Here is a 57671-nt window from a genome sequence, read left to right as displayed (position 1 = left end):
CGGAGGCGTCCGCGTCGTCGAGCACGCCGAGCACATAGGCGCCGACGGCGTCGTGCACGGACTCCTGTTCGCGCCGGTCGTACCCGGTCATGCCGTGACCCCCCTCTCCTCCAGAGCGAGCTTCATCGAACGCAGTGCGTAGAACACCCGGGACCGTACGGTCCCGCTGGGTATGCCGAGTGTCTCGGCCGCCTCGTTGACCGTACGTCCCTTGAAATACGTCTCCACAAGGACTTCCCGGTGTGCGGGCGTCAAATCGTCGAGTGCATCCGAGAGCGTCATCAGCCACAACGCCTTGTCGATCTCGTCCTCCGCGGGCATGACCTCCAGCGGCGACGGGTCGACCTCCTGCGGCCGGGCCTGCCGGCTGCGGTGGCCGTCGATGACGATGCGCCGGGCGACCGTCACCAGCCAGGGTCGGACAGAGCCGGTGGCCTGATTCAGCCGACCGGCGTTCTTCCAGGCACGGATGAGCGTCTCCTGCACGACGTCCTCCGCGCGCTGGCGGTCTCCCGCGACAAGACGGAGTACGTAGGCGAGCAGCGGTCCGGCATGTTCGCGATAGAGCGCGCGCATCAGGTCCTCGTCGGGGACGGAGGGTTCGATGCGCGGCTTCTCGCTGCGATGGCGGGCCCGTTGCGGACGGTCATCGGCCACGGCGGCATCCTTGCGCACCTGAACCTCCCGGTCGAGACCCTGATCTGAACGGATGACTATCTGTCCCCCTTCACTACGGGGGCCGTCCGGGGATCACTCAACGCACACGCGGAATTATTCAAGATCTTTTGTTTGGGACCCCGGAAGGCGTGCCGCGGCGCCGGTGGCGGGCCACCCGGGCCCGGTTCCCGCACACCTCGCCGGAGCACCAACGGCGTTGCCCGCCGCGGGAGGAGTCCAGGAAGACCCGGCGGCAGCCGTCCGCCCGGCAGCGCCGCAGCCGGCCGCGCGCCGCGGGGTCGGTGAGCAGCTCGACGGCGTCCCGGGCGATCGCCGCGAGCAGCGCCTCGGGGGTGGGGGCGGTGCTCAACTCCCGTACCAGGCCGCCGTCCCGGCCGGGCACCGCGCTGATCCCCGGCGGCGGGCGGCGGGCCAGCCCGTTGACGGTCCGCAAGGCCCCTGCGTCGACGCCCCCTTCGAGCTCCGCGTCCACCAACGCGGCCAGGCAGCAGCGCAGTTCACGGAAGGCGGCGGGCCGGCAGGCGCGGTCCGCCGGAAGGCGGGTCCCGGCGGGGAGGAGTCCCACCGCGGTCAGCCAGTGGGCCAACTCCCCTGCCCCGGACAGCGGTTCCGGGTCGCCCTCCGCCGCCGGAGCGGTGGCGAGCAGGTCCAGGCAGAGGCGGCCGGTGTCGATCAGCTTGTGCCGCCGGGGTGCCGCGGGAGGACGCCCGGCGTCACCGTCAGTCATGCTGCTGCCACCACGGGGCTCCTCGGTCGCATCGGGCGGTGCCCCGGACCGCGCCGGGCCCGGGCGGTGGACGGGGCCCGCCGCCGGCACCGCGGACGGCACCGGCGGGACGGGACGCGGCACCGGTGCCGTGACCACGGTCCGTGAGCGGAGCCCGGCCGCTCCGGGCGCCGCTCCCAGGGTGCCCGGAGCGGGCGGGGGCCGGAAGACCCCGCGCGGCCGGCGTGTCGACGGGGGCTTCCCGGCGGCCGGTTCCGGGGGTCAGCCGCCGCCGAGCCGGAGCACGGCGGTCAGGTACAGGCACGGCGACACCGCGGTCAGCAGGAAGGCGGCGGTCGTGTGCGCGGCGAGCCCGGTCCCGGTGCCGAGCCCCAGGTGCACCCGGGCGGCCCTGCTCACCCTGGGCCGGGGCCCGCCGTGCGCGGCGGCTGCCGAGGCGCGCTCCACCGCCCTGCGCACCGCCCTGCGGCTGCGCTCCGTCGTGACGCCCAGCCGCACCCCGTGGACGTCGCGCACCAGCAGGGTGCGGTAGGTCCTGCCGTAGGAGAAGGTCGTCAGCAGTCTCACGGAGGCGATCCGGTCCAGGTCCACGGAGCGCTCACCGGTCAGGGTGCGGGCCGTCAGCCGCGAGGACCCGCGCAGCGAGGGTGCGTGCTCCTCGCACAGCGCGGAGAGCAGCAGGGCGCCGACGACCACGGCGGGCAGGCCGAGCACGATCGGGGCGCCCTGCGGGAGCATCCCGGCCCGGGCGAGTGCATGGCCGGCGAAGGGCAGCAGCAGGACCGCCACGGCCACACCCGACCCGACGCGTGCCCGTGCCACGCTGCGCCCCGTTTCCGGGTCCATTGCCGCTCCCGTCCTCGTACTGCCCCGTCGGTCCAGGATGCGGGGGCGGCGGCCCGTTCCGCATTGCCGGATCCCGGCAGTCTTCGGGGCGTTCCACCTCCCGGGCCGGCTGCGGGCGCACACGGCAGCGGGCACACGGCCGGGTGCGCGCCGACCGGGGGACGGGCCCCGGCGGACGGGGTGGGGCCCCTCGGCGCGGCGGCCGGTGGGCCGGGTGCCTCACCCGCCGTCCGCGTACTTGCTGCCCGCGGCCGGGTCCAGGGCCAGGCGGTAGCCGCGCTTGACGACGGTCTGGACGAGCTTCGGGGTGCCCAGCGCGGTACGGAGGCGGGCCATGGCGGTCTCCACCGCGTGCTCGTCCTTCCCCGAACCCGGCAGGGCCCGCAGCAGTTCGGCACGGGAGACCACCCAGCCGGGGCGCCGGGCGAGGGCCCGCAGCAGGGCCATCCCGGCGGGCGGCACCGGGCGCAGCACCTCGTCCACCAGTACGGCATGGCCGCGGATCTCGATGCGGTGCCCGGCCACGGGCAGGCTGCGGGCCCGGGAGGGCAGTTCGGTGCCGAGGAGCTGCACCAGCGGACCGAGGCGGAAGCGCTCCGGCTGGACGGTGTCCACCCCTGCCGCCTGGAGCGGCAGCGCGGTCACCGGCCCCACACAGGCCGCCAGGACGCGGTGGTCGAAGGCCCGGAGCAGCGCGTCCAGCAGCCCGCGGTGCTCGGCGCGGGCGAGCAGGGAGGCGGCGGCGGGTGCGCTGGTGAAGCTCACGGCGTCGAGTGCGCCGGCGAGCGTGGCGTCCAGCAGCCGGTCGAGGGGGCCGAGGTCCTCCGGGGCCATCCACCGGTAGACGGGCACCAGGACCACGTCGGCGCCGCCGGCCCGCAGCGACTCCACGAAGCCGGGCAGCGGCTCGCCGTGCATCTGGAGCGCGATCCGCAGGCCCGCCACGCCCTCGTCCAGCAGCCGGTCGAGGACCTCGGCCATGGACTCCGAGGCGGGCGACCACTGCTCGACGAGACCGGCGGCCCGGATGGCGCCCTTCACCTTGGGGCCGCGGGCCAGCAGCCGGACCCCGCCCAGGCGGCCCAGCAGGGCGTCTCCCACGCCCCAGCCGTCGGCCGCCTCGACCCAGCCCCGGAACCCGATCGCCGTGGTGGCCACCACGACGTCCGGGCGACGATCGATGATCTCCCGGGTGGCGGCGAGCAGTTCGGCGTCGTCCGCGAGCGGCACGATCCGCAGGGCGGGCGCGTGCAGCACGGACGCGCCGCGGCGCTGGAGCAGGGCGCCGAGTTCGTCGGCGCGGCGGGCGGCGGTGACGCCGACGGTGAAGCCCGCGAGCGGGCCGTGCGGTTGGCCGTGGTGGTGCATCTCAGTCGTCCCCACTGGATGTCGCCCGGCGGACCGCCCTCTGCGGCGGTCGCCCCGCAGGGCGGTGAACGTGGCGGCCGAGCCTGCCAAAGTCGCGTGACAGGCCCGGATCACCGGCGTTTCCCCGCCGTTACGCGGGGCACCGCCGGTGTTTCCGGCCCTGTCACGGTGACGGGTCCGGGACGCCCCTTGCGGCGGCCCGGGTCACACCTGGGCGTAGGCGGGCCGGGGTTCGCCCTCGTGCGACGCGGCCGGGGCGGGTGCGGCGGCGGGCCGGCGAAGGTATACCGCCCAGGTCACCAGCGTGCAGACCAGGTAGAAGGCGAGGAAGGCCGCGAAGGCCGCGGTGCCCGTGCCCGCGGTCTGGAAGGACTGGCGGAAGGCGAGGTTGATCGCGAGGCCCCCGACACCGCCGATCGCCCCGATGAACCCCATGGCCGCGCCCGACAGCCGTCGCCCGTAGGCGGCCGCCGCCTCGCCCGTCATGCCCCGCTCCAGTGCCTTGTTCTGGAAGATGCCCGGGATCATCTTGTACGTGGAGCCGTTGCCCAGTCCGGTGAGGACGAACAGGGCGATGAAGCCGACGAGGAAGACCGGCAGCGAGGCGCGCACCGAGGCGGCGACGACCACCCCGGTCGCGGCGGCCATGGCGACGAAGTTCCACAGGGTGATGCGCGCGCCGCCGAAGCGGTCGGCGAGCAGCCCGCCGACGGGCCGGACCAGCGATCCGAGCAGCGGCCCGACGAAGGTGAGCGAGGCCGCCTGCAGGGGCGTGCGGCCGAACTGCGTCTGGAGCACCAGGCCGAAGGCGAAGCTGTAGCCGATGAAGGAGCCGAAGGTGCCGATGTAGAGGAGGGACATGACCCAGGTGTGGGGCTCCCTGAGGGCCTCCCGGGCCGCGCCGGTGTCGTTGCGGACCGGGGCGAGGTTGTCCATCCGCAGGGCGGCGCCGAGGGCGGCGACCACGATCAGGGGCAGGTAGGCGCCGATCAGCAGCCGCGGGTGCGCGGCCCCCGCGGTGCCGATGACCAGCAGGGCGGCGAGCTGGATGACGGGGACGCCGATGTTGCCGCCGCCCGCGTTGAGCCCCAGCGCCCAGCCCTTCTTGCGCAGCGGGAAGAAGGCGTTGATGTTGGTCATCGAGGAGGCGAAGTTCCCACCGCCCACACCGGTGAGCGCCGCCACCAGCAGGAAGGTCGTGTAGGAGGTGCCGGGCTCCATCACGAACCAGGCCGCACCGGCCGGGAGGAGGAGCAGGGCGGCGCTGAACACCGTCCAGTTGCGGCCGCCGAAGCGGGCCACGGCGAAGGTGTAGGGCACCCTGATCAGTGCGCCGACCAGGGTGGCGGTCGCGATGAGGAAGAACTTGCCCGCGGGGTCCACTCCGTACTCGGGTCCCATGAAGAGGACCATCACCGACCACAGGCTCCACACGGAGAAGCCGATGTGTTCGCTGAACACGGAGTAGGCGAGGTTGCGGCGCGCGATGCGCTCCCCCTGCGTCTTCCAGAACGTGTCGTCCTCGGGGTCCCAGTGCTCGATCCAACGGCCTGCCATCGTGCGCCCTCCACCTGTGTCCGGTCGTGGGGACGACGCTAGGGACGGCTCGTTTCCGTCGGGTGGCGCGAGGTGACCGGTGCGGAACGTTGCTCTCACTTGGTGGACACGGCGGCCGTGAGGCGGGCGGGCGGTCCGCGGCGTCGGAGGCGGGCGGGCGGCGTCGGAGGCTGGCTCTGGATGGCTGGATGGCTGGATGGCTGGATGGCTGACGGTGCCCGGTGCGGACGGACGGCGGCGGGCGGTCCGCGCGCGGGGCACACGGCCTCCACGCCGCAGCACCCACCTCGCCGTCCTCGGCGGGCGGTCCGCGCGCCGGCACACGATCGCCGCCGGGACGGGCCCGTGCGGTGTCAGGTGCCGCGCATCACCGCACGGTCCCCCTCGGGCAGCCAGGAGCCGGCCGGTTCGTGGAGCCAGCCCTCCCGGGCGGCGAGCTCGTCCGCGGCGGAGACCAGGGCGTCCAGGCCGGGATGGGCCAGCCCCCTGCGCCACACCATCGAGACCGGGGAGAGCGGTACCGGGTCGACGAGCGGCCGCAGCACCACACCCGGGGGCACCGGGTGGTCCACCACGGCGAGCACCGGGTCGCCGCCCCTGGCCATGACCCGCCGGAACTCCTCCATGCCCACCGCCATCGGGGCGGGCGGGGAGAGCGCGACCCCCCGGCCGTCGACGAGGCGGGCGGCGAGGTCGGTCCACTCGGCGGTGCACGGGTTGCCCGCGCCGGCGTAGAGCCTGCGCCCCGCGAGCGCGGCGAGCGGCACCCGGTCGAGGGCGGCGAGCGGGTCGCCCCCGGCGAGCAGCACGGCCATCGGCTCCAGCCGGACGGGCCGGTGGCGGAGCACGGCGCGCACCTCCGCCCCGAGTCCGGCGAAACGGCCGAAGGAGACGTCGAGCCGGCCGGCCGCGATCTCCGCCGCGGCACCCGCGAGCCCGCTCTCGTAGCGGGCCATGAGTTCGTGGTCGGGAGCCAGTTCCCGGGCCCGGGCGAGCACCCGGCCGGAGCTGAGCCCGGCGGTGTTGAGGTCGACGAGCAGCGGACGGTCGGCGCCTCGGGCGGCGGCCAGCAGGTCCTCCTGGGCGGCCAGCATCCGGCGGGCGTGCGGCAGCAGGCGCTCGCCGTCACCGGTGAGGGCGACCTGGCGGGTGGTGCGGAGGAACAGCTCCGTGCCGAGTTCCCGCTCCAGGCGGCGGATGTCCCGGCTGAGTGCCTGCTGGGCGACGAACAGACGGGCCGCGGCACGGGTGAAGTGGAGTTCCTCGGCGGCGGCCACATAGGCGCGCAGGAGGCGCGGATCCAGGTCTCGGGGCACAGCGCATTCAACAACACGGGTGCGTCAATGGCCATCCGACAGGTGTTGGACCGGCCCCGGGCCGCGGCACGAGGCTGGGGGCATGCCCGCCACCCCTTCGCGGCCCACCACGGCCGTGCGCTCCGCGCCGCCCTCCTTCGCACCCGGTGCGCCCGCCCTCGTCCCCCGTCTCGACGCCCACGGCTGCGAGGGGCGCCGCACCGGTGGTCCCCGCACCGGTGGTCTCCGCACCCGCGGTCTCCGGACCGGCGGCGACGCGGGCGGTGCGCCGGGCCCCTCCCGCCGCCCGCCGGGCCCCTACCGGCGGCTCTTCGGGATCCCCGGAACCCGGGCGTTCACCGCGGCCGGCCTGCTGGCGCGGCTCCCCGCCGGCATGTTCGGGGTGTCCGCGATCCTGATGATCGCGGACACCCGGGGGTCGTACGCGCTCGCCGGGGCCGTCACCGCGACGGGCCTGGCGTCCACCGCGCTGGTCGCCCCCGTCACGGCGCGCCTGGTCGACCGGTACGGACAGGCGCGGGTGGCCGTCCCCGCCGCCCTGCTGGCGGTCCTCGGGCAGCTGGCCCTGGTGCTGTGCGTCCGCTCCGGTGCCCCGGCCTGGACGCTGTTCGCGGCGTACGCCGCGACGGCCACCTGCCCGAACGTCGGCGGGATGTGCCGGGCCCGCTGGGGACACCTGCTGCGCGGGGCCCCGGGGGCCCGGCACACCGCGAACGCGGTGGAGCAGGCCGTGGACGAGCTGTGCTTCATGCTGGGGCCGGTGCTGGCGGCGCTGCTGTGCTCGGCGCTGTTCGTGGAGGCGGGCACGGTGGCGGCGGCCCTGCTGCTGCTGAGCGGGGTGCTGCTGTTCGCGGCCCAGCGCGGCACCGAGCCGCCCGTCTCCGGGCGCAGCACCGCCGCCGCCCCCGTGCGGGTGCCGGGGATGCGCCCGCTGCTCGGGGTCTTCCTGGCCACGGGGGCGGTGTTCGGGGCGACGGAGGTGGTCACCCTGGCCGAGGTGGGCGGGGCGGCCGGAGGCGCGGTGCTCGGCCTGGCGGCCGCAGGGTCCGGGGCAGCCGGGCTGCTGTACGGCAGGACCCGCCGGGCGGTGGCGCTGCCGTGGTGCCTGGCCGGGATGACGGCCCTGACGACGCTGCCCCTGCTGGCGGCGGTCCTCACGGACCGGCTCGCACTGCTCGCGGCGGCGCTGCTGGTCGCGGGGACGGCGACGGCTCCGGCCATGGTCGCGGGGATGACGGCGGTCCAGCGGCTCACCTCGGCCGGACGGGCGAACGAGGGCATGACGCTGGCGGTCACGGCGCTGCTGGGCGGCATCGCCGCCGGCTCGGCCGCGGGGGGCTGGACGGTCGAGCGCCTGGAGCCGGCCGCGGGCTATCTGGTGCCGGTGTGCGCCGCGGCCCTGGCCTGGGCGGTGGCCGCGGCGGGCCGGGGGCGCGGCGGCCGGGCATGACGAAGGCCCGCCGGCACGGGGCCGGCGGGCCTTCACCCACATGGGGTGGCAGGGCGGCGGGGGCATCGCGCCCCCGGGCCCCGTCGGTGGAGATGGCGGGAATCGAACCCGCGTCCAACGGTGCGGAACCAGGGCTTCTCCGTGTGCAGTCCGCTGCGATTTTCTCAGCCCCGGAGATCACGCGGACAAGTCTCCGACGGGCTCAGTCACTGTGTGATTTCCCTCTCGACCCCGTGACCGGGCCTAGAGGTTTAGTTCCCTAGCTGACGCCAGGAACCGGGTCGGGAACAGCCCCGGGCTGACGCTCCATGAGTGAAGGTTCGTCTCTACTGCTTATCAGGCAGCGAGGGCGAAGGCTTCGGAGTTATCGCGCTTGGAATTGGCGATTATTGGTTGCGACATATGGTTAACGAGATCATTGCCGCTTCCTCGACACGCTTCCCCTGCTTCGACATCCGCTGTCGAAACCGATCATCCCCATGTTGAGTTGACAAGCCCCCGTCTCCAGGGGCGATGCCATCGTACGTGACCAACGCACGACGATGCCAGCGCATTCCCTCGCGGGGTGGTCCCCCGCGGGGTGGCCCCTCAGGCGCGCTGCTTGCGGCGGGCGGCCGAGACGGCCCGGTCCGCCTCCCTGCGGTCCTGCTTCTCCCGCAGCGTCTGGCGCTTGTCGTACTCCTTCTTGCCCCTCGCCAGCGCGATCTCGACCTTGGCCCGGCCGTCCTTGAAGTACAGGGCGAGCGGGACGATGGTGTGACCGGTCTCCTGGGACTTGGACTCCAGCTTGTCGATCTCCTCCCGGTGCAGCAGCAGCTTGCGGCGGCGCCGGGCGCTGTGGTTCGTCCAGGTGCCCTGGCTGTACTCGGGAACGTGCACGTTGTGCAGCCACGCCTCGCCGCCGTCGATCTGCACGAAGCCGTCCGCCAGCGAGGCCCGGCCCTGGCGCAGCGACTTCACCTCGGTACCCGTGAGCACGAGACCGCACTCGTAGGTGTCCAGGATGTGGTAGTCGTGCCGGGCCTTCTTGTTCTGGGCGATCAGCTTGCGCCCCTTTTCCTTTGCCATAGTGCGGTCATTTTCGCACTACGAGGCCCCCCTGAGGCCACCCAATACCGTGGCGGCCCGTTCCTCGGCCCTCTCGTCGGCGGCGAGGTCCGGTGCGATGCCCGTGCCGTCCACATGGTGACCGGCCGGAGTGCGGTAGAGGCCCACGGTGAGCTCGGCGACGGAGCCGTCGGGCAGCCGGCTCGGCATCTGCACCGAGCCCTTGCCGAAGGTGCGGGCACCGACGGTCACCGCCCGGCCCCGGTCCTTGAGCGCGCCGGTGACCAGTTCGGCGGCGCTCATGGTCCCACCGTCGACCAGCGCGACCAGGGGCCGCCGGGTGTCGCCGCCGGGCTCGGCGTAGAGCGCCCGCTGCTCGCCGCGGACGTCGTAGGTGGCCACCAGGCCGCCGTCCAGGAAGGCGGAGGCCGCCTCGACGGCCTCGCTGACCAGACCGCCCGGGTTGCCGCGCAGGTCGAGCAGGACGCCCGCCTCGCGCGGGGCCTCCGCCACGGCGCGGCGCACCCGCTCGCCCGACCCTTTGGTGAAGGCGTCGACCCTGATCAGCACGGCCTCGCGGCTCAGCCTGCGGACCGTGACCGACTGGGTGAGGAGGCGGACGCGCTCCAGTTCGGCGGTGAAGCGGCGGCCCTCGCGCTCCAGGCCGAGGCGGACCGCGGTGCCCTCGGGGCCGCGCAGCAGGGCCACCACCTCGGTCACGGGGCGGTGCGCGACCTCCTCGCCGCCGACGGACAGCAGCAGGTCGCCCGGGCGGATCCCGGCGCGCGCGGCGGGAGCGTCCTGCTGCACCTCGGAGACCTCGACACGGCCCTCGGCGTCGCGCCGGGCACCGAGGCCCACCCCGCTGTACTCGCCGTCGAGGGCGTCGGCGAACTCCTCGTACTCGCGGCGGTCGTAGACGGCGCCCCAGCGGTCGCCGCTGCGGCTGACGAACTGCTCGGCCGCCTCCGTACCGGACTTGCCGTCGGCCATGGCCTCGGCCGCCGCGCGTGCCAGGCCCTCGCGGTCCACGGTCGCCCCCGCCGCGCGCGCGGGCTGGGCGCGCCGCGGCTCCTCGGCGTCCTCGCGCGGGAGGACGCCGGCGACCGCCGCGGTGGCGAGCACGGTCGCGAAGACCAAGGTCAGGGCCGCCCCGCGGCGGATGCCGTGGGGCCTTCGACAGAACTCGGGGCCTGACATGGCGCCGAGTCTAGGACAAGCGAAGGGCGCCGTACGGCGGTTGGCCGTACGGCGCCCGGGGCGCTTCTCACACCTTCAGGTACTTGCGGAGCGCGACGAAAGCAGCAACGGCGGGCATCAGCAGTCCGATCGCGAGCACCAGCGGCAGCTTGGTGAGCACCGCGTCCCAGCCGATGAAGTCGACCAGCTGCATCTTGTCCGCGAGGGCCAGGCCGTTGTCGATCAGGAAGTAGCGGCCGACGAGGAGCATCACGCAGGCGACGGCACCACCCAGCAGGCCCGCGACCGCGGCCTCCATGATGAACGGCGTCTGGATGTAGAAACTGGACGCCCCCACGAGCCGCATGATGCCGGTCTCCCGACGGCGGCTGAACGCCGACACCCGCACGGTGTTGACGATCAGCATCATCGCGATCACCAGCATCAGGCCCATCACGCACAGCGCCGCGATCCGCATGCCGTTCATCAGGCCGAAGAGGTTCTGGAGGATGTCCCGCTGGTCCTGGACCGAGTGCACGCCGTCGCGCCCGGCGAACGCGGTGGCCACCACCTGGTACTTCTCGGGGTCGTGCAGCTTGACCCGGAAGGACTCCTGCATCTGGTCGGGCGTGATGGTGGCGGCGATCGGGGTGTCGCCGTACTGCTCCTTGTAGTGCTTGTACGCCTCCTCCGCCGTCTCGTGCTGGACGGTGTCGACCAGGTCGAGGGCCTCCAGGTCGGACTCGATCTGCTCCTTCTGCGCCGTGGTGACGGCACCCTTGGCGCACTGCGGCGCGGTGGAGGCGTCGTTCTTGTTGCAGAGGAAGATGGAGACGTTGACCTTGTCGTACCAGAAGTCCTTCATGGTGTTGACCTGCTCCCGCATGAGCAGGGCACCACCGAACAGGGCCAGCGACAGGGCCACGGAGATGACGACGGCGAAGGTCATCGTGAGGTTTCGACGGAGACCGACACCGATCTCCGACATGACGAACTGGGCGCGCATGGCGTGCTTTCAGCCTTTCAGTCTGTCCGGGCTCAGTGCTGGTAGCCGTAGACGCCGCGGGCCTGGTCGCGGACGAGCCGGCCCTTCTCGAGCTCGATGACGCGCTTGCGCATCTGGTCGACGATGTTCTGGTCGTGGGTCGCCATCACCACGGTGGTGCCCGTGCGGTTGATCCGGTCGAGCAGCTTCATGATCCCGACCGAGGTCTGCGGGTCGAGGTTTCCGGTCGGCTCGTCGGCGATCAGCAGCAGCGGCCGGTTGACGAAGGCGCGCGCGATGGCGACGCGCTGCTGCTCACCGCCCGAGAGCTCGCCGGGCATCCGGTCCTCCTTGCCGCCGAGGCCGACCAGGTCGAGAACCTGGGGGACGGCCTTGCGGATCTCGCCCCGCGGCTTGCCGATGACCTCCTGCGCGAAGGCCACGTTCTCCGCCACGGTCTTGTTGGGCAGCAGCCGGAAGTCCTGGAAGACCGTGCCCAGCTGGCGGCGCATGTGGGGCACCTTCCAGTTGGAGAGGCGGGCGAGGTCCTTGCCCAGGACGTGGACCGCGCCCTGGCTGGCCCGCTCCTCGCGCAGCAGCAGCCGGAGGAAGGTCGACTTGCCCGAGCCCGACGACCCCACGAGGAAGACGAACTCCCCCTTCTCGATTTCGAGGGAGACGTCGCGCAGGGCAGGTCGGTTCTGCTTGGGGTAGCTCTTGGAGACGCTGTCGAATCGGATCACGGATGCACCACGGGTCGCCGGGAGTAGGTGAGCGTGACCATACGCGAAGCCGCACAGGCCGTGCAGACACGGTCCCGACTTGACCGATTTATCCTGTCGCGGGGCGGGGGTGATCCGGCGGGGCGCGCCGAAAGGCGCCGCAGCTGGCACAGTGGTAGGGGAACAGAGGCGTTTCCCGGTGCGTTCCGGGGAGAGACATTCCGCTGACGGTCCGCGGCCACTCCGCGGCCCCGGGTGCGCGGGAGGAGGAGAGCGCATGACCTACGACCGGCTCGTGTGCGGGAACTGCGCGGCCCCCGTGTCGGAGGGCCGCTGCCCGGTGTGCAGGGCCAACCGGGAGCGCCTCCAGCAGGGGGGCCCGTTCGCCGGGCTGAATCCCGCGGCGCTGCTGGCGCTGCTGGTGGTCCTCGTGGCGGCTGTGGCACTGCTGGCCGTCTGACGCCCCCGGCGTCCGGCGGACGCACGCGAAGGAGGGCCCGGGACGCATCCCGGGCCCTCCTTCGCGCGTGCGGTGCACGACGGTCCGTCTCGGACCGTCACGCCGTCACCGCCCGTATCGGACGGTCACCGCGCGGTGCGGCCTCAGACCGCGGCGCTGCCGCCGACGAGGCGCGGCAGCATGCGGAAGCCGATGCCTCCGGCGATCATGGTCGCCGCGCCGAGCAGCAGGAAGGTGGTCTCGGCGGCGCCGGTCTCCGCCAGCTCCTCCTTGACCTCGCCCTGCTGCACCGGCTGCGAGCCGACGCTGTCGGGGGTGGTGCCGGCGGGGGCGTCACCCTCGATCACGCCGCCGTTCGGGTCGGCGCCGCTGCCGCCGGAGGCGGAACCGCCGGAGGTCGCACCACCCGTCGCGTCACCCGTGGTCGCACCACCCGTCGCGTCACCCGTGGTCGCACCACCCGTCGCGTTACCGGTCGTCGCACCACCGGACGCGTCACCCGTGGTCGCACCACCGGACGCGTCACCGGTCGTCGCACCACCCGTCGCGTCACCCGTGGTCGCACCACCGGACGCATCGCCCGTGGTCGCACCACCGGACGCGTCACCCGTGGTCGCACCACCCGTCGCGTCACCGGTCGTCGCACCACCGGACGCATCGCCCGTGGTCGCACCACCCGTCGCGTCACCGGTCGTCGCACCACCGGACGCATCGCCCGTGGTCGCACCACCGGACGCGTCACCCGTGGTCGCACCACCCGTCGGCTCGCCCGCAGCACCCTCGTCGACACCGCCGATGGCACCGGAGACGGTCTCGCCCTCGCCCTCGTTGATGCCCAGACCCGCCTCGGCCTCGATACCGGTCAGGTCGAAAGCCTGCGCGGCACCAGCGGCGGTGAGCGACGCACCCGCGGCGATGACAGCGCCGGCGGCTATGCGTGCGACGCGGATCCGCGTCTTCTTCGTCATGTGTCTGCTACCCCCAGTAGCTCATCGTCATCAGGACATTGCGCGGGGCGGCGGCACCACGGGTGTCAGAACTCTCCCGTTCACGACACGCCCCGAAATCGCACATGCCGTACGACACCCTTCCGATTTTCGGCAGGAGCGTCAAGGTCGTTTGCGGGGGCGATGCCCGATATACAGCCACTTGCCTGAGCTGCAACGATCAACTGTGACACAAAAAGGAACTGCCGCTCCCTGAGCGGCAGTTCCCTTGTCGACAAAGCGAGGAGTTACTTCTCCTGCTGCTTGCGCCAGCGAATTCCGGCTTCCAGGAAGCCGTCGATCTCACCGTCCAACACGGACTGGGGATTGCCGACTTCGAACTCGGTGCGCAGGTCCTTCACCATCTGGTACGGGTGCAGGACGTACGAACGCATCTGGTTGCCCCAGGAGTTGCCGCCGTCGCCCTTGAGGGCGTCCATCCTGGCCTGCTCCTCCTGGCGGCGGCGCTCCAGCAGCTTCGCCTGGAGGACGTTCATCGCGCTCGCCTTGTTCTGGATCTGGGAGCGCTCGTTCTGGCAGGAGACCACGATGCCGGTGGGGATGTGCGTGATGCGGACGGCGGAGTCCGTGGTGTTGACGCCCTGGCCGCCGGGCCCGGAGGCGCGGTACACGTCGATGCGGAGCTCGGACTCGTCGATCTCCACGTGGTCGGACTGCTCGACCACCGGCAGGACCTCGACACCGGCGAAGGAGGTCTGGCGGCGCCCCTGGTTGTCGAAGGGCGAGATGCGCACCAGCCGGTGGGTGCCCTGCTCGACGGAGAGCGTGCCGTAGGCGTAGGGGGCCTTGACGACGAAGGTGGTCGACTTGATGCCGGCCTCCTCCGCGTAGGAGGTCTCGTACACCTCGGTGCCGTAGCCGTGCCGCTCGGCCCAGCGCAGGTACATGCGCTGGAGCTGCTCGGCGAAGTCGGCCGCGTCCACGCCGCCCGCCTCGGCGCGGATGTTGACCAGCGCCTCGCGCTCGTCGTACTCGCCGGACAGCAGGGTGCGGACCTCCATCTCGTCCAGCGCCTTGCGCACGGCCTCCAGCTCGGTCTCGGCCTCGGCACGCGTCTCCGGGTCGTCCTCGGCCTCGGCGAGCTCGAAGAGGACTTCGAGGTCGTCGATACGGCCGCGCAGGGCCTCTGCCTTGCGGACCTCGGCCTGGAGGTGCGAGAGCCTGCTGGTGATCTTCTGCGCCGCCTCGGGGTCGTCCCACAGGGACGGTGCCGCCGCCTGCTCCTCGAGCGCGGCGATGTCTGCCCTCATCGCCTCGAGGTCCAGGACGGCCTCGATCGACCCCATGGTCGAGGAGAGGGACTTCAGCTCTTCGGATACATCGACGACTGCCACGGGTCCAGCCTAACGGCTGGACGGCGTGCCCCGTGCTGGCCCCGGCCCACAGCCTCCTCCGGGCTCCGGCCCCGCCGGGCGGCGGGGCCGGAGCGGGCGGGGGCGGAGGCGGTCAGGGCTCGGCGGGCACGGACTGGCGGGTGCTGCCCGGCGGGACCTGGCCGCCGTCGCCGTCCAGGGCCAGCCAGCCCCCCACCCCGGCGACGGCCGCCAGGGCCACCGCCACCGCCCCCACGGTGAGGCGGCGCCTGCGGACCGCGGCGGCCCGGTTGCGGGCGGAGCCGGGGCGGCGCTGGCCAGGGGCCCGGGGGGCCCGGGCGGTGCCGTGGGCGCCGCCCGCGAGCTCGTCCGGGGCGGGCACCCTCATCGAGGTGTGGGTGTCCCGGTTGGCGTCCGCGGACGCCGCACCGGGCACGAGGGGGACGGCTCCCCGCCGGCGGGGAGCGGCCGGCCGTTCCGGCTCGTCCTCCTCCCAGGGCTCGGGGGCGGGCTCGGTGCCGGGTTCGTCGACCTCCAGCGGCGGGATCCCGCGCAGCAGGGGGAGGAGGTCGTGGAGGCGCTGGGCGAGCTCGGAGGCGCGCAGCCGGGAGGCGGGCGCCTTGGCCAGGCACTGCACGATCAGCTGCCAGAGCTCCTCGGGGATGCCGGGGAGCGGTACGACGGTCTCGGTGACATGGCGGCGCAGGACCGCGCCGGGGTGCCCGCCGCCGAAGGGCGTGAAGCCCGCCAGGAGCTCGTAGAGCACGGTGGCCAGGGCGTAGATGTCGACCGCGGCGCGGGGCGGGAGGCCCTCGACGAGTTCGGGCGCGATGTAGTCGGGCGTGCCGATGATCCCGGAGGCGTTGGGGGCGCCGCCCGCGGCGCGGGCTGCCTTGGTGCGGCGCGGGGTGTCGATCAGCTTGGCGACGCCGAAGTCGGTGAGCAGCGCGGGGTGGGCGCCGCCGGGGCCGAGCGGCCCCTCCATGTCCAGCAGGATGTTCTCCGGCTTGACGTCGCGGTGGACGACACCGGCGGCGTGCGCGGCCGCCAGCGCCTCGGCGACGTCGGCGGTGATGGCGACGGCCGCCTCGGGCGCCAGCCGCCGCTCCCGGTCGAGGCGGGTGCGCAGGTCGGTGCCGCGGACCAGGTCCATGACCAGGGCGAGGTCGTTGCCGTCGACCACCAGGTCGCGGACCGCGACGATGCGGGGGTGGTCCAGCTGGAGGAGCGCGGTGCGCTCCTGGACGAAGCGGCCGACGAGCTCCTGGTCGCAGGCCAGGTCCTCGCGCAGCAGTTTGACGGCGACAGGGCCCTCGGGGCCCTCGCCGAGCCACACCGTGCCGGCGCTTCCCCGCCCCACGATCTGATGGGCCGTGTACCGGCTGCCGATTTTTCGTGCCAAGACTGCTCCCTCAGCGGCAGGCGTTGGCCCTAAAGTACGCGGGCGCCGGGGAGGTCCGTGCCCAGGATGTCGCCGACCTCCACTTCTGCGGGATAAATCAGCCTACGGAAGTCGACAAATCCATAGCATCACCCGGAGTGCCGCCGCCCTGAACGGCGGAGGCGCCCGCACGGGCGCCTCCCGGGCGCAGGCCCCCTCGGCGCGGGCCCCGGGGCTCCCCGGGGCCCGGGGGAACGGACCCTACGGCCCGGTGATCTGCTCGCCCGCGTCCTGGGCGTCGCCGAGTGTGGAGATCCAGTCGGTGACCGTCGAGATGCCGTCCCCGAGCGCCTCCCAGTAGCCCTTGCCCTCGGCGATCCACCCCTGCAGCGGTGTCAGCTCCCAGATGAGCCAGCCGCCGATGAAGAGCAGCACGACCATGACCAGGCAGCCCTTGAGGCAGCCCAGTCCCGGGATGCGGACGGGGTTGGCGCTGCGGCGCCGCGGCTCCCTGGGCTCCCGCGGCGGGCGGGCGGCGGGCTGCTGGGGCGGTGGCGGCTGCGGCGGAGCGTACGGCTGGGGCGCCTGCGGCTGCCGGTAGGGCTGGGGGGCCTGCTGCTGCCGGTACGGCTCGGGCTGCCGACCGCCGCCCTGGTAGGGCGCCGGGGGCGGCGCGTAGGGCGGGGGCTGGGCCGACCTGCGCTGCGGCGGCTGGGGCTGCGGTTGGTGCGGCTGCGGCGGCTGGGGCTGCGGCTGGCGCTGCGGACGGCGGCGCAGCGGGTCCTGGCTCGGGTCCAGGTACTGCATCTGCGTCTGCTCGTTGCGGTCCCGGGCAGCCCTCAGCTGGGACTGCCAGGGGTGCGGCTCCTCCGGCCCCGGCACCGGCGGCATCACCGAGGTCGGGTCGGCGCCGCCGGGCGGACCGGTCTGCGGCAGCACGCTGGTGGCCGCGGACGGGTCGTAGGCGGACGCACCGGAGGGGCCGGTGTTCGGCAGGACCTGGGTCGCGTCGGAGGCCCCCGGCGTGTCCGGGACGGGGGCGGGCGAGGGGTCGGGGGCGAGCAGCGCGCCGACCCCGAGTGCGGCGTCGACCTGGGCGGCGCCGGCGCGGACGCCGATCCCCTCGGCCACGGTGCGCAGCGCACGGGCCAGGTTCTCGGCGCTGGGACGCTCCCCGGGCTCCTTGCGGAGGCAGCGCTCGATGACCGTCCACAGGGGCTCGGGAACGGTGGTGGGGCGGCGGGGCTCCTCGCTGAGATGCCGGTGCAGCACCTCCAGGGCGGTGCCGCCGGAGAACGGGGGACGGCCGGTGACCAGCTCGTACAGCAGGATCCCGGCGCCGTAGACGTCGACGGCGGAGGTCTGGGGGCGCCCCTCGGCGGACTCCGGCGCGACATACGCGGGCGTGCCGACGAACTCGTGGGTGCGGGTGAGCCCCGGGGAGTCGGCCAGCCGGGCGATGCCGAAGTCGGTGAGCATCGGGTGCATCTGGCCGTCCGCGTCGGTCCGCAGCAGGACGTTGGCGGGCTTCAGGTCCCGGTGCACGACCCCGTCCGCATGGCTGGCGGCGAGCGCGTCGGCGATCTGCGCCGTCAGCAGCGAGGCGGCGACCGGGGACAGGGGTCCGCTCTCCCGCAGGTGGCGGTGGAGGTCGGGGCCGTCGACCAGGTCCATGACCAGGGCGAGGAGATCGCCCTCGACGACCAGGTCGCGGGTGCGCACGATGTTCGCGTGGGTGAGCCGCAGCAGGACGGAGCGCTCCCGCAGGAAGCGCATCACCACGTCCGCGTCGTTGGCGAGCTCCTCCTTGAGGACCTTGATCGCCACGGTCTCGCCGGGCTCCCCGGGAACGGCCGCCTCGGCGCCCGCCGTCTCCCTCTGGCGCGCACGCCAGACGGTGCCCGTGGCGCCGCGCCCGAGCGGCTCCTCGAGCAGGTACTTGCTGCCAACCGGCCGCACGTCGCGCTCCCTGCTGATCGGGGTCCTCCATGGTCCGGGCCGCCGATGATCCTCTGATCCTGACGGCCGCCCGGTGTCCGGCCCACTGTAATGCCGTGGCAGGGGGCGCCGGCTGCCGCGAGGGCATCTCTTCCCCGGTCGCCCCTGCTCGAAGACAGACGCGGGCCTCGTACGCGCGGTTGCCGCGCAGAAGAGGACGGAACGGTAACGAAGCTCACCTTTCCGGCATGATCCATCCCCGCCTCCGGGTCGACCAGGCACTTTTGCGTACGGAGTCGACCATTCAAGATCACTTATGGATGGGGGCCGGGCGTGTTGCGCGCCACAGGTGCAAGGATGCCCTCAGCACAGAGCCACCCGGGCCCGCCCGGCGCGTCGGCGCGCCCGCGCCCGCGTGCCCGGCGGCGGCCCGGACCCTGTCTCCTGTGCCGACCTGCCGGGTGGGGGCGAGGCGATCAGGGCAGCTCCCCTGCCGGGCGACCGCGCAGAAGGGATTGCAGACCGCGATGCAGATCCGGTTCACCGTGCTCGGGCCGCGCGGCGGCCCGGCCGCCTCGGCGGGACGCGCCTGCGACGTGCTGGTCACCGCCCCGGCCGGTACCGCGCTGGGCGCGGTCGCCTCGGGGCTGTCCTCCGCGGTGACCGGCCCGGACGGCGCCTCCTCCGGTCCCGTGGTGCTGTACGCGGGCTCCGAGCGGCTGGACCCCCGGCGCAGCACCCTGGGCGTGCCTCCCCTGCTGGACGGCGCGGTGCTCTCCCTCCACTCCCCCGCCGCGGAGGAGTCCGGGGCCGCGGACGCCGCGGCCCGGCTCCACGTGGTCGCCGGGCCGGACGCGGGCGGGGTCCACCTGCTGCACGGCGGACGGGTCGGCGTGGGCCGCTCGGCCGAGGCCGACGTCGCGGTCGACGACCCGGACGTCTCCCGCTTCCACTGCGAGGTGACGGTCGGCGAGGACGGCCGCGTCACCGTGGCGGACCTCGGCTCCACCAACGGGACCACCGTCGACGGCTCCCCCGTGCGCGAGCGCCCGGTCCGCCTGGCCCCGGGCGCGCTGCTGCGGGTCGGCGAGTCGGTGCTGCGGCTGGCCCTCCCCACCCCCGCGGAGCCGCTGCCGACGGCCCCCGACGGGGAGGGCCACCTGCGGGTGGGCCGCCCCGGCGGGCCCTCCCCGGACGGCGGCGGCTCCCCGGCGGAGGACCGCGCCGCGGACGCGGTGCCCGCGGCCTCCGGCCGTCCCCCGGCGGAGCCGCCCGCCCGCGGCGGCCTCCGGGTGCCCGCCCAGTACGCGCCCTCCGCCCCGCAGGCGCCGTCCGCCGGGCACCCGGCCACCGGCCCGCACGCGCCCTCCGGCGGTGCCACCCACGGCCGCCCGCTCGACCTGTCCGGCGTACCGGGCCTGCCGCCCCGGTCCCCGGACGCCCCCGCCGGCGGGACGGACGCGGACGGGGACGGCCGCCCCGGCGCACCCCCCGCGACCGCACCGGGACAGCGCCGCCGGGGCATAGGAGCCTGGGCGCGCCGGCTTGCCGGGACCCGGGAGGCGGACACCGGGCCCGCCCGGGAGGACGGCCGTCCGCCGGCCCGGCCCGACGGCGGCGGAGCGGAGCGCTGGCCCGACCCCGCCGCCCTGCTGCTGGACGCGCTGCGCCCGGGGCCCCGGCTGTGGGAGCGGGACGGGACGCATCCGGAGTCGCTGGTGGTGCGGCTCGGCACCGCGGACCGGGCGGACCTGGCGTCCGTCCCCGTGACCGTCGGGCTGCGGGAGGCGGGCTCCCTCGGGCTCGCCGGGCCGAGGTCCCGCCTGACCGGCCTGGCCCGCTCGGTGGTCGCCCAGCTCGCCGCGCTGCACTCCCCCGCCGGGCTGGAGCTGGTGCTGATCGCGGCGGAGCGGCCCCAGGAGGCCGGGGAGCGCGCACGGGAGTGGGGCTGGCTGGGCTGGCTCCCCCATCTGCGGCCCGCGCACGGCCAGGACTGCCGCCTGCTGCTCGCCTTCGACCGGGACCAGGCGGCCGCCCGCACGGCCGAGCTGACCCGGCGCCTGGACGACGGCCCCCTCGGCCCGGAGTGGCCGAGCGCCGACCGCGCCGCCGTGGCCGAGGCCGCCGCGCGCCACACCGGACCGCGCACGGTCGTCGTGGTGGACGGCGACCCGGGCACGGCGGCCCTGCGCGAGGCGGTCGCCCGGCTGGCGGAGGCGGGGCCTGCCGTGGGGATCCACCTGGTCTGCCTCGCCGAGACCCCGGCCGCCTCGCCGCTGTCCCCGGTGGCCGCCACCTACGAGGCGGCGTGCGCGGCCTCGCGGCCCTTCCGGGAGTGCGGCGCGGTCGGCCTGCTGAGCGGCGAGGTCGCGACGGCGCTGCGGGTGCTGCGGGTGGCGGGCGGCCGCACCGCGGGGCACGGCACGGTCGGGACCGGCGACGGCGTCTCCGTGGCCTGGGCCGAGCGCTTCGGCCGCGCCCTGGCGCCGCTGCGCGCCGAGGGCGGCGCCGGGGAGGGCCGGGTGTCGGCCCTGCCGCGCAGCGCCCGCCTGCTGGACGAACTGGGGCTGGCCCGGGCCACGCCCGCGTCCCTGATGGCCCGCTGGGCGTCGGCCGGGGACACGGCGGTGGTGCTCGGCGCCGGTCCGCAGGGCCCGGTGTCCGTGGACCTGGCCGCGGAGGGTCCGCATCTGCTGGTCGAGGGGCCCGCGGGCTGCGGGCGCACCGAGCTGCTGCGGTCGGTGGCGGCGTCCCTGGCGGCGGCCGCCCGGCCGGACCGGCTGGGGCTGCTGCTGGTCGACGGGGCGGCGGGCGAGCGCGGGGGCGGGCTGGCGGCGTGTGCCGAACTGCCCCACGTCATGGAGCACCTGCCCGCCGGGGACCCGGTGCGGATGCGGGCCTTCGCGCAGGCTCTGGGCGGGGAGCTGAAGCGCCGTGCGGAGCTGCTGGCGGGCACGGACTTCGCCGCCTGGCACGCCGCGCGCCGCGGCGGGGGCCGTGTGGTCGGGCCGCGGACGGCCCCCGAGGCCGCCGACGACCGCGGGGACCTCCACTCCCCGCCCTCCGGCACGCTCCGGCTGCGCCCCGGGGGCCGTACCGAGCCTCCGGGGCCGGACCCGCTGCCGCGGCTGGTGGTCCTGGTGGACGACTTCGACGCGCTGGTGGACCCCGCCCTCGGCAGCCCGGGCCGCCCGGCCTCCGGTTCCGTGGTGCGCGCCCTGGAGGCCGTGGCCCGCGAGGGAGGACGCCTCGGGGTGCACCTGGTCGCCTCCTCCGCCCGCCCCGACCGGACGGCGGACACCCGGCTCGCCGAGGAGGCCCGCCTGCGGGTGGTCCTCCGGGCGCCCGCGGTCGCGCCGGGGCCGGAGGACCCGGCCCCGGGCCGGGGCGCGGTGGGGCATCCCGACGGGCGGACCACCGCCTTCCAGGGCGGCCGGGTGACCGGCCGCATCCCGCGCACCGCGACGCTGCGTCCGACGGTGGTGCCGCTGGAGTGGGAGCGGATGGGGGACCCGCCGACCCGGCGCCCGGTGCGCGAGCTGGGCAACGGGCCCACCGACCTGGCCCTGCTGGCGAGCGCGCTGGAGCGGGCGGCCCGCTCGGTGTCGGCGCAGCCCCCGGCTCCCCTGACCCCGGCCCACCGGCCCTGAGCCCGCGGGGCGGCGGGGCCGCGGGGCCGCGGGGCCGCGGGGCCGGATCCGTCACCCCCGCCCTGCTGACGCCACGTCACAAGCCCATCACGAAGGGCCCGTCGGCCCCGAGCGCGGTATTGCGACACCCCGGAGCCGGGCGTACACCTGCTGTAACGGGACAGCAGCCACGGGAGAGGCGGGCAGCGATGCGCACAACTCTTCGTACGGGCAGGGCCGCGGTGGCGGCCGCGGCGGTCGGGGCGCTGGCACTCGCCGGCTGCGGCGGGGGCGACGGGGGCGGGCCCGGTGACGACGCGGGCGGCGGTGCGGCCCGCACGGTCGAACTCCCCCGCCTGGACGGCGAGTCGCTGCAGGTGGCCGCGGTGTGGAGCGGCCCCGAGCAGGAGAACTTCACCAGGGTGCTGGAGGAGTTCGAGCGCCGCACCGGCGCCGAGGTCGCCTTCGTGCCCGCCCAGGACCCGATCGTCACCTTCCTGGGCACGAAGATCGCCGGCGGCAGCCCTCCGGACGTGGCGATGCTGCCCCAGGTCGGGGCCGTCGAGCAGGCCGTGGAGCGCGGCTGGGCGAAGCCGGTCGGGCCGGAGGCGGCGGCGCAGCTGGAGAAGAACTACTCCCCGGGCTGGCGGGAGCTCGGCACCGTGGACGGGACCGCGTACGCGGTGTACTACAAGGCCGCCAACAAGTCCCTGGTCTGGTACAACAGCGCGGTCTTTGAGAACGCGGGGGTGGACGAGCCGGCCACCTGGCAGGAGTTCCTCCGCACGGCGCGGACCGTCTCGGCCTCGGGCGTCACCCCGGTCTCCGTCGCCGGTGCGGACGGCTGGACCCTCACCGACTGGTTCGAGAACGTCTACCTCTCGCAGGCGGGGCCCGAGTCGTACGACCGGCTGGGGCGGCACGAGATCCCGTGGACCGATCCGTCGGTGGCGCGGGCGCTGACCACGCTCGCCGAGCTCTTCGGCGACGAGTCGCTGATCGCGGGCGGGGCGGACGGCGCCCTCCAGACGGAGTTCCCGGCCTCGGTGACGCAGACCTTCACCGGAGGCGAGGCCCCCCGGGCGGCCATGGTCTTCGAGGGGGACTTCGTGGCCGTCAACATCGCGCAGACGGACGCGGAGATCGGGACGGACGCCCGGGTCTTCCCCTTCCCGGCGGTGGGCGGCAAGGCCCCGGTGGTGACCGGGGGCGACGCGGCGGTCGCCCTGAGGGACGGCGAGGGCGCCCAGGCGCTGCTGACCTTCCTGGCCTCCCCGGACGCGGCGGCCATCTCGGCGGGCGCGGGCGGCTTCCTGTCGCCGAACAGGGCCCTGGACCCCGGCGCCTACCCGAACGACGTGCAGCGGGGGATCGCCGAGGCGCTGATCGCGGCGGGTGACGACTTCCGCTTCGACATGTCGGACCGGATGCCGCAGTCCTTCGGCGGGACGCCGGGCAAGGGGGCGTGGAAGGCCCTCCAGGACTTCCTGAAGAACCCGCGGGACGTGGCGGGAACCCAGCGGCGGCTGGAGGCCGACGCGGCCGCGGCCTACCGGGACTGAGGCCGTGGCCGCCGCGGCGAAGGGGGGCGCGGCACGGTCCCCGCTCCCCGCGGGCGGGCCCCGGGCCGGCACCCGCCGGGTGGTGGCGGGGGTCTTCCTGCTGCCCGCCCTGATCCTGCTCGGTGCCCTGGTGCTGTACCCGATCGGCTACTCGGTGCACCGCTCGTTCCTCGACCGCTCCGGGGCCTTCGCGGGGGTCGGCAACTACGTCGCGATCTTCACGGACGACACCGTCCTGACGGCCGTGCGCAACAACGCGGTGTGGGTCGTGCTCGCGCCCACCGCGGCCACCGCACTGGGGCTGGTCTTCGCGGTGCTGACCGAACGGGTGCGCTGGGCGACCGCGTTCAAGCTGGTCGTCTTCATGCCGATGGCGGTCTCGATGCTCGCCGCCGGCATCATCTTCCGGCTCGTGTACGAGCAGGACCCGGAGCGCGGGGTGGCCAACGCCGTGGCCGTCGGCGTCCATGACGTCTTCCACGAGGCCGGGGGCTTCCCCAGGGCGCGTCCGCTGCCCGAGCATCCGCTCCGGGACGGCGGAGAGGGCGCGTTCGTCACCCGGGAGCCGGTGGCGGCGGGCACGGCGGTGCTGCTGCCCCTGGTCGGGGTGGCCCCGGCGGACCTGCCGTCCGGCGCCCGCCCGGCGCGGGCCCCCCGCGCGCCCGAGGAGGGCGTCGGGGGGACGGCGTGGCTGGACTTCACCCGGGGCGGCCAGGGCGTGCCGAACGTCGTCGATCCCGGGGAGCGGGGCCTGGAGGGCCTCGTGGTCCAGGCGGTGCGGGACGGGTCGGTGGTCGCCGAGACCCGGGCCGCGGCGGACGGCTCGTTCACGCTGCCCGCGGCGGCGGAGGGCGCGGTGCTGCGTCTGCCGGCCGAGAACTTCCGGGAGCCCTACAACGGTGTGAGCTGGCTCGGCCCGGCCCTCGTCACCCCGGCGATCATCGGCAGCTACGTCTGGATGTGGGCGGGCTTCGCGATGGTGCTGATCGCGGCCGGCCTCGCGGGGGTCCCGAGGGAGCTGACGGAGGCCGCCCGGGTGGACGGGGCGAGCGAGTGGCAGGTCTTCCGCAGGATCACCGTGCCGCTGCTGGCGCCCGTACTGGCGGTGGTCCTGGTGACCTTGACGATCAACGTACTGAAGATCTTCGACCTGGTGTTCGTCATCGCCCCGGGCTCCTCCCAGGACGACGCCAACGTGCTGGCCCTCCAGCTGTACCGGTCCTCCTTCGGGACGGACGCGGATCCGGGACTGGGGAGCGCGATCGCGGTCCTGCTGCTCGTGCTGGTGCTGCCGGTGATGGTCGCCAACATCCGCCGGATACGAAGGGACGCCCGCCGATGAGCGCACCGACCGCACCGTCCGGCCAGGCGGCCGAGGGGGACGCCGGGCGGGCCCGGGCCGCCCGGCGGTCCGGACCCGCTTCCGCCCGGCCCCCGGTTGCCGCACGGGCCGCCGCACGGGTGGGCGGCGGTGCGGTGCGGGTGTTCCTGGTACTGACCGCGCTGTTCTGGCTGACGCCCACGGTCGGCCTGCTGCTCTCCTCGCTGCGCGCACCGGGCGACATCGCCGCGAGCGGCTGGTGGCGGGTGCTGACCGCCCCGGCGCAGCTGACCGGGGAGAACTACGCGCGCCTGCTGGAGAACGAGGCGGTCACCCGCTCCCTGCTGTCCACCGCGATGATCACCGTGCCCTCCACGGTGCTGCTCGTGGTGGTCGGCGCGCTCGCCGGGTACGCCTTCGCCTGGATGGACTTCCCCGGCCGGGACGCGCTGTTCCTGGTGGTGGTCGGCCTGCTGGTGGTGCCGGTGCAGGTGGCACTGCTGCCGGTCTCGGAACTCTTCGGTGTGGTCGGCCTCTTCGAGACCACGCTCGGGGTGGTCCTGTTCCATGTGGCCTTCGGGTTGCCGTTCGCCGTCTTCCTGCTGCGGAACTTCTTCGCGCAGATCCCCCGGGAGCTGCTGGAGGCCGCCCGGCTCGACGGGGCGGGCGAGGTGCGGCTCTTCACCCGGGTGGTGCTGCCGCTCGGCGGGCCGGCGATCGCCTCCCTGGCGATCTTCCAGTTCCTGTGGGTGTGGAACGACATGCTGGTGGCGCTGGTCTTCGCGGACCCCGGCGGGGCGCCGATCACGGTGGTGCTCCAGCAGCAGGTACGGCAGTTCGGCAACAACGTGGACGTGCTCGCCCCGGGGGCCTTCGTGTCGATGCTGGTGCCGCTGGCGGTGTTCTTCGCCTTCCAGCGCCAGTTCGTCTCCGGTGTGATGGCGGGCGCGGTGAAGTAGGGGCCGGGCGCGGGCGGTGACGCACCGGGCCCGGACGGAAGGGCGGCCGGGGGCGGTCAGGCCGTGAGGGCCGCGACCGCCGACACCGCGAGCCCGTCCAGGTAGCCCTCGGGCAGGTCGCCGCCGACGACGGCCAGCCGCCAGTAGAGCGGGCCCGCGATCAGGTCCAGCGCGCGGTCCGGGTCGGTTCCCTCGGGCAGCTCGCCGCGGGCCACGGCCTCGCGCACGACGACCGCCGCCACGCCGTCGCGGCTGTCGAGCAGCACCGCCTTGACGGCCTGCGCCATCTCCGGGTTGCGGGCGGACTCCACCAGCAGTTCGGGGATCACGCGCGAGGCCACCGGGTGCCGCAGCGCATGGGCGGCCACCTCCAGCAGGGCGCGCACATCCCCGTGGAGGGAGCCGGTCCGCGGGACGGGCAGCCCCTGCGCGGCCACGGCGGTGACGAGGTCGAGGACGAGGGCGAGCTTGGACTTCCAGCGACGGTAGACCGCGGTCTTGCCGACCCCGGCGCGCCGGGCGATGCCCTCGACGGACATGCGGGCGAAGCCCGTCTCGGCAAGCTCCTCGAAGACGGCCGTGCGGATCGCCGCCGTCACGTCGTCCCGCAGCACGGCCGCTCCGGCGGGGGCGCGCCGCGGGGTTCCCGGTTGTGCAGGCATGGCCGGAAGCATACCCGCAACGACGAAACGGTTGCGTTGCGACGCCGCGCTGCCTAAGGTCCCGTAGCGACGAAACGGTATCGTCCCGTCCTTGTGCCGCCCGCCCGCGGCGCACCGGAGCCGACGGGCCCGACACGAAAGCGATCCCCCGCGTGACCACCGCCCCCGCACGACCCGTAGCCCCCGCCGAGAGGGAGCCTGCCGGGACCCCGGCCGCCCTCGCCGCCCGGCACGGCCTCACCGTGATCGGCGCGCGCCCCTCGCTGCCCGCCTATCTGCGCGACCTCCACGAGCGCCGGCACTTCATCGCCGCCTTCGCCACGGCCAGGCTCACCGCCCAGTACAGCCAGGCCCGGCTCGGCCGGGTCTGGCAGCTGGCGACCCCGCTGCTCAACGCCGCCGTGTACTACCTGGTCTTCGGCGTGCTCCTCGGCACCGGCGACGACGTCCCCGACTTCGTGCCCTTCCTGGTCGCCGGGGTCTTCGTCTGGACCTTCACCGCCAACACCCTGACGGCGGGCACCCGCGCCGTCTCGGGCAACCTGGCGCTGGTGCGGGCGCTGCACTTCCCCCGCGCCTCGCTGCCGATCGCCCTCGCCCTCCAGCAGGTCCAGCAGCTGCTGTTCTCGCTCGCCGCGCTGGTGGCGATCCTCCTGCTGTCCGGGGAGCTCCCCCGCGCCTCCTGGCTGCTGGCCGCGCCCGCACTGGCGCTCCAGGCGCTGTTCGGCACCGGCCTGTCGATGGTCCTCGCCCGGATCGCGGCCCGTACCCCGGACATCTCGCAGCTGATGCCCTTCCTGCTGCGCACCTGGATGTACGCCTCGGGGGTCATGTGGTCGCTGGACGCGGTGGTGGCCGACGGGCGGGTGCCCGCGGTGGCCGCCGCGCTGCTGCGCTACAACCCGGTCGCCCTCTACATCGACCTGGTGCGCTTCGCGTTCATCGACTCCTTCACCGCCGACCGGCTGCCGCCCCATGTGTGGGCGGCGGCGACAGCGTGGGCACTGGCCGCCGGGGTCGGCGGATTCCTGTACTTCTGGGCGGCGGAGGAGCGGTACGGCCGTGACTGACACCGACCGGAACCCGCCCGCCCCCGGAGGCGGCCGCGTCCCCACCGTCATCGCCGACGGCGTCCACGTCACCTACCGCGCGGGCGGCGTCCGGTCCGGCCGGGGCGGCGCCGCCTCCGCGCTCGGCCGGATCCTGGCGCGCCGGCCCGCCGTCGGCACCCGGGAGGTCGACGCCGTGAAGGGGGTGAGCTTCACCGCCCACCGGGGCGAGGCGATCGGGCTGATCGGCTCCAACGGCTCCGGGAAGTCCACCCTGCTCAAGGCGGTCGCCGGGCTGCTGCCCACCACCCGGGGGACGGTCTGGACCAGCGGCCGGCCGTCCCTCCTCGGGGTCGACGCCGCGCTGATGGCCGACCTCACCGGAGAGCGCAACATCGTCCTCGGCGGGCTCGCGACGGGCATGACCCGCCACGAGATCCGCGAACGGTACGCCGGCATCGTGGAGTTCTCCGGCGTGAACGACAAGGGCGACTTCGTCTCGCTGCCGATGCGCACCTACTCCTCCGGCATGAGCGCCCGGCTGCGCTTCTCCATCGCGGCCGCCCGCAGCCATGACGTCCTGCTCATCGACGAGGCGCTGGCCACCGGCGACGCGGCCTTCCGGCGGCGCAGCCGTCGCAGGATCGAGGAGCTGAGGGCCGAGGCGGGCACCGTCTTCCTCGTCAGCCACAGCAACGCCTCCATCACCGCGACCTGCGACCGGGCGCTCTGGCTGGAGGCGGGCACCCTGCGGATGGACGGCCCCGCGAAGGAGGTGGTGGCCGCCTACGAACGCTTCACCGAGCGCACATAGCCCGCCCCCGCGGGTAGGCTCCCCTGCTGCCACCGGGTGAGGGGTGAGGGGATGGGCACGAGCCGGGCACCGGAGCCCCTGCGCGAGGACGACCCCCGGGAGATCGCCGGGTACCGCCTCCTCGGGCGGATCGGCGAGGGCGGCATGGGCACCGTCTACCTCACCCGCAGCCGGGACGGGCGCCTCCCCGTCGCACTGAAGCTGATCCGCCGCGCCCACTCCCGGAACGAGAACTTCCGGCGCCGCTTCGCCCGGGAGGTCGCGGCGGCCCGCTCGGTCACGGGCCCGCATCTGGTGCCCGTCGTCGACCACGACGCCCACGCCGAGTAGCCCTGGCTCGCCACTCTGTTCGTCCCCGGCACCCCGCTGGACACCGTGCTGCGCGAGGAGGGTCCGCTGCCCGTGGGACGGGTCCTGGCCGTGGTCGCGGGCGCCGCGCGGGCGCTCGCCGCCGTCCACGGCGCCGGGCTCGTCCACCGGGACGTCAAGCCGGCGAACCTGCTGCTCACCCGGGACGGGCCCTGGCTGCTCGACTTCGGGGTGGCCTGCGCCGCCGACGGGACCTCCTCGCTGACCACGGCCGGGCGGATGGTGGGCACGCCCCGGTACATGTCCCCGGAGCACGCCCTCGGACGCGAGGTCACCCCCGCATCCGACGTCTTCACCCTGGGGCTGGTCGCCGCCGAGGCGGCCACCGGCCGCCACCCCTACGGGGAGGGCGGCGCCCTGGTGATCGCGACCCGGATCGCGGGCACCGCCCACGATCCGCCCGACCTGACCGGCTACCCGGCCCGGCTGCGCCCCCTGCTGGCCGCGACGCTGGACGCGGCCCCCTCCGCGCGGCCCTCCGCGGCGCGGACGGCCGTCCTCGCCGGGGCCGGCTGAGCGGCGGCCCGCACCGCGCGCGGGCAGGTGCGGGGGCAGGTTCGTGCGCCACCCGCGCGGCCTCCGCCCCCAGCCGTGCGGTGCGGGCACCGGGGGCAGGTGCCCGGGCCCCGCCGCCGGGGACGCCGGAAGGCGCGCACCGGGCCGGTGCGCGCCTTCCGGGACGGGATGCCGCCGAGGGTCAGCTGTGCGCGCGCAGGAGCTGGCGCATCGTCCGCATCGCCACCGACAGGTTCGCCAGGTCGAAGGCGTCCGACCCGTGGATCTCGTCCAGCGTGGTGCGGGCCCGGCCCAGCAGTGCCGCGTTCTTGTCCTCCCAGGCCCGGAAGCGCTCCTCCGGCGTGGCCGAGCCCTCGCCGACCGAGAGCACGTCCGCCGTGAGCGCCGCGTGGGCGGCGTAGAGGTCCTCGCGGATCGAGGCCCGGGCCATCGACTGCCAGCGGTCCGCCCGCGGCAGCTCGATGATCCGGTCCATCAGCTGGGTGATGGACAGCCGGTCCGCGAGGTCGTAGTACACCTCCGCGACCGCCAGCGGGTCCTGCCCGGTGCGGTCCGCGATCGCGACGATGTCCAGCGCCGGGAAGGCGGAGGAGAAGCCCGCGACGCGCTGCGCCAGCTCCTCGGGCACCCCGGCCGCCGTGAGCTCGTCCAGGATGCCCCGGTACCACTCGGCGTCCGCGCCGCGCAGCATCTTCGGCAGCGAGTCCCAGACCTCCGCCACCCGCTCGGCGAAGAAGTCCACCGTCTCCGCGAGCTGGAGCGGCTGCGGCCGGTTGCCGAGCAGCCAGCGGGTGCCGCGCTCGACCAGCCGCCGGGAGTGCAGCCGGACCCGGGTCTGGACGTCGGCGGCCACCTGGTTGTCCAGGGCCTCCACGGCGTCCCAGACCGCACCGAGGCCGAAGATCCCCCGGGCGGCGGTCTGCGCGCGCACGATCTCCTCGACCGACGCCCCGGTCTCCTCGCGGAGCCGGTGCAGGAAGGTGGAGCCGCCGGTGTTCACCGTGTCGTTGACGAGCACCGTGGTCACGATCTCCCGGCGCAGCGCGTGGGAGTCGATCGCCCCGGCGAAACGCTCCCGCAGCGGCTGCGGGAAGTAGGCGTGCAGCAGGCGGCGCAGGTAGGGGTCGTCCGGCAGGGTGGTGCCGATCAGCTCCTCGGCCACCGTGATCTTGGTGTAGGCCAGCAGCACCGCCAGTTCGGGCTGGCTGAGGCCGCGCCCGGTGTTCAGCAGCTCGCGGATCTGCCGGTCGGCCGGGAGGAACTCCAGCGCCCGGTCCAGGTGTCCGTCCCGTCCGAGGCGGCGCATGAAGCGCTGGTGCGCGTGCAGCAGCGACGGCGACTGCGCGACCGCGTTGGCCAGTGCCGTGTTCTGGGCGTAGTTGTTGCGCAGCACCAGGGCGCCGACCTCGTCGGTCATCTGCGCCAGCAGGGCGTTGCGCTGCTTGACGGTCATGTCGCCCTCGGCGACCAGGCCGTTGAGCAGGATCTTGATGTTGACCTCGTGGTCGGAGGTGTCCACACCGGCGCTGTTGTCGATGGCGTCGGTGTTGATCCGGCCGCCCTTGCGGTCGAACTCGATCCGGCCGAGCTGGGTGCAGCCGAGGTTGCCGCCCTCGCCCACGACCCGGACCCGCAGGTCCTCTCCGTTCACACGGATCGCGTCGTTGGCCTTGTCGCCGACGTCGGGGTTCGACTCGGAGACCGCCTTGACATAGGTGCCGATGCCGCCGTTCCACAGCAGGTCGACCGGCGCCTTCAGGATCGCCTGCATCAGCTCGGCCGGGGTCGCCTTGGTGACCTCGGGGTCGATGCCCAGCGCGGCGCGCATCGGCGCGGTGACCGGGATCGACTTGGCGCTGCGCGGGTGGATGCCGCCGCCCGCGGAGAGCAGCTCGGTGTCGTAGTCGGCCCAGGAGGAGCGCGGCAGCTCGAACAGGCGGCGGCGCTCCGCGTAGGAGGTGGCCGCGTCGGGCGTCGGGTCGATGAAGATGTGCCGGTGGTCGAAGGCGGCCACCAGCCGGATGTGCTCGCTGAGCAGCATGCCGTTGCCGAAGACGTCCCCGGACATGTCACCGACGCCGACGACCGTGAAGTCCTCGGTCTGGGTGTCGTGGCCGAGCTCCCGGAAGTGGCGCTTGACCGACTCCCAGGCGCCGCGCGCCGTGATGCCCATGCCCTTGTGGTCGTAGCCCGCGGAGCCGCCGGAGGCGAAGGCGTCGCCCAGCCAGAAGTCGTAGGAGACGGCCACCTCGTTGGCGATGTCGGAGAAGGACGCCGTGCCCTTGTCCGCCGCGACCACCAGGTAGGTGTCGTCCTCGTCGTGCCGGACCACCCGGGACGGGGGCACGACCTCGCCCGCGACCATGTTGTCCGTGATGTCGAGCAGCGCGGAGATGAAGACGCGGTAGCAGGCGATGCCCTCGGCGAGCCAGGCGTCGCGGTCCACCGACGGGTCGGGGAGCTGCTTGGCGACGAAGCCGCCCTTCGCGCCGACCGGCACGATCACGGTGTTCTTCACCATCTGGGCCTTGACCAGGCCGAGGATCTCGGTGCGGAAGTCCTCCCGGCGGTCGGACCAGCGCAGCCCTCCGCGCGCGACCTTGCCGAAGCGCAGGTGGACGCCCTCGACCCTGGGCGAGTAGACCCAGATCTCGAAAGCCGGTCGGGGTGCGGGCAGGTCGGGGATGGCCTGCGGGTCGAACTTCATGGACACGTAGGCGTGGTTGGCGCCGTCGCCGGTCTTCTGGAAGAAGTTGGTCCGCAGCGTCGCCTTGATCACCGTGAGGAAGGAGCGCAGGATGCGGTCCTCGTCGAGGGAGGCGACCTGGTCGAGGGCGCCGTCCAGCTCCTCCAGCAGGCCGTCGATCAGCTCGGTGCCGGCCCGCTGCCGGTCCGGCGACATCCGGGCCTCGAAGAGGGAGACCAGCAGCCGGGTGGTGTGGACGTTGGTGCGGAGGGTGTCCTCCATGTAGTCCTGGCTGAAGGTGGAACCGGCCTGCCGCAGGTACTTGGCGTAGGCGCGCAGCACCATGGCCTCGCGCCAGTCCAGGCCCGCGCCGAGCACCAGCGCGTTGAAGCCGTCGTTCTCCGCCTCGCCGGTCCACACCGCGGCGAAGGCGTCCTGGAAGCGCTCGCGGGCGTCGTCGGCGAGGTAGTCGCCCGCGCCGCCCGGCAGCGGCATCCGCAGGCCGAAGTCGTAGATCCAGGCGTGGGTGCCGTCGGCGCAGCGCAGCTCGTAGGGACGTTCGTCGACGACCTCGCTGCCGAGCCGCTGGAGCACCGGGAGCACGGCGGAGAGGGACACCTGGTCCCCGGTCCGGTAGATCTTGAAGCGGCGCTCGCCGGGACCGGCGCCGACCGGCTCGTACAGCGACAGCTGGAAGTCGCGGTCGGAGTGGGTCAGCTGCTCCAGGCGCACCAGGTCGGCGACGGCGGAGCGGGGCGAGTGGTCGGCCTTGTAGCCCTCGGGGAAGGCGTGGGCGTAGCGGCGCAGCAGCTCGGCCGCGCGCTCCTCGCCGAACTCGGCGTTGAGCGCCTCGCCGAAGCCGTCCGCCCAGGAGCGGGCCGCCTCGACGAGCCGGGCCTCGACGCGCTCGGTGTCGGCGTCGGTGAGGTCGGGCAGCTCGGTGCCGGCGGGCACGCGGACCACGAAGTGGATCCGGGAGAGGATCGATTCGGTGTTCCAGGCGGTGAAGTCGACGCTGATGCCGCCGAGCTCCTCCTTCAGGATGTCGATCAGGCGCAGCCGCACGCCGGTGGTGTAGCGGTCGCGGGGAAGGTAGACGAGCGCGGAGTAGTAGCGCCCGTACTCGTCCTGGCGCAGGTAGAGCCGCAGCCGGCGGCGCTCCTGGAGGTAGAGCACGCTGGTGACGATCGCCCGGAGCTGGTCGACCGGCGTCTGGAACAGCTCGTCGCGCGGGTAGGTCTCCAGGATCTGGAGCAGGTCGCGGCCGTCGTGGCTGTTGGGCGAGAAGCCGGCGCCCTGGAGCACCTCGGCGACCTTGCGGCGGATCACGGGGACCCGGCGCACGGACTCGGTGTAGGCGGCGGAGGAGAAGAGCCCGAGGAAGCGGCGCTCCCCGATCACGTTGCCGTCGGTGTCGAACTTCTTGACGCCGATGTAGTCCAGGTAGCTCGGCCGGTGCACGGTGGCGCGGCTGTTGGCCTTGGTGAGCACCAGCAGCTTGTGCTCGCGGGCCTTGGCGCGGGCGTCGGCGGGGAGCCGGCTGAACGAGGGGCTGACCGGGTGGTCCTCGTCGTCGGTGTGCTGCGGGTCGGAGCGCAGGATGCCGAGACCGGTGCCGGGGACGGCGGCGAGCGCGTCGCTGTCGGTCAGCTCGTACTCGCGGTAGCCGAGGAAGGTGAAGTGGTCGGCGGCGAGCCAGCGCAGCAGCTCGCGGGCCTCCTCCACCTCCTGGTCGCGCAGGTCGCCGGCGGTGGGCTCGTCGGGGAGGCCGTCGGCGATCCGCAGGGCGGCGTCGCGCATCTTCTCCCAGTCCTCGACGGCCTCGCGGACGTCGGAGAGCACCCGCAGCAGGTCGGCGGTGATCTGCTTCAGGTCGGCGCGGTCGGTCTCGCGGTCGATCTCGACATGGATCCAGGACTCGACGAGGGCGTCGTGCGGCAGCTTCGTCAGCCCGGCGCCCTCGGGGAGCACCTCGACGAGCCGGCCGGTCACGTCGCGGCGGACGACGACCTGCGGGTGGATCACCACGTGGATGCCGCGGGCCTGGCGGGAGAGCTCGTTGGTGACCGAGTCGACCAGGAAGGGCATGTCGTCGGTGACCACCTCGACCACGGAGTGGCTGCACGTCCAGCCGTTCTCCTCGACGGTCGGGGTGTGCACCCGGACGTTGGCCGTGCCCTGGGGGCGGTTCTCGGCCAGGCGGTAGTGGGAGAGCGCCGCGCCGAAGACGTCCACCGGGTCGCGGTCCGTGAGGTCCTCGGGAGCGGTGTGCAGGTAGTAGCGCTGGAGATACGAGAGCAGGGTGTCCCGGTCGGGACGCTCCCCCTGCTCGGCCACGGTCGGGAGGTTCCCCCCGACCGGGCTGTGCTCAGCGACCCGGGCCGCCCGTGCGAGCAGCTCGGCCTTGGCTTCGTCCAGCTTGGTCTGCATGTCCTCTGGCTCCTGTCGCGCGCCGTTGCGTGACGTAGGTGAAAGATGCTGCGGTGCGACGCCGCGACACGGGGTGCCCGGTCGTTGCGGATGCCGTACCGCGGGATGAGATGTCCGGGCCGCAGGGCGCCGCATGAGGCGGGCGGGCCGGACGGAGGAGGCGATCAGGCATCGCCCGGAGGCGGTGGCTCTCCGGGCGCTGTCCCCCGGCGGTGGCCGGGCGGAGCCCGGTGGGGGCTTCGCTGCCCCCCGGGCATATCGCGCTGATCACGCCCCCAGGCTATCGCCCTTGCCCCCCGGAACGTCATGAGCCGTATGTGTACAAAACCTGGGCCCGAAGTTTGACAGTCTGGACAGCGACACAGGCCCTCATGGCAACCAACCACCGGGAGCAGCCATGACCACGAAGATCCTTATCGTCACCGGGGACGCCGCGGAGTCCCTGGAGGTGCTCTACCCCTACCAGCGGCTGGTCGAGGAGGGGTACGAGGTCCACATCGCCGCCCCCTCCCGCAAGCAGCTCCGCTTCGTCGTCCACGACTTCGAGCCGGGCTTCGACACCTACACCGAGAAGCCCGGCTACACCTGGCCCGCCGACCTGGCGTTCTCCGAGGTCGACGCCGGGGACTACGCGGCGGTGGTCATCCCCGGCGGGCGCGCCCCGGAGTACCTGCGCAACGACGGGGAGCTGCGCAAGATCCTCAAGGCCTTCTTCGACGCCGACAAGCCGGTGGCCCAGATCTGCCACGGGCCGCTGCTGACCGCGGCGGTCGGCGGCCTGGAAGGCCGCCGGGTGACCGCCTACCCCGCACTGGAGCTGGACATGCAGGCGGCGGGCGCCACCTTCCAGGACACCGAGGCCGTGGTGGACGGCACCCTGGTGTCCTCGCGGGCCTGGCCGGACCACTCGGCGTGGATGCGCGCCTTCCTGGGGATCCTGCGGGAGAAGGCCCCGGTCACCTGAGCACCGCCGGGCGGGGCGCGTCCGGGGTCGGGGGCTCCGGGCGCCCCCGGGCGGGCTCCCGCGGCGGGCGCCGGTCAGGAGGCCAGTGCCAGCGCCTCCGCGACCGCCTCCGCCAGGGTGTCGACCACGGGCACCCCCGCGGTCCGCAGGCTCGCCCTGCTGTGCGAGCCGCCGGTGTAGAGCACGGCCCGTGCTCCGACATGGGCCGCCGCGAGCGCGTCGTCGACCGCGTCGCCGATCACCACGGTGCGCCGGGGGGACACCCCCTCCAGGGCCGCGAGATGGCGCTCCATGTGCGCCGCCTTGGACCCGCCGGAGGGGCCCCGGCGCCCCTCGACCCGGACGAACCGGCTCTCGATGCCGTACCCCCGTACGACCGGGACCAGATCGTCGTGGCCGTACATGCTCAACAGGGACTGGCTGCGGCCCGCCTCCTGCCACGCGCCCAGCAGCTGCTCCACGCCCTCGGTCAGCCCGCAGCCGGGCCGCCGGTCGGTGTAGTGCCGGTGGAAGGCGTCGTCCATGACCTGCCACTCGGCCTCGGTCGGCAGGCGCCCCATGAGCCGCTCGTAGAAGCGGGGCACGGGGACGCAGTACAGCTCGCGGTAGCGCTCCAGGGTGATCGGCGCGAGGCCGATCTCCGCGAAGGCGGCGTTGGTCGCTCCGATGACCGCGGTGATGTCGTCGAGCAGTGTGCCGTTCCAGTCCCACACCAGGTGGGCGCCCGGGTTCCCCGTCTTCTCCATCCGCTACACGGTACCGGGAGCCTCCGACAGCGCCCGGGGCGCGGGCGGGGGGACGGGCACCCGGCGGGGCGCGGGCCGGGACAACGGGCGCCCGGCGGGGTACGGGCCGGGGCAACCGGCACCCGGCGGGGTACGGCCGTCAGCCGACGATGCCCGGGATCTCCTGGACGCCGAACCACAGCAGCTCGTGGTCCTCGGCCCCGTCGACGGTGAACTGCGCGTCGTCGTCCCCGTGGTCGGCCGCCCCGAGCGCGTCCACGGCGGCGGAGACGTCGTCGACCGCCTCGTCGGCGTCGACATGGACCGCGGCGGCCTTGGCCATCGGGACGGCGGCGGCGATCCGCACCTCGCCGAGGGCGGCCGCCTGGAGGGCCTGGTCCGGGTCGGCCACGGCCTCCCGGTCGGGGACGTCGACGGCGACGACGACCCGCCGCCGCGGAGCACCGGGCGCACCGGCCAGCAGGCGCAGGGAGGCGGCCGCGGCGCGGTTCAGCGCCGCGTACTCCAGCTCCTCGATGTCGTCGGAGACGTACCACTCGCGCAGCCCCGGGGTGACGGCGTACGCGGCCAGCGGGCCGGGTCCCAGCTCACCCGCCCGGTACGCCTCGGCGAGACCGGGGATGGTCAGGGGGACGTAGACGCGCATGGGTGGCCGCTTTCGTAGTCGTGGACGCGACCCCAGGATACGTGCGGCGTCCCCGATCGAAGGGCCTCTCCCGGGGGCTGCACCGTCCACCCGGGGCCCCGTGGGCACCCCCTCCGCCCGGGCCCCCGGCGGCCGCTCTCACCCTGATAGGTGAAATCAGCCCCCGGGGCGGCCGGGGGCGGGGTGCATTGCGGGGCCCTGCCCGAGGCCGTACAAGTTCCCCGTCGAAGCTACTCCCCGGTATGGATACCGGGACGGACCAGCGCATCGGGGGCGATCCGCATGGACAGGACGCACAGGACACGGCCCGCAGGGCGGCACGACCAGCGCCGACCCGCCGCGGCAGCGGCGGCGGCGCTCACCCGCGCCCGCGGCAGGCAGCGCAAACCGCACTACTGGTTCGCCGACCGCCTGCTGGCGGTGCTGAGCGGCCGCCGCCCGGTGCACTGGATGCTGGGGCACACCGTCGGGGAGGCGTACGAGCAGCTGGTCCGCCTGGCCCCGGGAGCCCCGCTGTGCCCCGAGGACCGGGTGACCCCGGTGGTCCGCCACTGCGGCGAGTTCCACCCGGGGCCCGGGGTGATCGAGGCCTTCGCCCGGATCGGGTGGGGCGAGCGGGTCACGGCGATGGCCTTCCGTCTGGAGCAGGGGGACGACCTCCGCTGGCGCTGCGCCGCCGTCGAACTCGGCGGTGAGCGCACCCGGTGAGCGGGCGGGGCGGTGGCCCGGTGCGGGGCCGCCTGCTCGGCCGTTCCGGACCGGACCGGAGTGGAGTGCAGTGGAGTGCAGTGGAGTGGAGTGGACCACAGCGGACCGGAGTGGACCGGAGCGCGGCGGCGAGGGGGCCGGGGGCCCTCGTCCCGGGGGATCGGCCGGGCGCCGCCGTACGGCCTTCCGGGGGCGTAGGAGACCGGTTCCCCGGGCGGGCCCCGCCCCACCGCGGGTGCCTGGCGGCGCGGGGCCGTCCGCATCGGGCCGAGGACGGGCGGCGCGGGCACCGGGAGCCCCGCGCTCCCGGTACGGGCCGCGTTCCGGGGACGCGGCGGCCGTTCCGCGGCCCCTGGACGGCCCCCGGACCGCCGCGGGCGGGAGCGGCGCGGGAGGGGAAGCGCGCACCGGTGTGCGGGCCGCCGATGCCCGCACACAAGGCACGGAGAGCCGGGTCCACGGGCCCGGGGAACGGCGTCGGGGAACGGCGTCGGGGCCGCACACCCTCTGGGTGTGCGGCCCCGACGGACGGGCCCCGGGCTCCGGGGGCTACTTCTTGCGGCGGCGCCCGCCGCCCTTCGCGGCCTTGCGGCGCTCGGCACGGGTCATGCCTCCCGAGGAGGCGGGCTCCGAGCCGTCACGCGCGAAGTCGCCCTCGACGACACCGCCCTCACCGTCCACCGTCGGGGCGGAGAAGTGCAGGCGGTCGGGGCGCTGCGGGGCGTCCAGCCCCTTGGCGCGGATCTCGGGGCGCGCCCCGGCCGGAACCGCGTCCTTCTTGGCGAGCGAGGGCTTCTCGGCCTGCTCCTCGACGGGGACCTCCTCGACCTGCTGCTCGACCTGGACCTCCAGGTTGAACAGGTAGCCGACGGACTCCTCCTTGATGCCCTCCATCATCGCGGTGAACATGTCGAAGCCCTCGCGCTGGTACTCGACCAGCGGGTCCTTCTGCGCCATGGCGCGCAGGCCGATGCCCTCCTGGAGGTAGTCCATCTCGTAGAGGTGCTCACGCCACTTGCGGTCCAGGACCGACAGCACGACCCGGCGCTCCAGCTCGCGCATGATCTCGGAGCCGAGCTGCTTCTCGCGCTCCGCGTACTGCTGGTGGATGTCCTCCTTGATGCTCTCGGCGATGAACTCGGCCGTGATCCCGGCACGGTCGCCGACCTCGTCCTCCAGCTCCTCGACGGTGACCTTCACGGGGTAGAGCTGCTTGAAGGCGCCCCACAGCCGGTCGAGGTCCCACTCCTCGGCGAAGCCCTCGACGGTCTCCGCCTGGATGTAGGCGTCGATGGTGCCGTCCATGAAGTGGCCGACCTGCTCCTGGAGGTCCTCGCCCTCCAGGACGCGGCGGCGCTCGCCGTAGATGACCTCGCGCTGGCGGTTGAGCACCTCGTCGTACTTCAGGACGTTCTTGCGCGTCTCGAAGTTCTGCTGCTCGACCTGGGACTGCGCGGAGGCGATCGCGCGCGTCACCATCTTGTTCTCGATCGGGACGTCGTCCGGGACGTTCGCCATGGCCATGACCCGCTCGACCATCTGGGCCTTGAACAGACGCATCAGGTCGTCGCCGAGGGAGAGGTAGAAGCGGGACTCGCCCGGGTCGCCCTGACGGCCGCTGCGGCCGCGCAGCTGGTTGTCGATACGGCGCGACTCGTGGCGCTCGGTGCCGAGCACGTACAGGCCGCCGAGCTCCTTGACCTCGTCGTGCTCCGCCTTCACCGCGGCCTCGGCACGCTCCAGGGCCGCCGGGAGGGCCGCGGCCCACTCCTCGACATGGTCGACCGGGTCCAGCCCGCGCTGGCGCAGCTCGGCCTCGGCCAGGTCGTCCGGGTTGCCGCCGAGCTTGATGTCGGTGCCTCGGCCGGCCATGTTCGTCGCGACCGTGACCGCGCCGCGGCGACCGGCCTGGGCGACGATCGAGGCCTCGCGCTCGTGGTTCTTCGCGTTGAGGACCTCGTGCTGGACACCGCGCTTGCTGAGCTGCTGCGAGAGGTACTCGGACTTCTCCACGGAGGTCGTGCCGACGAGGATCGGCTGGCCCTTCTCGTGCTTCTCGGCGATGTCGTCGACGACGGCGGCGAACTTCGCGATCTCGGTGCGGTAGATCAGGTCCGACTGGTCCATGCGGACCATCGGCTTGTTCGTCGGGATCGGGACGACGCCGAGCTTGTAGATCTGGTGGAACTCGGCCGCCTCGGTCATCGCCGTACCGGTCATGCCGGAGAGCTTGTCGTAGAGGCGGAAGAAGTTCTGGAGGGTGATCGTGGCGAGCGTCTGGTTCTCGTCCTTGATCGGCACCCCCTCCTTGGCCTCGATCGCCTGGTGCATGCCCTCGTTGTAGCGGCGGCCCGCGAGGATACGGCCCGTGTGCTCGTCGACGATCATGACCTCGCCGTCCATGACGACGTAGTCCTTGTCGTTCTTGAACAGCTCCTTCGCCTTGATGGCGTTGTTGAGGTAGCCGACGAGAGGCGTGTTGACGGACTCGTAGAGGTTGTCGATGCCGAGCCAGTCCTCGACCTTGGCGACACCCGACTCGTGGATGGCCACGGTCCGCTTCTTCTCGTCGACCTCGTAGTCGCCGGTCTCCTCGATGCCCTTGAGCGGGTTGCCCGCCTCGCCCCGGGTGAGGCGGGTCACCAGCTTGGCGAAGTCGCCGTACCACTTGGTGGCCTGGTCGGCGGGGCCGGAGATGATCAGCGGCGTGCGGGCCTCGTCGACGAGGATGGAGTCGACCTCGTCGACGCAGGCGAAGTTGTGGCCGCGCTGGACGAGCTCCTCCTTGGACCACGCCATGTTGTCGCGCAGGTAGTCGAAGCCGAACTCGTTGTTCGTGCCGTAGGTGATGTCGCAGTTGTACTGCTCGCGGCGCTGCGCGGGGGTCATGTTGGCGAGGATGCAGCCGACCTCCAGGCCCAGGAAGCGGTGCACCCGGCCCATGAGCTCGGAGTCGCGCTCGGCGAGGTAGTCGTTGACGGTGATCAGGTGGACGCCCTTGCCGGAGAGCGCGTTCAGGTAGGCCGGCAGCGTACCGACGAGCGTCTTGCCCTCGCCGGTCTTCATCTCGGCGACATAGCCGAGGTGCAGCGCGGCGCCGCCCATGATCTGCACGTCGTAGTGGCGCTGGCCGAGGACGCGCTTGGCCGCCTCGCGGACGGTCGCGAAGGCCTCGGGCATCAGGTCGTCGAGGCTCTCGCCGTCGGCGTAGCGCTGCTTGTACTCCTCCGTGAGGGCGCGCAACTCGGCGTCGGAGAGGTCGACGAAATCCTCTTCGATGGAGTTGACCTGGTCCGCGATGCGGTGCAGTTTGCGCAGGATCTTGCCTTCGCCTGCACGCATGAGCTTGTTGAAGACGGACACTGAGGCTGGTCTCCTTGCCGGTCGGGCCTGGCACTGGGTCGGTGTTGGACACTAGGCGCGGGCACGGCAGGTGGGCCCCACCGCACCGGCCATCGTAAGCGAGGACCCCGCCGCGCCGGGAGGTCCCGTGCCACGGGGGCCGGGCTGTCCGCCACCAGGTGAACGCTCGGGAGCCTCGGAAGGTGCCGGGAACGCGCGAAACTGCTCGCGTCCCCGGCCGCGGCTGAACCACAATCCCCGCATGGAGCCGATCACCCTCACCACCGAGCGACTCGTCCTGCGGCCCTTCACGGCCGAGGACACCCGGGCCGTCCACCAGGCCTGCCAGGACCCGGACATCCAGCGGTGGACGACGGTTCCCTCGCCGTACGAATGGCACCACGCCGCGGAGTTCACCGAGCAGGTCGTGCCCGACGGCTGGCGCAACGGCACCATGTGCACCTTCGCCGTGCTGCCGCGCGAGGGCGGCGAGGTGGCGGCGTCGGTCGCGGTCACCCTGCGCACCTTCTCGGGGACCTGGGAGGTCGGCTACTGGACGGCCGAGGAGCACCGCGGGCGGGGCGTGATGACGGAGGCGGTGGGCGCGGTGGCCCACTGGGCGTTCGTCCGCCTCGGCGCCACCCGGCTGGAGTGGCGCGCGGAGGTCGGCAACCGGGGCTCCCGGGCCGTGGCGGAGAAGGCGGGGTTCCGCATGGAGGGCGTGCTGCGGGCCGCCCTGGTCAACAAGGACACCCTGCGGGACGCGTGGGTGGGCTCGCTGCTCCCCTCCGACCTCGGGCTGGCCGGGACGCGCTCCTACCTGCCCGCGGCCGGGGAGGACGGCCGGGGCTCTGTCAGTGCCGCGCTCTAGGGTGCGGGCATGACCACGCTGCCGTCCCCCGCCCTGGACCTGTCCGCCGACGAGGCCCGCCGCATCGCGCTGCGCGCCCAGGGGCTCCTCGGCGCTCCGGACCGGCGGGCCGGCGTCCGCGGCGTGCTGCGGAGTCTGGGCGCCGTCCAGCTGGACACCATCTCCGTGCTGGCCCGCTCCCATGAACTCGTGCCGTACGCGCGCCTCGGAGCGGTGGGGCGCCGCACCGTGGACGAGGCCTACTGGAGCGGCGGCCGCAGCTTCGAGTACTGGTCGCACGCGGCGTGCGTGCTGCCGATCGAGGAGTGGCCGCACTTCGCCTTCCGCCGCCGCGCCTACCGCTCCCGGCCGCAGTGGTTCCACGACCTCCCCGACGGCGCGTACGAGCAGGTGATCCGGCAGCTGCGGGCCGAGGGCCCGCTGACCGCCACACAGCTCGGCGGTGCGAAGAACGGCGGCGAGTGGTGGGACTGGTCGGCCTCCAAGGTCGCCGTCGAGCGCGCCCTGATGTACGGGGAGGTGGTGTGCACGGAGCGGCGCGGCTGGAAGCGGGTCTACGACCTGGCGGAGCGCGCGGTTCCGGATGCCCTGCTCCACGACGCGCTGGACGACGCGGAGTGCCTGCGCCGCCTCGTCCTGCTGGCGGGCCGCGCGCTCGGGGTCGGGACGAGGTCCGACATCGCCGACTACCACCGGATCAAGGGCGAGCAGTTCGACGCGGTGGTGGCCGACTCCGGGCTGGTGCCGGTGCGTGTCGAGGGCTGGGCGAAGCCGGCCTGGGCGGACCCGGAGGCCCTGGCGGCACCGGTGCGGGGCCGGCACCGCACCACGCTGCTGTCCCCGTTCGACTCGCTGGTCTGGGAGCGCGCCCGCACCGAGCGGATCTTCGGCTTCGTCCACCGCCTGGAGGCGTACGTCCCCAAGCAGAAGCGGGTGCACGGCTACTTCGCGATGCCGCTGCTCACGGGGGGCCGGCTCCGCGGCCGGGTCGACCCCGCCCGCGAGGGCGGGACACTGGTCGCACGCCAGGTGTCGCTGGACGGGGCCGGGGCGGTGGAGCCGATGGCACGGGCGCTGCGCGAGGCCGCGACCTGGGTCGGCTGCGACACGGTGCGTGTGGAGCGGTGCGACCGGCCCGAGCTGGCCGCCGGTCTGGTCGGGGCGCTGGGCTGAGGGGCCCGGGCTTCGGCCCGCTCCGCGCCCGGCCCCGGGCCGGGCGGCTCCCCCCGCCCGGCGGGCGGCCCGGGAGGTCACCGGGTCAGCGGATCTCCAGGATCTTCTCCCGCATCGCGTACACGACGGCCTCCATGCGGGAGTGCAGCTGGAGCTTCTCCAGGATGTTGCGGACGTGGTTCTTCACGGTGTTCTCGGAGATGAACAACTCCTTCGCGATGTCGCGGTTGTTCATGCCCGTGGCGACCAGCTTGAGGACCTCCAGCTCCCGGTCGGTCAGCCGGGGCGCGGGCACCAGCCTGCGCTCGTCGGTGCGCTGGATCATCGACTTGAACTCGGTGAGCAGCTTGGACGCCATCGACGGGCTGATCTGGGACTGCCCGTCGGCGACCGCCCGGATGGCGGTGGCGACCTCGTCCGTGGAGATCTCCTTCAGCAGGTAGCCGGTGGCCCCCGCCTTGATCGCGTCGTAGAGGTCGGCCTCCTCGTCGCTGATCGTCAGCATGATGATCTTTGCGCTGGGGGCCACCTCCTTGATGGAGGTGCAGGCCTCGATGCCGCCGCGCTTGGGCATCCGCACGTCCATCAGCACGATGTCGGGAAGCAGGTCGGCCGCCTTGTCGACGGCCTCCGCCCCGTCTCCCGCCTCGCCGACGACCTGGATGTCCTCCTCCTGCTTGAGGACGATCTCCAGCCCTCGCCGGAAGAGGGCGTGGTCGTCCACGACGAGGACCCGGATGGGCTCCGCCTCACGGACCCCGGTCGAGCCGTCGGCCTCCGCTGCCGCACCGGCGAGGTGGCCCGCTTCGCTCTGCACAGGCCCGAAGCCGTCCGCCATGGTTCCTCCCCCTGAGCCGCAGCCCGAAGATCATGTCTGGTCTGCCAACGCCAGCGCGCCGCACCTTCGTTGGTCCTGCCGACGTCATGCTTTCATGCCGGAGCGGCGGATCGGGGGTCCTGCGGTCGCACGATGGTGCCCCTGGGGGCGCACGGAGCGCCCCAGGGGCACCGCTGTCAGAGGTTCGACGGACCGTCACACCGCCTTCCGTGCACCGCCTTCCGTCCTCGGTGGGCTCCAGCCGCGTGGGAGCCCACCGCGGACCTCCGCGGGCCTGCGGGCCGTTGTCCGCCCGGTGCGGCGGTCAGCCGCCGAGGGCGCCTCCGGCGCCGCCGGCCTCCGCCCCGGCGAGCGGGTCGGTCTCCAGCTGGATCACGCCGTAGTCGTAGGCATGCCGCCGGTAGACGACACTGGGGTGCTTCGTCTCGGAGTCGACGAAGAGGTAGAAGTCGTGCCCGACCAGTTCCATCTCGTAGAGGGCCTGGTCGAGTGTCATGGGCGCTGCGGTGTGCAGCTTCTCGCGGACCACCAGCGGGCCCTCGCCCTGGACCTCGAGCGATCCCATGCGTGTGGTGGGGACGGCCTCCGGCGGCTCCTCGGCGGCGACCGGTCGGCCGTTGGCGTTCAACTCGGCGACGCCGGGCACCACATCGGCCACCTCGGCCGCGGTGAGCCGTCCGTTGCCGCGCCTGTTGTGGCGCTTCTCGTGCTGCTTGCGGAGTCGTGCTTCCAGCTTTCCTGTGGCGAGATCGAGCGCTGCGTACGGGTCGGCGGCCGAGGCCTCGGCGCGGATCACCGGGCCGCGCGAGCGGAGCGTGATCTCCACCCGGTCGGAACGGTCGGCCTGCCGCGGGTTGTGCTCCTTGGACACCTCGACGTCGAGGCTGATCACCTTGCCGTCGAGCTTCTGGATCTTGTCCAGCTTCAGCTTCTCGGCCACGTGCTTGCGGAACCGCTCGGGCACCTCGGTCTTGCGGCCCTTGACGACGATGTCCACGCAGAACTCCGTTCCCGGGTCGCTCCGCCCCCATCGGCTGCGGAGCATTTCCCTTTGTGCACCAGGCCCCGTCGATCACGGGGCTTCGGACGTGGTGACTTTCACCTCCTCCTCCCCGGTCGACGGGATCTCCACCCCATCGATTTTGAGTTGGTCCCTGTCCCGAAAACCCGTCCGGAAAACATGGCGGGGGCTTTCGGTGAGGCCCGGGCACCCCTTCTCACCACCGAACATAGCTCGGTGTGCCGGTCGACGGCACCCGTTACCAGAAGGTACCTCCGATCAGGGGTTATTGCCCTCTCACTACCTGCAACGTTGCGGGTTCCCCGTCAGTTCCTGTTTATTTCCACGGCGGTGCGGTCCAGGCCACCACTGCGGCGCTCACGTGTTCGAAGGAGAGAAAGCCGGGCCCCTCCGCGGAGGTGGCACCCAGTGCACGGGCCGCCTCCGCGAGCGTCGCGCCCGTGGTCACCAGATCGTCCACCAGGACCACCCTCCGGCCCGCACACAGCCCTTCCGCACCGCGGCGCACCTCCAGGGCGCCGGACATGTTCGCCAGCCTCTCGGAGGCCGTCAGGCCCGCCTGGTCCGCCACCCGGCGCGCCTGGCGCAGCACGGGCAGGACGCACGCCTCGGTGCCCGTTCCCCGCAGCCGGGCCGCCGCCGCGGCCGCGATACGGCGCGCCGGGTCGTGCCCCCGCGCCCGTACCGCCCGCCGGGCGGAGGGCACCGGCACCAGCGCCAGCCCCGCCGGGGGGCCGCCGGGCGGGAGCCTTCCCGCGGGACCGGCCGCGGCACGGCGGGCGGTCGCAGCCCGCACCGCGGCGGCGAGGGCCCGTCCCAGCGGCCGGGCCAGCCCCGTCGCCCCGCGCTCCTTGTGGGCGAGGAGGGCGGCTCGCACCGGGCCGCGGTACTCGGCCGCCGCGTGGACCGGCGGCAGCCCCCGAGGGGCGTCCGCGACCACGGCCCGCCGGGCACCGGGGGCGAGCAGCGCCGCCTCGCACCGCGCGCACAGCAGGGACCGCGGTCGGCCGCACCCCGCGCAGTCGACCGGCAGGACCAGCTCCACGGCCGCGTGCCACCATCCGTCCACGGCGCCACGATGGCGCGGGCGGGGCGCCCCGCGCCACCCCTGTGGACAGGGCCCGGCCCGGGCGCCGGTCCGGCGCGCGGCCCCGGCCGCCGTGGCGGGAACCGTTCCCGGCTCAGCCCGGGTAGACCGGGGCGGAACCCTCCTTGACCAGCGTCTGCCAGTTGGCGCCGGCGGGCAGCCGCACGATGCCGTCCTCCTCCGAGTAGGCCACCAGCGGCATGGTCTCGTCGTCCGAGGCCGCCACGGCCCTCACCTGGTTCAGCCCCGGCAGGATCGCGTTGGCGGCGGTGGAGCCGTCGGTCTGGATGTAGCGGACCTGCTGGACGCCGCCGGACTCCTTGCCGACCACCACCAGACGGCTCGGGCCGGCCCAGGAGACCGCCGTCACCGTCTCCAGCTGCGGCGCGGCGGGACGCAGGTCGGCGATGGTGACCGTCGGGTCGTCGCTCGGCCCCCGGTGCTCCACCCGGCCGATCTTCAGGGTGGTCTTCCCGTCCTGCGTCAGCAGCAGCGCCATCCGGACACCGTCGGCCGAGACCCGCAGCGCCTCTATCCGCGCGCCGTCGAGCCCCGGGACGATCCGGACGTCCTGCGGGGTGCCGGTTCCCTGCGGGACCCTGACGAGCGACGGATCGGCCGGGTCGCGGTCCGCGACCCACAGGTCGCCCCGGCCGTCCCAGCTCGGCGCCGACAGCCGCTCCTCGCGGGTGGGGCCCTGGCTGCGCAGGATCTCCCCCCTGAGCTCGGAGCCCGTGACCACCGAGGTCACGTACAGCGAGGCGGCGTCCTTGGACACCGCGGCGCCGGTGCGCTCGTCGCGGGAGACGGCGACGCTGCTCATGGGCAGCCTGCCGTCGCCGAAGGGACCGGGCACGTTCCGCGGTTCGGCCGTCTCGTCCTCCGCGCGGCTCTCCAGCAGCGCCAGGCGGTCGTGCTCGTCGACGAAGTACTGGTGCTCGGGGCTGCCGACGACGTGGTCGGGGGCGTACTGCTTGGCCTGGCCGCTGCTGAGGACGCACAGCTGCGTCCCGTCGCCGATCAGTTCGACCTGCTCCACCCGGGCGGACGACATGTCCCTGAGCGTGAACAGGATCTGCGCGGCCATCTTGGTGCACTGCGTCCGGGAGACGCCCACGGCGCGCTCGTTCAGCGGCACCTTCAGGACGTTCCGGTCGTCCAGGTCGAGCGTCTTCACGCCCTTCTTCAGGGCGGTCCCGCCGGGGAACCGCGACTCGACCACGGGCTCCAGCCAACCGGTGGGGCCGGCGAGCAGCGCCGCCACGGCCTGGGTGACCGGATCCTGGCGGGTGACCGGGTCCTGGCGCTGGCGGATGTACACCGGGTCCGCCACGACCACGTCGCGCCCCGAGGCGAAGTAGTACTTGTTGACCGACACGTAGTTGCGTTCGAAGTCGGAGGCGCCGAGGAGCAGGCCCGGCGGCAGGCTGTCGATCCGCCACTCGCCGTCCTCCCCGCCCTGGCGGGACAGGTGGATGGTGCGCTGGTAGTCGGTCGGCGGCACCGGCTGGTACGCGTGCTGGGCGTCCACGCCGGCTATCTGGCGGCCGTAGAGCGGGTAGGTCATGCCCGGGTCGTTCCCGGTGCCCAGCACGGGGGCCCCGGGGTCGGGGGCCGCCGTCAGCACGGTCGTGGACTCCTGGGGGCGCCACTGCTCGGACGCCTCGGCGGACAGATAGGAGCGGGCCGTGGCGAAGTTGGCGTCGTCGCTGGTCATCGCCTCCAGGAAGCCGGTGACGATCTCGTCCGGGGTGGCGCCCTGGCGCGGCTGGACGGCGTAGACGCGGACCTGGGCGTCGCCCCGCTGGGACGCCTTCACCGCGTGGACGTCCCCGCTGTCCGGCATGGACGCGCATCCGGCGAGCACCACGGCCCCGCAGCCGATCAGCGCAGCACAGCGCAGTGACCGGCGGTGCGGCCGGTTCCGTTCAGCGCCCACGAGCCGATTCCTCCCGTTCCGGTACCACCTGTGCCGACGTCTCCTCGCTGCGCTCGCCCACCTGGCACGCCACGATGCGGGAGGCGCTGCCCGGCAGGGCCGCCGGGTCCACCCCGACAGGGGCGCCGCCGCGCTGCTGGGCGGGCAGGGGCGGAAGGTCCGACACGGACTGGACCGGCGCGGACGTCCGGTGGTGCCCGTCCGCCTCCGGTTCACCCGACGGGTCGGTGCGCTCCCGGTTCTGCCGGGAGTCCTCCGGCTCCAGCGGTATCGGCGACCCGCGCAGCGACTCGTCCGCCGTACGCGGCAGCGTCAGGCGGAACTGGGAGCCGCCGCCCGGCTCGCCCCAGGCCTGGAGCCAGCCCCCGTGGAGGCGGGCGTCCTCCACGGCGATGGACAGGCCGAGCCCGGTGCCGCCGGTGGTGCGGGCCCGGGCCGGGTCGGCGCGCCAGAAGCGGCTGAACACCCGCGTGGCCTCGCCCGGCTTCAGACCGACGCCGTAGTCGCGCACGGCGACGGCGACGGCCCCGCCGGCGGCGGCCATCCGGACGACGACGTCCTTGCCCTCGCCGTGCTCCACCGCGTTGACGACCAGGTTCCGCAGCACCCGCTCGACCCGGCGGGCGTCGGCCTCGGCGACCACCGGCTGACGGTCGCCGACCACCCGGATCCTCGACCCCTTGCGCTCCGCGAGCGGCTCCGCACCGTCGATGACCCGGCGGACGACCTCGCGCAGGTCTATGGGCTCGGCCTCCAGGGCCGCGGCGCCGGCGTCGAAGCGGCTGATCTCCAGCAGGTCGGACAGGAGGGACTCGAAGCGGTCGAGCTGGTCGCCCAGCAGCTCGGCCGAGCGCGCGGTCACGGGGTCGAAGTCGCTGCGCGCCTCGTGGATCACGTCGGCCGCCATGCGCACCGTGGTCAGCGGGGTGCGCAGCTCGTGCGAGACGTCCGAGACGAAGCGGCGCTGCATCCGGGACAGGTCCTCCAGCTGCTGGATCTTGAGCTGGAGGTTCTGGGCCATCTTGTTGAAGGCCTCGCCGAGGCGGGCGATGTCGTCCTCGCCGGTGACCTTCATGCGCTCCTGGAGCCGGCCGGCGGCGAGGCGCTCCGCGATACCGGCGGCCATCCGCACGGGCGTGACGATCTGCCGCACGACCAGCCAGGCGATCGCACCGAGAAGGACGACCACGAACAGCCCCGCGGTCGCCAGCGTCCCGCGGACCAGGGCGAGCGACTGCTCCTCCTGGGCCAGCGGGAAGACGTAGTACAGCTCGAAGGGCTTGCCCTCGATGTCGTTCAGCCGGGTGCCGACGACCAGGCCGGGCTCGGTGTCGGAGGAGTCGTTCCAGTAGCGGATGCTGATGTACGTCTCGTACGTCCCCGAGCCCCGTCCGACGGCGTCCCTCAGGGCCTCCGGGATGCTGGCCGGGTCGACCAGGCCCGAGGTCCGCGGGGCGCGTCCGGTTCCGCCGCGCTCGGAGTCGGCACTCAGCGCGACCACGTTGTAGGAGCCCTTGCCGCCGCTGGCCAGCTGCGCCACCAGGTCGGAGCGCCAGGAGTTGGCGTTGCGCGCGGCCGAGGCGGGGCCCTCCTGGCCCGAGGGGCCCACGGGGGTGTCGGCCTGCTCCCGGGCGACGGCGAACCCGCCCGCGGCCTGGCTCTGGGCGGCCTTGCTCTTCGCGTCGAGGAGGCCGTTGCGGACCTGCCCGATCACGACGAAGCCCAGCAGCAGGACCACGCCCAGTGACATCAGGAGGGTGGTGACGACCACCCTGAGCTGGATGTTGCGGCGCCACAGGCGTACCGCGGGCAGCAGCGGGCGCCGCAGCCAGCGCAGGGCCAGCCGGGGTATCGGCCCGCCGGGCGCGCCGTCCTGGATCAGACGTCCGAGCCGTGCGGGCCCACGGCCCGGACGGGCAGCCCGCCCCGTACGGACTCCCGGCCCCCCGGGCTTCGGAGCAGCGCTGCCGCCGGACATCTCAGCTCGGTCCCGCCTTGTAGCCGACGCCCCGGACGGTCACGACGATCTCCGGCCGCTCGGGGTCCTTCTCGACCTTGGAGCGCAGCCGCTGCACATGGACGTTGACCAGCCGGGTGTCCGCCGCGTGGCGGTAGCCCCACACCTGCTCCAGGAGCACCTCGCGGGTGAAGACCTGCCAGGGTTTGCGGGCCAGTGCCACCAGCAGGTCGAACTCCAGCGGCGTCAGCGCGATCGACTGCCCGTCCCGCTTCACGGAGTGGCCGGCCACGTCGATGACCAGGTCACCGATGGTCAGCTGCTCGGGGGCGGGCTCCTCGGACCTGCGCAGCCTGGCGCGGATCCGGGCGACCAGCTCCTTGGGCTTGAACGGCTTGACGATGTAGTCGTCCGCCCCGGACTCCAGGCCCACGACCACGTCGACGGTGTCGCTCTTCGCGGTGAGCATGACGATCGGCACGCCGGACTCGGCACGGATCAGGCGGCAGACCTCGATGCCGTCCCGTCCGGGAAGCATCAGATCCAGCAGCACCAGGTCGGGCTTGGTCTCCCGGAAGGCAGCAAGCGCCTTGTCTCCGTCGGCCACGAACGACGGCTCGAAACCCTCACCACGCAGCACGATGCCGAGCATCTCGGCCAGTGCGGTGTCGTCGTCGACGACAAGGACTCGTCCCTTCATATTCGACATCATCCCATTAGCTCATCGATACCCGTCGTGACCTGGCACACAGCTCGGCGATTCCGCCGCCGGTGACCGGCGACAACACCCCCTCCTCGGTGACCACCGCGGTCACGAGTCCGGGGGGCGTCACATCGAAGGCGGGGTTGTATGCCTGTGCCCCCAACGGTGCCAGGGACACCCCACCATCGCGCGCCGCATCCGCACCCGCCCGCGGCGGTGTGAACTCCGTCACTTCTCGGCCCGGGCGCTGCTCGATCTCGATCGAGTCCCCGCGGGCGGTGGACACGTCCAGGGTCGTGGTGGGGGCCACCACGACGAACGGCACATGGTGGTAGCGGGCCAGCACGGCGAGCGGATAGCTGCCCACCTTGTTGGCCACCGAGCCGTCGGCGGCGATCCGATCGGCGCCGATGACCACCGCATCGACCTCGCCGGCCGCGAACAGCGATCCGGCCGCGTTGTCCGCGAGCAGGCTGTAGGGCATGCCGTGGCGCGCGGCCTCGAAGGCGGTGAGCCGGGCCCCCTGGAGCAGCGGACGGGTCTCGTCGACCCACAGCCGTCGCAGCTCCCCGGCCCGGTGCGCGGCCAGCGCGACGGCGAAGGCCGTGCCCTCCCCTCCGGAGACCAGTGCGCCGCTGTTGCAGTGCGTGAGCAGCCGGTATCCGCCTCCGGGCAGCAGCTCCTCCAGGAGGGCCAGGCCGTGGGAGGCCATCCGGCGGCTCGCCTCCGCATCCGCACGATGCAGCTCCTCCGCGGCACCGAGTGCCGCGGAGGCGGCCGCCTCCGCGGACCCTCCGCCGGCCAGGGCCCGCCGATGGGCGTCGGCCGCTGCACGGACCCCGCGGCCGAGGTTGACCGCGGTGGGGCGCGCCCGCTCCAGCAGCCCGGCGGACTCCTCCACGTCGTAGCCGCGCGCGGCGGCCAGGGCCACCCCGTAGGCGCCTGCGATCCCCAGCAGCGGAGCCCCGCGGACGGCGAGCGTCCGGATGGCCTCCACCAGCGCGGGCACATCGGTGCAGCGGAGTTCCGCCTCCTCGGCGGGCAGCAGCGTCTGGTCGAGGAGCACGAGCGCGGGGCCCTCGGGCGCCTCCTCCCAGCGGAGCACCGACAGCCTCGGCGGCCGTCCGCCCTCGGGCCTCTGTACGTCCTGGTCAGCCATCCGCCCAGTCTGCCCGCTCGGCGCCGGACGGTGAAGGGACGGCGGAGGACCCCGACGCCGCGGTTCACCGGCCGCACCCTCATGGCACGATGGCTGCTGCCAAACAGCCGCCCCACCGGGCGGACCGCACACCGCAGGCGCTCCGCCCTCCCGGACCGGCGCCGCGACCCGATCTCGAGGTGGACCACGTGAACGACACTCCGGGCTGGGCCTCGCCCGGGTCGGCCCCCTCCGACGGGCGGAGCCCCGAGGTTCCGCACCCCGCAGCGCCGGCCGACGCCACCCCCGCGAAGTGGTCTGCCGAGCAGCCGCCCCCGGGGGACTGGTCCACGCCCGGACAGGGCGACCGGAGCCCGGGCGGACCTGCCGCGGGCCAGGGCGGCGGCCATCCGGGCCCCTACGGCGGAGGGCCCTGGGGAGGGCCGCCCCCCGCGGCCAGGCCGGGGGTGATCCCGCTGCGCCCCCTGGGCATCGGCGAGATCCTCGACGGGGCGGTGACCACACTGCGCACGCACTGGCGCACGGTGCTCGCGGTGACCGTCACCGTCGCGGTGTTCACCCAGGTCGCCAGCATCCTCATCGAGCGCTTCCTGATGCCCTCGGTGCCCCAGGTGGACCCGGAGGCCACCCCTGAGGAGGCACTCCGGCAGTCGCTCGACTCCCTTCAGGCATCCCTGGTCTCCCTGGGCCCGACCTTGCTGATCACCATGATCGGCACTCTGCTCACCACGGCGCTGCTGACCGTGGTGGTGAGCCGTTCCGTGCTCGGCCGCACCGTCACCCTGGCCGGTGCCTGGCGGGAGGCGCGCCCCAGGCTGCCGCACCTGCTGGGGCTGACCGTGCTGCTGCCGGTGGGCGTCGCCGTCCTCTTTGCCGTCGGCATGCTGCCCGGCATCCTGATCGGCGGCGTGGGGGGCGTCCTCCTCGCCGTCCTGGGCGCGCTGGCCGCCCTGGTGGTCGTCGTATGGCTGTCGATCCGCTTCGCCCTCGCGGCACCCGCGCTGGTCCTGGAGCGCCAGGGCGTCCTCGCCTCGCTGCGCCGGTCGGCCAGGCTGGTGCAGGGCTCCTGGTGGCGGATCCTCGGTATCACCCTGCTGACCGCCCTGCTGGCGTTTCTGGTGAGCATGGTGGTGGCCGTTCCGTTCACCGTCATCGCCTTCGTGGTCGACGGCGAGGGCTTCGGCGACCTCCTGAGCGGCAGCCCGCCGGAGTTCGGACTGCTGTTCCTGATCATCACGGGGATCGGGTCGGTGATCGCCTCCTCGATCACCTATCCGATCACGGCCGGTGTGAACACGCTGCTCTACATCGACCAGCGCATCCGGCGCGAGGCCCTCGACCTGGAACTCGCGCGCGCCGCCGGACTGCCCGGCTACGGCCCGGAGCCGGGGTCCGCCCCCGTCAGCGGGGGTTGACGGGGTGTCCGGCACGGGGGGCCCGGCCGCAGCGATACCACTGACCGGAGCACGCGACGGCACACCGGTGGACGTGCCACGCGTCCCTGCCCGGGAGGCGGCCGAGCGCGAGCTCTCCGACCCCGTGTACCGGGAGCACGAGCCCAACCTTCTGGAGCGCGCCCTCGACGCGTTCCTGAACTGGGTCGGCGAGCTGTTCGACGGTCTCTCCGGCAGCGGCCCGGGCGGGGTGGTGGGGCTGGTCCTCTTCGCCGTGGTCCTCGGCTTCTTCCTCACGGCGCTGTGGTGGCGGATGGGCTCGCCGCGGCGCACGGCCACGCCCTCGGACACGCTCTTCGACGAGGGACCCCGCAGCGCCGCGCAGTACCGTGCAAGCGCCGAGGAGCACGCCGCCGCCGAACGCTGGAACCAGGCCCTCCAGGACCGGATGCGGGCCCTGGTGCGCTCCCTGGAGGAGCGTGCGATGCTCACCGCCCGGCCGGGACGCACCGCTGACGAAGCGGCGGCGGAGGCCGGCGGCGCGCTGCCGGACCATGCCGGCGAACTCCGCTCCGCCGCGCGGGCCTTCGACGACGTGACGTACGGCGGCCGGTCCGCCGACCGCGGGATGTACGAGCGGCTGCGGTCCCTGGACACGGCCGTCGAGCGGACGAGGCCGCGCTGGGAGACCGACCAGGAGGCGTCCGTATGAAGACCGCCGCTGCCACGTCCCTCTCGCCGACGGGAGCGCAGGTGTGGGCGAGGGCCCGCGGCGCACTCGCCGTGGTCGCCCTGCTGGTCGCCGCCGGCATCACGATGGCCGCCCTCCGCTCGGACGGCGGCTTCGGACGCCTCGACCCACGGTCCACGGCCCCGGCCGGGAGCAGGGCGGCCGCCGAACTGCTCAAGGACCAGGGCGTGTCCGTGCACCCGGTGACGACCCTGGGCGACGCGCTGGCGGCGGCCGGATCCGGCACGACGCTCCTCGTCACCGATCCGGGCCTTCTCTCCCACGCCCAGCAGGACGCGCTGCACCACGCGATGTCCACGACGGGCGGACGCACCGTGCTGCTGGCCCCCGACCGGGACACCCTCCTCGGTCTGGCTCCCGAGGTCGCCACCGAGCCGCCCGTCCCCGTGAGGCCCCTGGACCCCGGCTGCTCCCTTCCGACGGCGGACCGTGCGGGCGACGCCGAACTCGGCGGCCACCGCTACACCACCGGCGCCCGCGGAGCCGACCTCTGCTACCCCAGCGGCGGGGCTGCGACCCTGCTCCGGCTGGATGCCGGGGCGGGCGGGGAGACCGTCCTGCTCGGGGCACCCGACCTGCTCTACAACGACCGGCTCGACGAACACGGCAACGCCTCCCTTGCGCTCCAACTGCTCGGGGCCCACCCCGAGCTGATCTGGTACATGCCGTCCTTCGGCGACACCTCCGCCGGCACGACGCCCGCTCCCGACGACTCCGTCGACGGAGACGGGGCCGCCGACCGCGAGGACGGGCCGGGCGACGACCGGGCCGGCGACCGGCCGGGGGAAGAGAGCAGCTTCCTGGACCTCGTTCCCGACGGCTGGGTGTGGGGGACGGTCCAGCTGGGCGTCGCAGCCCTGCTGGCCGCGGTGTGGCGCGCCCGGAGACTCGGCCCGCTGGTGACCGAACGTCTGCCGGTGTCCGTTCCCGCCTCCGAGACCGCGGAGGGCCGCGCCCGCCTCTACCGCCAGGTGGACGCCCGCGAACGGGCCTCGGCCTCCCTCCGCTCCGCCGCACGCGCCCGGCTCGCGCCCCTGCTCGGGGTCGCCTCGGCGGACACCCACACACCGGATGTACTCGTCCCCGCCGTCGCCGCACGCCTGTCCCGGGATGCCGGCCGGGACCCGCACGCCCTCCTCTTCGGCCCCGCACCGGCCGACGACGCAGCCCTGATCCGACTGGCCGACCAACTCGACGCCCTCGAACGAGAGGTACGCACCTCATGAGCGCCCCGTCCCCCGAGACCACCGCGCACCCGGACCGCGCCCGCACCTCCCTGGAGGCGCTGCGCGCGGAGATCGCCAAGGCCGTGGTCGGCCAGGACTCCACGGTCACCGGTGTGGTCGTCGCTCTCCTGTGCCGGGGGCACGTCCTCCTGGAGGGTGTCCCGGGCACCGCCAAGACCCTCCTCGTCCGCTCGCTCGCCGCCTCCCTCGAACTGGACACCAAGCGGGTGCAGTTCACCCCCGACCTGATGCCGAGTGATGTCACCGGTTCCCTGGTCTACGACACTCGCACCTCCGAGTTCTCCTTCCAGGCCGGACCCGTCTTCACCAATCTCCTCCTCGCCGACGAGATCAACCGGACGCCCCCCAAGACCCAGTCGGCCCTGCTGGAGGCCATGGAGGAACGCCAGGTGACCGTCGACGGCACCGCGCGCCCCCTCCCCGAGCCCTTCCTTGTCGCGGCGACGCAGAACCCCGTCGAGTACGAGGGGACGTACCCGCTGCCGGAGGCTCAGCTCGACCGCTTCCTGTTGAAGCTGACCGTGCCTCTGCCCTCACGCGAGGACGAGATCAGCGTCCTGAGGCGCCACGCCGAGGGCTTCAGCCCCCGGGACCTCCAGGCCGCGGGCATCCGCGCCGTGGCCGACGCGAACGACCTGGAAGCAGCCCGCGCCGCCGTCGCCAGGACCGCGGTGTCGGCCGAGATCGCCGGCTATGTCGTCGACATCTGCCGTGCCACACGCGAATCCCCCTCGTTGGCCCTCGGCGCCTCGCCCCGTGGCGCCACGGCCCTTCTCTCCACTGCCCGAGCGTGGGCGTGGCTGACCGGCCGGGACTACGTGATACCGGACGACGTCAAGGCCCTGGCTCTCCCCACACTCCGTCACCGTGTCCAGCTGCGGCCCGAAGCGGAGATGGAGGGAGTCACCGCCGACTCCGTCATCACCGCGATCCTCGCCCACGTGCCCGTCCCCCGCTGAGGCCCACGATGGCTCTGACCGGACGGACTGCTCTCCTCGCCGCTCTCGGCACACTGCCCGTCGGCTTCCTCGCCCCCGGCTGGGCGGGGATGCTCGCCGTCAACGTGCCCCTCCTGCTCGCCATCTTGTGCGACTACGCCTGGGCAGCGCCAGTGCGAACGCTCCGTTTCACCCGATCTGGTGATACATCCGTTCGACTCGGAGACACGGCGGATGTCTCCCTCACCGTCACCAACACCTCGTCCCGCCGGATGTACGCCGAGCTCCGCGACGCCTGGCCGCCGAGCAGCTGGGCGCCGCGGGCCGCCGTCGGTGCCTCACGGCACCGCCTGCGGATCCCCGCCGGGGAACGGCGTACGGTGACGACCCGCCTGACGCCCACGCGCCGCGGCGACCGCCACGCCGACCGCGTCACCGTCCGTTCCTACGGTCCGCTCGGACTCGCCGCCCGGCAGGGCGCCCACCGGGTCCCGTGGGCCGTGCGCGTCCTTCCCCCGTTCACCAGCCGCAGGCATCTGCCGTCCCGGCTGGCACGTCTGCGGGAACTCGACGGCCGCACCAGCGTCCTGACCCGTGGCCGGGGAACGGAGTTCGACAGCCTCCGGGACTACGTGCCCGGAGACGACACCCGGTCCATCGACTGGCGCGCCACGGCACGGCGGTCGTCGGTCGCCGTGCGCACCTGGCGTCCCGAGCGGGACCGGCACATCCTGGTCGTGCTGGACAGCGGGCGCACCGCCGCCGGGAGGGTGGGGGACGTGCCGCGACTGGACGCCGCCATGGACGCGGCACTGCTGCTGGCCGCCCTGGGAACCCGCGCAGGGGACCGGGTGGGGCTGCTCGCCTACGACCGCCGGCTGAGGGCGCAGGTCCCCGGCCGCGGTACCGGTGACACCCTGCCCGCCATGGTCGAGGCCATGGCGCCGCTGGAAGCGGAACTCGTGGAGACGGACATGCGGGCGCTGGTCGCGGCGGTGCTGCAGAGTGCGCCCCGCGGCTCCCTGGTCGTCCTGTTCACCGGACTCGATGCCGCTCCCGTGGAGGAGGGGCTGCTGCCGGTGCTGCCTCAACTCACCCGAGGCCACAGCGTCGTCGTGGCATCCGCTGCGGACCCCCGTGTCACGGAGATGTCGCAGGGGCGCGGGAGCATCGAACGCGTCTACGAGGCGGCTGCCGGGGCTCAGGTGGGGTCCCAGCGGGACCGCGTCGCCGCCCGGCTGCAGCGGTACGGCGTGACGGTCGTCGACACCGCTCCCGAGAACCTGGCACCCGCTGTCGCCGACGCCTATCTGTCGCTGAAGGCGGCAGGACGCCTCTGACGGCGCTCCGGGGCCCGGTCACGGCGCAGTGGGGGCGGAGGGGCACGTCGGGCGGCCTATCCGAGTCGACGTGCGTCGCACCTGACCGATCGGCCGGGCACGCCTGCCGGCCCACTGGAGCACCCTGCTGCCGTACGGGCTCGAACGCCGGACGACGTGCACGTCCCAGTCGGAGATCCCGGCCACCCGGGCGGGGATGAGGGCACCGCGGCTTCGGAGAGGAGCTGCTTCCGGGGCTTCGGCCGGTCTCCGCTGCCGGACGGGGGCTCCTACGGCGACGCCGAGGACGTCGCCCGGCTCATGGATCACCTGGAGGTCGGGAGGGCCGCGCTCGTCGGGGCTTCCTACGGGAGGTCAGGTCGCCCTGGAGGTGGCGGCCGCGCATCCGCGGCGCGTGTCCGCTCTGGCGCTGCTGTGCTCTGCGGCCCCCGACCATCTGCCCGGGGCGGCTCTGCGCTCCTTCGTCGAGTAGGAGGCACTGCTCATCGAGAACGGTGATCTGCCGGGCGCCGTGGAGTTGAACGTGAGGATCTGGCTGGGCCCCGAGGCGGGAGACGACATCCGCGAACTCGTCCGCGCTATGCAGCGGATCGCGTTCGGGATGCAGTGTGCGGTCCCCGAGGACAGCGTGTTCCAGGTCGAGGAGGAGGTTGCCCTCGGACAGGTCGAGGCACCGTGTCCGGCGGTGCCGGGCGCTCACGACATGGCGGACTTCCGCGAGATCGCGGCCCGGCTGCCGGGTCAGGTGTGCCGTATGCGAAGCATGCGGAACTGCCCCGGGCAGGGCACCGGAACCTCCCCGGAAAACGGTCCGGAAACACGAAAGAGCCCCGGAACACACACGGTGTTCCGGGGCTCTCCCCAACAATAGTTCGG

47 protein-coding genes and 1 other RNA gene (1 of these 48 running past the window's edge) are annotated in these 57671 nt (G+C 73.9%); 20 read left to right on the top strand and 28 right to left on the bottom strand.

Annotation, left to right across the window (positions count from 1 at the left end):
* The 7 genes from ACGF15_RS25635 to ACGF15_RS25605 form a co-directional block, all read right to left on the bottom strand.
* Nucleotides 1-91, bottom strand: partial view of a zf-HC2 domain-containing protein gene (locus tag ACGF15_RS25635; RefSeq protein ID WP_345611288.1) — the start only. 749 nt of this gene lie to the left of the window's left edge; 91 of the gene's 840 nt are visible here — the first part of the coding sequence; its start codon is at nt 89-91; its stop codon lies off the left edge, out of view.
* A complete protein-coding gene (locus ACGF15_RS25630) occupies nt 88-675 on the bottom strand; it encodes a sigma-70 family RNA polymerase sigma factor (protein ID WP_256523345.1) in 588 nt (195 codons plus the stop codon). The genes ACGF15_RS25635 and ACGF15_RS25630 overlap by 4 nt, the downstream gene beginning before the upstream one ends.
* Before the next feature lie 100 nt (nt 676-775).
* Nucleotides 776-1405 carry a CGNR zinc finger domain-containing protein gene (locus ACGF15_RS25625; protein ID WP_345611290.1) on the bottom strand — a complete coding sequence of 210 codons (630 nt, stop codon included), beginning with the start codon at nt 1403-1405 and terminating at the stop codon, nt 776-778.
* Nucleotides 1406-1666: 261 nt separating this feature from the next.
* Entirely contained in the window at nt 1667-2251 is a 585-nt protein-coding gene (locus ACGF15_RS25620; protein WP_345611293.1) for a hypothetical protein, read from the bottom strand.
* 219 nt (nt 2252-2470) lie between these two features.
* Nucleotides 2471-3619: a uroporphyrinogen-III synthase gene (locus tag ACGF15_RS25615; RefSeq protein WP_345611296.1), complete on the bottom strand. Its 1149-nt coding sequence runs from the start codon at nt 3617-3619 to the stop codon at nt 2471-2473.
* A gap of 204 nt (nt 3620-3823) precedes the next feature.
* Nucleotides 3824-5176 (bottom strand): nitrate/nitrite transporter, encoded by a 1353-nt coding sequence (locus tag ACGF15_RS25610; RefSeq protein WP_345611298.1) that lies wholly within the window; start codon nt 5174-5176, stop codon nt 3824-3826.
* Nucleotides 5177-5529: 353 nt separating this feature from the next.
* Nucleotides 5530-6492, bottom strand: coding sequence for a LysR family transcriptional regulator (locus ACGF15_RS25605; RefSeq protein WP_392802256.1), 963 nt, complete (start codon nt 6490-6492; stop codon nt 5530-5532).
* Nucleotides 6493-6574: 82 nt separating this feature from the next.
* On the opposite strand from ACGF15_RS25605, the gene ACGF15_RS25600 reads away from it, so the two are divergent.
* Nucleotides 6575-7942 (top strand): MFS transporter, encoded by a 1368-nt coding sequence (locus ACGF15_RS25600; RefSeq protein WP_392802253.1) that lies wholly within the window; start codon nt 6575-6577, stop codon nt 7940-7942.
* 84 nt (nt 7943-8026) lie between these two features.
* Here ACGF15_RS25600 and ssrA read toward each other — a convergent pair.
* The 5 genes from ssrA to ftsE form a co-directional block, all read right to left on the bottom strand.
* Nucleotides 8027-8421, bottom strand: a transfer-messenger RNA (tmRNA) gene (ssrA, locus tag ACGF15_RS25595).
* A 109-nt stretch (nt 8422-8530) separates the two neighbouring features.
* Complete coding sequence (gene smpB / locus ACGF15_RS25590) at nt 8531-9010, bottom strand: SsrA-binding protein SmpB (protein ID WP_345611305.1); 480 nt, start codon at nt 9008-9010, stop codon at nt 8531-8533.
* Nucleotides 9011-9028: 18 nt separating this feature from the next.
* Nucleotides 9029-10189, bottom strand: a complete 1161-nt coding sequence (locus ACGF15_RS25585) for a S41 family peptidase (RefSeq protein ID WP_362607308.1) — start codon at nt 10187-10189, stop codon at nt 9029-9031.
* Between the two features lie 67 nt (nt 10190-10256).
* Complete coding sequence (gene ftsX, locus ACGF15_RS25580) at nt 10257-11174, bottom strand: permease-like cell division protein FtsX (protein WP_392802249.1); 918 nt, start codon at nt 11172-11174, stop codon at nt 10257-10259.
* A 32-nt stretch (nt 11175-11206) separates the two neighbouring features.
* Nucleotides 11207-11896, bottom strand: coding sequence for a cell division ATP-binding protein FtsE (gene ftsE / locus ACGF15_RS25575; RefSeq protein WP_256523355.1), 690 nt, complete (start codon nt 11894-11896; stop codon nt 11207-11209).
* A 256-nt stretch (nt 11897-12152) separates the two neighbouring features.
* On the opposite strand from ftsE, the gene ACGF15_RS25570 reads away from it, so the two are divergent.
* Nucleotides 12153-12335 (top strand): hypothetical protein, encoded by a 183-nt coding sequence (locus ACGF15_RS25570; RefSeq protein WP_345611314.1) that lies wholly within the window; start codon nt 12153-12155, stop codon nt 12333-12335.
* 143 nt (nt 12336-12478) lie between these two features.
* On the opposite strand, the gene ACGF15_RS25565 is transcribed toward ACGF15_RS25570, so the two are convergent.
* The 4 genes from ACGF15_RS25565 to ACGF15_RS25550 form a co-directional block, all read right to left on the bottom strand.
* A complete protein-coding gene (locus ACGF15_RS25565; protein ID WP_392802245.1) occupies nt 12479-13303 on the bottom strand; it encodes a hypothetical protein in 825 nt (274 codons plus the stop codon).
* Between the two features lie 266 nt (nt 13304-13569).
* The gene (prfB, locus tag ACGF15_RS25560) at nt 13570-14676 is read right to left on the bottom strand and encodes a peptide chain release factor 2 (protein ID WP_345611321.1); all 1107 of its coding nucleotides are present in this window, start codon (nt 14674-14676) and stop codon (nt 13570-13572) included.
* Nucleotides 14677-14788: 112 nt separating this feature from the next.
* Complete coding sequence (locus ACGF15_RS25555; protein WP_392802242.1) at nt 14789-16057, bottom strand: serine/threonine-protein kinase; 1269 nt, start codon at nt 16055-16057, stop codon at nt 14789-14791.
* Nucleotides 16058-16297: 240 nt separating this feature from the next.
* Nucleotides 16298-17995 carry a protein kinase gene (locus ACGF15_RS25550; protein ID WP_362611865.1) on the bottom strand — a complete coding sequence of 566 codons (1698 nt, stop codon included), beginning with the start codon at nt 17993-17995 and terminating at the stop codon, nt 16298-16300.
* Nucleotides 17996-18501: 506 nt separating this feature from the next.
* Here ACGF15_RS25550 and ACGF15_RS25545 point away from each other — a divergent pair.
* The 4 genes from ACGF15_RS25545 (at nt 18502) to ACGF15_RS25530 (ending at nt 25445) form a co-directional block, all read left to right on the top strand.
* Nucleotides 18502-21624 carry an FHA domain-containing protein gene (locus ACGF15_RS25545; protein ID WP_392802238.1) on the top strand — a complete coding sequence of 1041 codons (3123 nt, stop codon included), beginning with the start codon at nt 18502-18504 and terminating at the stop codon, nt 21622-21624.
* 188 nt (nt 21625-21812) lie between these two features.
* Nucleotides 21813-23165 (top strand): ABC transporter substrate-binding protein, encoded by a 1353-nt coding sequence (locus ACGF15_RS25540; protein ID WP_362611871.1) that lies wholly within the window; start codon nt 21813-21815, stop codon nt 23163-23165.
* Nucleotides 23166-23244: 79 nt separating this feature from the next.
* A complete protein-coding gene (locus ACGF15_RS25535) occupies nt 23245-24507 on the top strand; it encodes a carbohydrate ABC transporter permease (protein ID WP_392802368.1) in 1263 nt (420 codons plus the stop codon).
* On the top strand, nt 24504-25445 hold the full coding sequence (locus tag ACGF15_RS25530) for a carbohydrate ABC transporter permease (RefSeq protein WP_392802235.1): 942 nt from the start codon (nt 24504-24506) through the stop codon (nt 25443-25445). Before ACGF15_RS25535 ends, ACGF15_RS25530 begins: the two co-directional genes overlap by 4 nt.
* Nucleotides 25446-25501: 56 nt before the next feature.
* Here the strand turns inward: ACGF15_RS25530 and ACGF15_RS25525 are convergent, their stop codons facing one another.
* A complete protein-coding gene (locus ACGF15_RS25525) occupies nt 25502-26119 on the bottom strand; it encodes a TetR/AcrR family transcriptional regulator (protein WP_345611333.1) in 618 nt (205 codons plus the stop codon).
* Between the two features lie 140 nt (nt 26120-26259).
* On the opposite strand from ACGF15_RS25525, the gene ACGF15_RS25520 reads away from it, so the two are divergent.
* The 4 genes from ACGF15_RS25520 to ACGF15_RS25505 are packed head-to-tail and all read left to right on the top strand — an operon-like array spanning nt 26260 to nt 28855.
* Nucleotides 26260-27177 carry an ABC transporter permease gene (locus ACGF15_RS25520; protein ID WP_362611874.1) on the top strand — a complete coding sequence of 306 codons (918 nt, stop codon included), beginning with the start codon at nt 26260-26262 and terminating at the stop codon, nt 27175-27177.
* On the top strand, nt 27170-27970 hold the full coding sequence (locus ACGF15_RS25515) for an ABC transporter ATP-binding protein (protein ID WP_392802231.1): 801 nt from the start codon (nt 27170-27172) through the stop codon (nt 27968-27970). The genes ACGF15_RS25520 and ACGF15_RS25515 overlap by 8 nt, the downstream gene beginning before the upstream one ends.
* A 51-nt stretch (nt 27971-28021) precedes the next feature.
* Nucleotides 28022-28300, top strand: a complete 279-nt coding sequence (locus tag ACGF15_RS25510; protein WP_392802228.1) for a hypothetical protein — start codon at nt 28022-28024, stop codon at nt 28298-28300.
* A gap of 15 nt (nt 28301-28315) precedes the next feature.
* Nucleotides 28316-28855: a protein kinase gene (locus ACGF15_RS25505; RefSeq protein WP_392802365.1), complete on the top strand. Its 540-nt coding sequence runs from the start codon at nt 28316-28318 to the stop codon at nt 28853-28855.
* Between the two features lie 181 nt (nt 28856-29036).
* Here the strand turns inward: ACGF15_RS25505 and ACGF15_RS25500 are convergent, their stop codons facing one another.
* The gene (locus ACGF15_RS25500) at nt 29037-33971 is read right to left on the bottom strand and encodes an NAD-glutamate dehydrogenase (protein WP_345611347.1); all 4935 of its coding nucleotides are present in this window, start codon (nt 33969-33971) and stop codon (nt 29037-29039) included.
* Between the two features lie 397 nt (nt 33972-34368).
* Between ACGF15_RS25500 and ACGF15_RS25495 the strand changes: the two genes are divergently transcribed.
* Complete coding sequence (locus ACGF15_RS25495; RefSeq protein WP_256523370.1) at nt 34369-34935, top strand: DJ-1/PfpI family protein; 567 nt, start codon at nt 34369-34371, stop codon at nt 34933-34935.
* A 74-nt stretch (nt 34936-35009) separates the two neighbouring features.
* On the opposite strand, the gene ACGF15_RS25490 is transcribed toward ACGF15_RS25495, so the two are convergent.
* The gene (locus ACGF15_RS25490; RefSeq protein WP_362611882.1) at nt 35010-35681 is read right to left on the bottom strand and encodes an HAD hydrolase-like protein; all 672 of its coding nucleotides are present in this window, start codon (nt 35679-35681) and stop codon (nt 35010-35012) included.
* 139 nt (nt 35682-35820) lie between these two features.
* The gene (locus tag ACGF15_RS25485; RefSeq protein ID WP_345611353.1) at nt 35821-36327 is read right to left on the bottom strand and encodes a DUF6912 family protein; all 507 of its coding nucleotides are present in this window, start codon (nt 36325-36327) and stop codon (nt 35821-35823) included.
* A 282-nt stretch (nt 36328-36609) separates the two neighbouring features.
* Between ACGF15_RS25485 and ACGF15_RS25480 the strand changes: the two genes are divergently transcribed.
* Entirely contained in the window at nt 36610-37035 is a 426-nt protein-coding gene (locus ACGF15_RS25480) for an Rv3235 family protein (RefSeq protein ID WP_345611355.1), read from the top strand.
* Between the two features lie 549 nt (nt 37036-37584).
* On the opposite strand, the gene secA is transcribed toward ACGF15_RS25480, so the two are convergent.
* Entirely contained in the window at nt 37585-40398 is a 2814-nt protein-coding gene (secA, locus tag ACGF15_RS25475; RefSeq protein ID WP_345611358.1) for a preprotein translocase subunit SecA, read from the bottom strand.
* 241 nt (nt 40399-40639) lie between these two features.
* Here secA and ACGF15_RS25470 point away from each other — a divergent pair, with 241 nt between their 5' ends.
* A complete protein-coding gene (locus ACGF15_RS25470) occupies nt 40640-41248 on the top strand; it encodes a GNAT family N-acetyltransferase (RefSeq protein WP_345611360.1) in 609 nt (202 codons plus the stop codon).
* Nucleotides 41249-41257: 9 nt separating this feature from the next.
* The gene (locus ACGF15_RS25465; RefSeq protein ID WP_345611363.1) at nt 41258-42421 is read left to right on the top strand and encodes a DNA glycosylase AlkZ-like family protein; all 1164 of its coding nucleotides are present in this window, start codon (nt 41258-41260) and stop codon (nt 42419-42421) included.
* An 85-nt stretch (nt 42422-42506) separates the two neighbouring features.
* Here the strand turns inward: ACGF15_RS25465 and ACGF15_RS25460 are convergent, their stop codons facing one another.
* The 7 genes from ACGF15_RS25460 to mtnA form a co-directional block, all read right to left on the bottom strand.
* Nucleotides 42507-43259: a response regulator transcription factor gene (locus ACGF15_RS25460; RefSeq protein WP_345611367.1), complete on the bottom strand. Its 753-nt coding sequence runs from the start codon at nt 43257-43259 to the stop codon at nt 42507-42509.
* A gap of 304 nt (nt 43260-43563) precedes the next feature.
* Complete coding sequence (gene hpf / locus ACGF15_RS25455; protein ID WP_345611483.1) at nt 43564-44256, bottom strand: ribosome hibernation-promoting factor, HPF/YfiA family; 693 nt, start codon at nt 44254-44256, stop codon at nt 43564-43566.
* 340 nt (nt 44257-44596) lie between these two features.
* On the bottom strand, nt 44597-45349 hold the full coding sequence (locus ACGF15_RS25450) for a phosphoribosyltransferase family protein (RefSeq protein WP_345611369.1): 753 nt from the start codon (nt 45347-45349) through the stop codon (nt 44597-44599).
* A gap of 112 nt (nt 45350-45461) precedes the next feature.
* Nucleotides 45462-47306, bottom strand: a complete 1845-nt coding sequence (locus ACGF15_RS25445) for an LpqB family beta-propeller domain-containing protein (RefSeq protein ID WP_392802220.1) — start codon at nt 47304-47306, stop codon at nt 45462-45464.
* Nucleotides 47296-49284 carry an MtrAB system histidine kinase MtrB gene (gene mtrB / locus ACGF15_RS25440; RefSeq protein ID WP_345611371.1) on the bottom strand — a complete coding sequence of 663 codons (1989 nt, stop codon included), beginning with the start codon at nt 49282-49284 and terminating at the stop codon, nt 47296-47298. The genes ACGF15_RS25445 and mtrB overlap by 11 nt, the downstream gene beginning before the upstream one ends.
* Before the next feature lies 1 nt (nt 49285).
* Nucleotides 49286-49975, bottom strand: a complete 690-nt coding sequence (gene mtrA / locus ACGF15_RS25435) for a two-component system response regulator MtrA (protein WP_305885567.1) — start codon at nt 49973-49975, stop codon at nt 49286-49288.
* A 4-nt stretch (nt 49976-49979) separates the two neighbouring features.
* Nucleotides 49980-51125, bottom strand: a complete 1146-nt coding sequence (mtnA, locus tag ACGF15_RS25430) for an S-methyl-5-thioribose-1-phosphate isomerase (protein WP_392802216.1) — start codon at nt 51123-51125, stop codon at nt 49980-49982.
* A gap of 188 nt (nt 51126-51313) precedes the next feature.
* On the opposite strand from mtnA, the gene ACGF15_RS25425 reads away from it, so the two are divergent.
* From ACGF15_RS25425 to ACGF15_RS25400, 6 genes are all read left to right on the top strand, one after another.
* On the top strand, nt 51314-52540 hold the full coding sequence (locus ACGF15_RS25425; protein WP_392802213.1) for a glycerophosphoryl diester phosphodiesterase membrane domain-containing protein: 1227 nt from the start codon (nt 51314-51316) through the stop codon (nt 52538-52540).
* A gap of 4 nt (nt 52541-52544) precedes the next feature.
* Entirely contained in the window at nt 52545-53231 is a 687-nt protein-coding gene (locus tag ACGF15_RS25420) for a DUF4129 domain-containing protein (protein ID WP_362614330.1), read from the top strand.
* Nucleotides 53228-54496 carry a DUF4350 domain-containing protein gene (locus tag ACGF15_RS25415; protein WP_345611385.1) on the top strand — a complete coding sequence of 423 codons (1269 nt, stop codon included), beginning with the start codon at nt 53228-53230 and terminating at the stop codon, nt 54494-54496. The genes ACGF15_RS25420 and ACGF15_RS25415 overlap by 4 nt, the downstream gene beginning before the upstream one ends.
* Nucleotides 54493-55476, top strand: a complete 984-nt coding sequence (locus ACGF15_RS25410) for a MoxR family ATPase (RefSeq protein WP_345611388.1) — start codon at nt 54493-54495, stop codon at nt 55474-55476. Before ACGF15_RS25415 ends, ACGF15_RS25410 begins: the two co-directional genes overlap by 4 nt.
* 8 nt (nt 55477-55484) lie before the next feature.
* A complete protein-coding gene (locus ACGF15_RS25405; RefSeq protein WP_345611390.1) occupies nt 55485-56795 on the top strand; it encodes a DUF58 domain-containing protein in 1311 nt (436 codons plus the stop codon).
* 523 nt (nt 56796-57318) lie between these two features.
* Nucleotides 57319-57666 (top strand): hypothetical protein, encoded by a 348-nt coding sequence (locus tag ACGF15_RS25400; RefSeq protein WP_392802209.1) that lies wholly within the window; start codon nt 57319-57321, stop codon nt 57664-57666.
* The last annotated feature ends 5 nt before the right edge of the window (nt 57667-57671 follow it).

This window comes from Streptomyces sp. NPDC048001, assembly GCF_043203115.1.
Taxonomy (GTDB): Bacteria; Actinomycetota; Actinomycetes; order Streptomycetales; family Streptomycetaceae; genus Streptomyces; species Streptomyces sanyensis.
This window is presented reverse-complemented; position numbering and strand designations above follow the sequence as displayed.

What these genes read in the sequence shown, in the direction of transcription:
- ACGF15_RS25495 (WP_256523370.1), top strand. Translation starts at nt 34,369, where the DNA reads ATGACCACGAAGATCCTTATCGTCACCGGGGACGCCGCGGAGTCCCTG.
- ACGF15_RS25540 (WP_362611871.1), top strand. Translation starts at nt 21,813, where the DNA reads ATGCGCACAACTCTTCGTACGGGCAGGGCCGCGGTGGCGGCCGCGGCG.
- ACGF15_RS25615 (WP_345611296.1), bottom strand. Translation starts at nt 3,619, where the DNA reads ATGCACCACCACGGCCAACCGCACGGCCCGCTCGCGGGCTTCACCGTC.
- ACGF15_RS25585 (WP_362607308.1), bottom strand. Translation starts at nt 10,189, where the DNA reads ATGTCAGGCCCCGAGTTCTGTCGAAGGCCCCACGGCATCCGCCGCGGG.
- ACGF15_RS25525 (WP_345611333.1), bottom strand. Translation starts at nt 26,119, where the DNA reads ATGCTTCCGGCCATGCCTGCACAACCGGGAACCCCGCGGCGCGCCCCC.
- ACGF15_RS25405 (WP_345611390.1), top strand. Translation starts at nt 55,485, where the DNA reads ATGGCTCTGACCGGACGGACTGCTCTCCTCGCCGCTCTCGGCACACTG.
- ACGF15_RS25570 (WP_345611314.1), top strand. Translation starts at nt 12,153, where the DNA reads ATGACCTACGACCGGCTCGTGTGCGGGAACTGCGCGGCCCCCGTGTCG.
- ftsX (WP_392802249.1), bottom strand. Translation starts at nt 11,174, where the DNA reads ATGCGCGCCCAGTTCGTCATGTCGGAGATCGGTGTCGGTCTCCGTCGA.
- ACGF15_RS25510 (WP_392802228.1), top strand. Translation starts at nt 28,022, where the DNA reads ATGGGCACGAGCCGGGCACCGGAGCCCCTGCGCGAGGACGACCCCCGG.
- ACGF15_RS25490 (WP_362611882.1), bottom strand. Translation starts at nt 35,681, where the DNA reads ATGGAGAAGACGGGGAACCCGGGCGCCCACCTGGTGTGGGACTGGAAC.
- ACGF15_RS25460 (WP_345611367.1), bottom strand. Translation starts at nt 43,259, where the DNA reads ATGGCGGACGGCTTCGGGCCTGTGCAGAGCGAAGCGGGCCACCTCGCC.
- ACGF15_RS25470 (WP_345611360.1), top strand. Translation starts at nt 40,640, where the DNA reads ATGGAGCCGATCACCCTCACCACCGAGCGACTCGTCCTGCGGCCCTTC.
- mtrB (WP_345611371.1), bottom strand. Translation starts at nt 49,284, where the DNA reads ATGTCCGGCGGCAGCGCTGCTCCGAAGCCCGGGGGGCCGGGAGTCCGT.
- ACGF15_RS25500 (WP_345611347.1), bottom strand. Translation starts at nt 33,971, where the DNA reads ATGCAGACCAAGCTGGACGAAGCCAAGGCCGAGCTGCTCGCACGGGCG.
- ACGF15_RS25625 (WP_345611290.1), bottom strand. Translation starts at nt 1,405, where the DNA reads ATGACTGACGGTGACGCCGGGCGTCCTCCCGCGGCACCCCGGCGGCAC.
- ACGF15_RS25620 (WP_345611293.1), bottom strand. Translation starts at nt 2,251, where the DNA reads ATGGACCCGGAAACGGGGCGCAGCGTGGCACGGGCACGCGTCGGGTCG.
- smpB (WP_345611305.1), bottom strand. Translation starts at nt 9,010, where the DNA reads ATGGCAAAGGAAAAGGGGCGCAAGCTGATCGCCCAGAACAAGAAGGCC.
- ACGF15_RS25480 (WP_345611355.1), top strand. Translation starts at nt 36,610, where the DNA reads ATGGACAGGACGCACAGGACACGGCCCGCAGGGCGGCACGACCAGCGC.
- ACGF15_RS25610 (WP_345611298.1), bottom strand. Translation starts at nt 5,176, where the DNA reads ATGGCAGGCCGTTGGATCGAGCACTGGGACCCCGAGGACGACACGTTC.
- ACGF15_RS25600 (WP_392802253.1), top strand. Translation starts at nt 6,575, where the DNA reads ATGCCCGCCACCCCTTCGCGGCCCACCACGGCCGTGCGCTCCGCGCCG.
- ACGF15_RS25415 (WP_345611385.1), top strand. Translation starts at nt 53,228, where the DNA reads ATGAAGACCGCCGCTGCCACGTCCCTCTCGCCGACGGGAGCGCAGGTG.
- ACGF15_RS25545 (WP_392802238.1), top strand. Translation starts at nt 18,502, where the DNA reads ATGCAGATCCGGTTCACCGTGCTCGGGCCGCGCGGCGGCCCGGCCGCC.
- ACGF15_RS25410 (WP_345611388.1), top strand. Translation starts at nt 54,493, where the DNA reads ATGAGCGCCCCGTCCCCCGAGACCACCGCGCACCCGGACCGCGCCCGC.
- ACGF15_RS25565 (WP_392802245.1), bottom strand. Translation starts at nt 13,303, where the DNA reads ATGACGAAGAAGACGCGGATCCGCGTCGCACGCATAGCCGCCGGCGCT.
- mtnA (WP_392802216.1), bottom strand. Translation starts at nt 51,125, where the DNA reads ATGGCTGACCAGGACGTACAGAGGCCCGAGGGCGGACGGCCGCCGAGG.
- mtrA (WP_305885567.1), bottom strand. Translation starts at nt 49,975, where the DNA reads ATGATGTCGAATATGAAGGGACGAGTCCTTGTCGTCGACGACGACACC.
- ACGF15_RS25530 (WP_392802235.1), top strand. Translation starts at nt 24,504, where the DNA reads ATGAGCGCACCGACCGCACCGTCCGGCCAGGCGGCCGAGGGGGACGCC.
- ACGF15_RS25485 (WP_345611353.1), bottom strand. Translation starts at nt 36,327, where the DNA reads ATGCGCGTCTACGTCCCCCTGACCATCCCCGGTCTCGCCGAGGCGTAC.
- ACGF15_RS25465 (WP_345611363.1), top strand. Translation starts at nt 41,258, where the DNA reads ATGACCACGCTGCCGTCCCCCGCCCTGGACCTGTCCGCCGACGAGGCC.